The organism is Roseibium aggregatum, from assembly GCF_014692675.1.
Taxonomy (GTDB): Bacteria; Pseudomonadota; Alphaproteobacteria; order Rhizobiales; family Stappiaceae; genus Roseibium; species Roseibium aggregatum_C.
The window spans coordinates 1-56,308 of sequence record NZ_JABFCZ010000012.1; the positions used below are offsets into that span (position 1 = coordinate 1).

The window sequence follows — 56,308 nt, forward strand, 5'->3', positions numbered from 1 at the left end:
CCTTCCAGCCGAAACCCATGGTGCCGCTCGATCTCTCCTACGATCACCGCGTCATCAACGGAGCCGATGCAGCACGGTTCCTGGCTACATATGCAAGCCTCATCAGCGAGCCGAAAAGGATGATGCTCTAGGAGCAAATTCAATCGCCCGGCGCGATCCCGAACGAAAGCAGGAAGCGGTCCACTGCCCTTGAGATGGCCTCGGACGGGTCGTCCGGGCACGGCATGCGGTAAATGTGCTGGCGGATGCCGATGTAGACGATGCCGCCGTGCAGGTTCCAGATGTCTTCCATCACCGGAGTTTCGTCCGACCGGGCCGCGAACTCGATTTCACCGAGCAGCGGTCTCAGGATCACGTCGCCCAGGTGCTTGAGGTAGCGCCGGTTGAGTTGCGCTCCGTAGAGACCGGAAAACATGAAGATCCGCATCCACTCATACTGGAAGATGAGCGTGCTGTACTCGGTATAGAAGTCGAGCAGCCGCTGCCTGAGCGAGACCGAACGGTCGGTCAGGCGGGTGGGCCAATCGGGTGACAGGCGGTTGAGATAGACCTGCTCGTAAACCGCCTCGATCAGGTCGTCCTTGGTTGCGAAATAGTTGAAAAGAAGCGATTGGGTCACGCCGAGCCGCTTGGCGAGATCGCGCGTGTTTCCCTCCAGTCCGACCTCGGCGAAGAAGGCGACGGCACCGTCGACGATCTGCTGGCGGCGTTCACCGGGAGGTAGCCTCCGTCGGCTCGACCGCTCGTCACATTCAGCGACTTTTGCCATTCCAATCACATCCCTCTATCGGCGTCCCGTCATACGTCACGAAATATTCTACTTGCAATCTTTCGCTTTTTATAGATCATTTGCTCAATAAGACTGAGCATCTGCTCAATAAGCGACGCGAGGAGGCGTCGCAACAAGGGAGGGAGACGCCATGAAGGCATCGGCGGGCGGCTATGCGCGTGCATCCGACGTGCGGCAAGCCTTGGAAATGCTTGCCGCCAGCGACGGGAGCGGTCGCGTTCTTGCGGGTGGTCAGAGCCTGATCGCCGCGATGAACATGCGGCTTTCCACAGGCGACATCCTGGTCGATATCTCGCGTATCGAGGAACTGGCCGGTGTCCGGGAAACGTCCGACAGCCTTTGGATCGGGGCGCTGACGCCCCATGCGGAAATCGGGCGGAACGCCCTGATCCGCGATCATGCCCCTCTCCTTTCCCAGGCCGTCGGCTTTATCGCCCATGCGGCAATCCGCAATCGCGGGACGATCGGCGGCGCACTCGCCCATGCGGATCCGGCCGCGGAGTTTCCCGCTGGCGTGCTTGCGCTCGGCGCGACCCTTCATGTGGAAGGACTGGACGGACCCCGTGACATCCCGGCTGAAGATTTCTTCCAGGATATTTTCGAGACGGCCATCGATGACGGTGAAATCCTGACGGGCATCTCGATCCCGAAGGCCGCGTCGGACGAGCGGCAGACGATCACCGAAGTCGCCCGCCGGTCCGGCGATTACGCGCTCGCCGGCGTCTGCCTGGTGAAGCGTTCGGGCAAGCACAGGCTTTCGCTTTTTTCCGTCGCTCCAAAACCGGTTCTGGCCGTGCAGGCGATGGCGGAACTCGACCGGGGCGACATCGAGGGCGCCGTCCGCGCGCTGCAGGCGGACATCGACCCGTCCTCCGACACACAGGCAACAGCAACCTACCGCCGTCATCTTGCCGGCATCCTGCTGCGGCGCGCCGTGGCGACGATCCAGGGAGAAAGCGAATGACGGGACTGTTTCGAGACAAGGTCGACATTGCCCTGACGGTGAACGGCGAGCCGGTCGAGGCGCGCGTCCCCGCAGGCCAGCACCTCGTGGACTTTCTCCGCGCATCACTCGGTCTGACCGGGGCCCACGCCAGCTGCGAACACGGTGTTTGCGGCGCCTGCACCGTGCAGGTCGACGGCAAGGCGGTGCGCGGCTGCCTGATGCTCGCCGCGCAAGCCGACGGTGCGGAGGTCTGGACCGTGGAAGGTCTCTCCGACACCGCCGAAATCAACGATCTGCAGGAAGCCTTCGTGGAACGCAATGCGCTCCAGTGCGGGTTCTGCACACCGGGGATGCTCATCGCGGTAAAAGAACTGCTTGCCGGCGGGGGCGTGCCCTCGCGCGCTGAAATCCGCGAACACCTGTCCGGGAACTACTGCCGCTGCACGGGATATGAAGCCATCGTGGATGCGGTCGAAACCGTGGCCCGCGCGCGCGCTGAAAGGGGGGCGGCATGACCATTCAATTCGGAAATCCGGACCGGCCCAATTCCTATATCGGGAAGACGGTTCCCCGTCCGAACGCCAAGCGGCTCGTCCAGGGGCGCGGTATTTATGTCGACGACATCGTGCTGCCCCGTCTCGTTCATGTCGCCTTCGTCCGCTCCCCGTTTGCCCATGCGAAGATCAACGGCATAGATGCCGCGGAAGCGCTGAACGTGAAAGGCGTTCTGAGGGTCTTCTCCGGTGCGGACATCGCAAAGGTGTGCACGCCCTGGGTGGCGGTTCTCGCACACCTGAAAGGCCTGAAGTCGCCGCCCGAATATCCGATCGCCGTGGACCGGGCCTGCTGGGTCGGTGAGCCCGTGGCGGCCGTGGTTGCGACCTCGCGCGCAGCCGCCGAAGACGGCGCGGCCCTGATCGACGTGGACTATGAGCCGCTTGCCGCCGTCACCGAAATGATGACCGCACTTGATGCCGACACCCCCGTGCTTCACGCGGATATGGGCGACAACCTCGCCTTCCAGCGCCTGCACGAGCAAGGCGATGTCGATGCGGCCCTCAAGTCCGCTCACAAGGTCATATCGGCGCGGTTCGTCACCGGCCGTCATACGGGCGTGACGCTGGAACCGCGCTCCATCCTGGTCGACTGGAACCCGGCCGAGGAACAGATGACCGCGTATCATGCGACCCAGGCGCCGCACATGATCCAGACAGCGCTGGCCAAGCATCTCGACCTGCCGGAAGGCCGTGTCCGGGTCATCTGCGAGGATGTGGGCGGGTCCTACGGCATCAAGGTCCACGTCTATCCGGACGAAGTGGCAACCGCTGCCATTGCAAAGATCATGGGCCGGCCAGTCAAGTTCGTGGCCGACCGCCTGGAGAGCTTCACCAGCGACATCCACGCCCGCGATCACGAAATCGAGGCAAAGATCGCAGTCCAGGAAGACGGCACGATCGTCGCCATGGACGTGGACGACTGGACGGCGATCGGCGCCTATTCGGTCTATCCGCGCACCTCCGCCATCGAGGGCAACCAGGTGGTGAACCTCTGCGGCGGGCCTTACAACTTCAAGCACTACCGCGCGAAGACCACGGTCGTCTTCCAGAACAAGACACCGACCTGCCAGTACCGCGCGGTGGGTCACCCGATCGCGGTTGCGATCACGGAAGGGCTCGTCGACATGGCAGCGGCGGAGATCGGGATGGACCCGGTCGAAATCCGCCGGCGCAACATGTTCAGGGACGATGCCTATCCGGCAACCTCGCCCGCCAACATGCGGTTCGAGGGCCTGTCGCACCACGCCTCCCTGAACAAGCTTCTGGAGCTGATGGATTACGACGGACTGCGCGCCGAACAGGCGGAACTGCGCAAGCAGGGCATCCACCGCGGGATCGGCATTGCCAGCTTCATCGAGCTGACCAATCCCTCGCCGTTCATGTACGGCATCGGCGGCGCACGTATCTCAGCCCAGGACGGATGCACCGTGCGGATGGATCCCGACGGCTCGATCGTGGCCCTGTCCGGCGTGACGGAACAGGGACAGGGAACCGAGGCGATGCTGAGCCAGGTCGTGGCAGAGGGGGTGGGCGTACCGCCGTCCAGGGTCCGCGTGATCACCGGCGATACCCAGGTCACGCCCTACGGCGGCGGAACATGGGCCTCGCGCGGGGCCGGCATCGGCGGCGAGGCCGCCCTGCAGGCGGCGCGAGCGCTTCGGGACTCGATCCTCGAGGTGGCGGCGGCAATGCTGCAGTCGGAACAATCGAAGCTCGATATCCGGGACGGCGCCGTGGTCGACAGTGCGACGGGCGAGGCACGAATGCCGCTGGAGGAACTGGGCCGGATCGTCTATTTCCGCGGGGATACGCTGCCGAAGGGGCTGCCGCGCGAGCTGGTTCAGACCCGGCACTATATCACCTCCGACTATCCGTTTGCCTTCACCAACGGTGTGCAGGCCTCCTATCTGGAGGTCGATACCGACACGGGGATCGTGAAGCTTCTCAAGCATTGGTGCGTCGAGGATTGCGGACGGGTGATCAACCCGCAGCTCGTCGACGAACAGATCCGCGGCGGGATCGTCCAGGGCCTGGGAGGCGCCCTGTTCGAGGAAATCCACTATGACGCCGACGGCCAGCTTCTGAACGGCTCGATGGCGGATTATCTCGTGCCGATGGCGGCCGAGATGCCCGATATGATCATCGGCCACGTGGAAACACCGACGCAGGAGAGCGTACTCGGCGCCAAGGGTGCCGGGGAAGCGGGAACGGCCGGGTCTCCGGCAGCCGTCATGAATGCGATCAACGATGCCTTGCGGCCCATGGGCGCGCAGGTCACCGAGATGCCGTTCACGCCTGAACGGATCCTTCGGGCACTTGGAGCCTTGAAGGACTGAAGCAAATGGGGCTCAGGAGGAAGAGCCCCGTATCTAGGGAGGAAATCATGAAATTCATTACCTTGGCGACCGCGACGGCCATCGTCGCCTGTTCCGCGGGCTTCGCCGCCGCGCAGCAGACCATTACGGTGAATATCGGTTCATCGCACCCGGAGCAGAACATCTGGGTCTATGCGATGAAGAACACTTTCGAACCGGAAGTGAACCGCATCCTGGAGGCTGCCGGCGAGTACAAGATCAACTGGGTCGAGTCCTACGGCGGCACGCTCTACAAGTTCACCGATACCCGTGAAGCCGTCATGGACGGCATCGTCGACGTCGGCATGGTCGGCACGGTCTGGGAAGGCGCCAACATGCCGCTCCAGAACGTGACCTATTTCACGCCTTTCGCCACCGAAGACCACAAGATGATCATCGAGATTTTCGATGACCTGTCGGAAAACCTGCCCGAACTTCGCGACAGCTGGGCCGAAAACGGCATGGTTCACCTGTCATCGCTGATCACCGACAGCTACGACATCTATGCGACCTTCCCGGTCAATTCGATGGGTGACCTCGCCAACCGGAAGCTGAACGCGCCCGGAACGTCGGCAAACTGGCTGCGCGGTACGGGCGCCACGCCGGTCGATGGCGCGTTGACCACCTACTACACGAACATCCAGACGGGCGTGACCGAAGGCACGCTGTCATTTGCGTCAGGCATTCTGCCGACCCGCGTCTATGAAGTCGCGCCGGAACTCACCCGCGTGGGCATCGGCTCGATGTATTTCGGCGGCATCGCGGCCAACAAGGATTTCTTCGAGGGCCTGCCGGAGCCGGTCCAGAAGGCCTTCCGCGAAGCGGCCAAGGCAACCTCCAAGGCCCATGGCCAGTATGTCGAGGATCTCGCCAAGCGCGCGCTGACCGAAATGCAGGACGCGGGCCTGACGATCCACGAACTGCCCGAGGCTGAAAAGATGGCCTGGGTCAACGGCCTGCCCAATATCGTGGAGCCGTGGCTCGAGCAGACCGGCGATGCCGGCCGCGTGGTCCTGAAGGCGTATTTCGATGCGCTGCGTGCGCACGGCGCCAAGCCGTTGAGGGCATGGGACGAAGGCCTCTAGGATCGACCTCACGCCTCAGGCGATAACAGCACTCTCCACCCGCCCGGCCTCCGACCGGGCGGGTGTTTGCAGATTGAAATGGATGCGAAGATGACCGATGACACCAATGCCGAAACCGACGACGCCTTCGTCCCGGCCTTCTCGGAGGCGCCCATCGGCGCGACCCTTGGCAGTCTCGCGGCTATCATGTCTTCCGTCGGCACGCTCGCGATCGGAGCACTCATGGTGCTCATCGTGGCGGATGTTCTGGGACGCAACTTCTTCAATGCACCGATTACCGGCGTCGCGGAAATCGCGGGCCGCGCCGTCGTCGCCATCGTCTTCCTGCAGGTGGCCGCCGCGATCCTGCAGAAACGGCTGACCCGCGCCGATTTTCTGATCCGGCGTCTCCATCGCGTTTCGCCAAAGGGGGTGTGCCTGATCGAAGCGCTGTTTTCCATCGCCGGCATGATCGTGTTCGCCCTGATCGTCTGGGCCTCCTGGCCGAAACTGGCGAGCGCCTGGGCAACATCCGAGTTCTTCGGCGTCCAGGGCGTTTTCACCATTCCGACATGGCCCTTCAGGGGCATCACGGTCCTGGGATCCGCAGCAGCGGCCCTCGCCGCGCTCTACCGCGCGCAAGACGAAATCCGCAAGTTCCGGAGCCTGCCATGACCACCCTGAGCATCGGGCTCCTGCTAGTCGGCGCGCTGATCCTTCTGGTCCTTTTGGGAATGCAGATCGCTTACGCGCTGTTCCTGGTGGCCTTCGCCGGCATCTGGATCATCCGCCACAATATCGATCTCGCCTTTCGCATGCTGGAACTGACCGCCTACAGCGGGATTGCGGATTATCTTTTTGCGACCATCCCGCTGTTCGTGCTGATGGGACTTCTGGTCAGTGTCTCGAATGTCGGGCGGGATACGTTCGAGGTCGCCGAGGAACTGCTTCGCCGCGTCGTCTGCGGACTTGGTGTCGCGACCGTCGCGGCCAACACGATCTTTGCCGCCGTGACCGGTGTTTCCATTGCATCGGCCGCGGTCTTCACCCGCGTCGCCGTTCCGGAAATGAAGCGCCACGGCTATCGCTCCGCGTTTTCGGCCGGAACGGTCGCCGGCTCCTCGGTGCTTGGCATGCTGATCCCGCCAAGCCTCCTGCTCATCATTTACGGCGTGCTTGCGGAAGTCTCCATCGGCGGCATGTTCATCGCCGGCATCGTGCCCGGCCTGCTGCTCGCGGGCGGGTTCGTGGCGATGCTGATCTCCGTGACGCTGCTGTTCCCCGGTTTCGTGATGACCGATCCGGAAGCCGCGAAAAAGCGCCGGCTGGACCGCGATTTCGAAACCATGCCGGTCGGGCGGATGATCGCCAAGCTGGTGCCGATCATCTTGCTCGTTATCCTGGTTCTCGGTGGCCTCTACTCCGGCTTCTTCACCCCGACGGAGGCCGGCGGCGTGGGGGCTTTCGGCGCCCTGCTCGTCGCCCTGTCGCGGCGGTCCCTCGACCGTCACAATCTCTGGCAGGTGATGAAACAGACGGGCGTTATCTCGGTTTCGATCCTGCTCCTTCTGATCGCGGCGAGCTATTATTCCCGCATGCTGTCGATCGCAGGGCTGCCCAACGCGATTGCCGGACTGGTCAACCAGAGCGGCCTCGGCCCCATGGGTTTCATGGTGCTCTGTGCGAGCCTCATCCTCCTCATGGGCATGATCCTCGACAGCACATCGATCCTTCTGATCATGGTTCCCATCGCAGCCCCGATCGCGCAAGGCATGGGGATCGATCTCAGCCAGTTCGGCATTGCGATCGTGATCGCGGTGGAAATCGGCCTGCTGACGCCGCCGTTCGGGATCTCGGTCTTCACAGTCCATAACACGCTCAACGACCCGGCGGTCTCCGTTGAACAGATATTCGCCGGTACCCTTCCGTTTATCGCGGTGATGCTGTGTGTCCTGCTGCTCGTCATTCTGATCCCGGGCATCGCGACCGTCTTCCTGTGATCGATCGAGTGAAGCCTTCGCCTATGCGTTGATCAAACGACGATGCGCAGGCCGTTTCGTCGCCGGACGGTGCGAACCCTGTGTTCACGAGATCGACCTGGCGGGGATGGATGCAGAGCCTGGCGGCAAAGCCGGGGTTCCAGGCGCTCCGGACGTCTTCACCCGGACCGGCCCCGTCGTTCAGGGGAACCGTTACGCTGTCGAAGGGCTGGACCAGTCTCGCGCGACGGGATGCGATGACCATCTGGAACCGGGCGGAAGACCTCTGGTCCAACATCAACCTGAGGAACCTCAGGAAAAAAATCCAGCTGAGCGGACCCGTCATTCGAGCCGCCAAAGATTGCAATTTCCAAACCGATGAGGTCTGTCCTATGTCATAAGGCGTCGGCGCATTTGGAGATAGAAGCAGGCATGGCAATCGGTTTGACCAGCAATGATCTGGAACTGATCAGGAAGACCGCGATCCTGGGCGGTCTGGGAGACGAGGCCCTGACGGCATTGTTGTCGGATGCCGTGGTGAAGACGCCGGAGCATGGCGAGGTCCTGTTCGTTCAGGGGGATCCGGCGAGCGCCTTTTTCGTCGTGCTCGATGGCTGGATCAAGCTTTACCGGATAACCGTTGCCGGGGAAGAAGCGGTGGTCGGCATCTTCACAAAGGGCCAGAGCTTCGCCGAGGCGGCCGCCTTTACCGCGGGCATGTTTCCGGTCAGCGCGGAATGCGTGACCGATGCCCGCCTGCTGATGTTTCCGTCAAACAGGCTGTTCGACCGCATCCGCCAGAACCCGGAACTGGGCCTGTCGATGCTTGCCTCAACCTCGCAGCATCTGCACGGACTGGTGCACCAGATCCAGCAGTTGAAGGCCCATACGGGCGCCCAGCGCCTTGCGGAATTCATGCTGGCGCTGGCACCCGTCGAGGAAGGCGCCTGCACGATCGCCCTGCCCTACGACAAGGCCCTGATCGCCGGCCATCTCGGCATGAAGCCGGAAAGCCTGTCGCGGGCCATTGCCCGCCTGAAGGAGGTCGGCGTTACCGTGAAGCGGAACATGGCCACCATTCACGATGTCGACCGCCTGCGGAACTTCTTCGAACAGGAACGCGCCGAGGTCCTGAGATCGCGAAGCTGAGGCGTTGCGCCGCGCGCGCCAGGCTAATCGGCAGCGCTGTTGCGAAACGCCAGGATCGGCAGATAGATCCAGACATAAAGGCCGAAACCCAGGAGCCACAGGGCGCCCGACAGGTACATCGTCTGAAAATAATCCAGAAACCCGGTCCCGAAAGCCCGCACAAGAGCTGCCGCGAAAACGCAGAGATAGGCGATCGCGATCGGCTTTGCGACAATAAGCGGACGCCCGGCGTGCCCGAGCGACGCCCGGGTCATCATTGCAAGCGTCATGCCGCCGACCGCACCGATCGCCAGCAGGTGCAAGGCGGAGGTTTCATCAAGGAACGGGGTGAGATGCGCCGCCGCCAGGGCGAGATAGGCGATTGCCAGAAAGGTAAAGGCGAGATGCAGCACCCATAAGATAGGTTCGCGCCAGGTCAGCAGGCCGCGCCATCCGGCGACCCGCATCCCGTTCGCAATGCCCGCCACGAGGCACAGGCTCCCGAGGACGACCCCAGGCACGGGCAAGGCACTCGCCACGGCGGCGAGGACGGAGGCGAGGATTGCGATCTTGTCCAGAGCCGGGCGGACCTGCGGCAATTGTCCGGAATAGCCCCGCCGGTTGAGCGCATTGCGGGTAAAGCCCGGTACCACGCGCCCGCCGATGATAACGATCATGGCCGCGCTGGTGTAAAGGCCGAGCCTGGTGCCCGCGATCGCCGTGTCATCGGTCCAGCCCAACCATTCCAGATGCATCAGGAGATTGCCGGTGAACATGGCCGTGAGCAGTCCGAGAAAGATGACGTTACGAAGCTGCGTTTTCTTCAAAAGGTTGCTGCCGATCTTCAGGCCGAGCAACGGGATGAAGGCCAGATCGATGACGGCGACAGCCAAGGGGTCGAAATAGGCGGAAAACCAGATCGCCAACCGCCCGGCAAGCCAGACCAGGCCGGTCGTCGCGACGAAGGCGGATCGGGCGGACGGCGAGCCGGTCCAGTTGGGCACGGCCGTCAGGAAGAAGCCGGCCATCACCGCAACCGTGTAGCCGTAGATCATCTCGTGGGCGTGCCACAGATACGGAGCCATGGCCATGGGCGCTTCCGAAAACGCGCCGCCTGCGGCATGAAGGCCCAGCCAGCCGATCCATGCGGCAATCGACAGGACGGCGAAGCATCCTGCGGCCAGAAAATAGAGCCGGAATCCGGCCGTCAGAAAGACCGGAAGTCCGGTCCCGGCTCCTTTAAGCGCTGCTGTCCGTGCCATGTTTTTATCCTCACGTTGAGGCGCGAAGCACAGCTTCGCTGCCGTCCGTTCTCAGGAGGAAGGCCTGTGCTCCTGCAAAGCCGTCGAGAGCTTTTGCAAGGATCTGTTCGCCGCAGACCAGTGCTGCGGTCGACAGGCCGTCGGCGACGGTCGCCGACGATGCGACGACACTCGCTCCTGCCAGACCCGAGCGCGCGGGCCGGCCGGTTCGCGGATCCAGGATGTGCGACACGCGGGCCTCCCGGTCGAAGGTCGTGCCGGAAAGGGCCGAGGTGGCAACTGCGCGGTCCTTCAACACGATCCGCCTCCCCTGCTCCACCTCACCCGGCGCAAGCAGCACCTCCCAGCCGGCAGGCCGTTCGGGATCATTCCCGGACGCGGCGATCTCGCCGATATTGACAAGAATGTCCGTAAAGCCCTCGTTCTTCAGCAGCGCGGATATCCGGTCGGTCATATAGCCCTGGGCAATGCCGTTAAGGGTCAGCGCCATGCCGGGCCGTTCGAAAGCCACCCGTTCCGGGGCGATCTGCACCTTGTCGAAACCGGTCAGCTGAAGGACGCGGTCAACGTCTTCTGGCGCAAGCGCTGCATCCGTTTCGCGGTTCCCGCCAGCATAGGTGCGGGCATAGAGGTCCCACAGCGGCTGAACCGACGGATCGAAAGCGCCGGACGTCGTCTTGTGGATACTCCGGGCGGTTGCCAGAAGGTCGACCAGTTCAGGCGGCGGCGAGACGATTCGACCTTCCCGGTTCAGTTGCGCCAGCGCGCTGTCGGTCCGATAGAGACTGAACACCCGCTCCAGGCGCCGGATCTCCGCCTCCATTGCGGCAAAGACTTTCCGCGCATGGTCCCGGTCGGTATCGGCGAGCCTGATTTCCGCTCCCGCGCCAAGCGCGATGCCGTGCCAGCGTTGTATCGCGGATTTGCCCAAGGCCAGTGCGGGGGACATTGCCAGCGCGGGAGACATCGCCACACCGGCCGCAGCGGCCGAAATGGTCAGGAAACGGCGCCGGGACAGCGGTTTGGCCTGGGTGAGCGCGGTCATTGGCTTGCCTCCACCATGGTCATCGCCTCATGTCCGGAGCCTTCTTCCGATACGACGGAGCCCAGAACATAGGATGCCGGAATTTCGGACAGGCGGACGATGTTGCCGCCCTCATCGGTGACGAAGGCTTTCGCCCCCTCCTCGCTGCCAAAGGGAATGACCTCCGGGGCTCCCATGCCGCCGGTCTTGCGGCTGCCGATCACGAACCAGGCTTTCTCCGCGTCGACCCAGTTGTCCTTGCCGGGATTTTTCCAGCTTTCCGCCTTGTCCATGTCGCTGACATAGACGGCGACATAGTCCTTGGGCTCTTCGGGAGACAGCGTGAAGGCGATGGCATCTCGAACCTGGGGGAACCAGAGCGGGAACGGATTTCCTTCCAGATGGATCTGCGCCTTGGGACCTTCGTGCTCGAGCGCGGCCATATGGCAGTAGTAGCCGGTCGCATCCTCGGTCATGGCCACCGGGGTGGGCTTGGCAGCCTTTGTTTCCTCCTGACAGGCGGACAACCCGAAGCCGGCCACCAGCGCAATGATGAGAGCGGAAACTTGGCGTTTCATGGCGTAATCCTCCGGATCCGGACAAGGGCAAGGCAGAGCGCGAAAACGGTTACGCCGGCGATGGATGCAAGTGCCGCCACGGGCGGGAACGGCAGGCTTTCGGCGACGCCGGCCATGCCGCCGACGAGGCTGCTCGCCCCGAGCGAGGCCAGGTTGAACAGGCGAAAGGCGTCGGCCGGATTGAGCATGATGGCGTAAGGGAAAACATGGGGCGCAAAGGTGCCGCCTGTGTCGGTCACCAGCAGACCGAGCAAGGCAAGATCGTAAAGCACCACCAGGATCAGCCAGGCGCCGATCGCAAGCGCCGCCGAGGTCGAACTCTGCCGTGTCAGTGCGCTGAGGACATAGCCGACGGCCAGGAAGGCAAGACCGAGAGCGGCGGATGTCAGGATGAGCCGGACGAAATCGGCCAGTCCCGCGGGCGAACCGGCGCCGACGGCATAAAGCAGCAGGCCGGTAGAGCCGTAGCCGATCACCAGCGCGACGGTCAGCACCATCAGGTGACCCAGCGCCTTGCCGAGCAGGAATTCCGTGCGCGAGATCGGGCAGGAGAAGATCAGCAGCAGCGTGCCCCGGTCGATCTCGCCGGAAATTGCATCGAAGGCGAGAAGCAGTGCGATCAGCGGCACCAGATAGACGGAGAGGCTGGCGAGCGAGGCGACGGTGATCGTCATGCGATCCACGCCGAGCGTGCCGGCCGGGGTCGAGCCGAGAAGGGCAAGCGCCAGGGAAAAGGCGGCCAGGATCAGCGTGGCCAGCATGATCCAGCGGTTGCGCAGTCCAAGACGCAGTTCCTGGCCGGCGACAGTGAATATGCGAGTGAACATGGGATCAAACCTCCCCGGCCGTGATGCCGGAAAAATGGCGGTAGACATCGTCGAGAGACGGCAGGTGCATGTCGACATCGTCGACAAGGCCGCCGAGTTCGCCGATCGAGGCAAGGCAGGCGACCTTGCCTTCCGGTTCGCAGTAAAGCTCAACGGAGCAGCCGTTGACGCGGGTCCCGCCGAGCCTGTCGGCGATCCGGTCGGCCGCCCCGTCTGTTCCCCGGACCCGGATGCGGATTGGCAGCCGTGCCCTGGCGCGGAGGGCTGCAAGCGTATCGTCGGCCACGAGCTGTCCCTTCGACAGGATCAGGATGCGGTCGGTCCGGGCTTCGACTTCCGTCAGCGCATGGGAGGAGAGCAGCACGGTCGCCCCTCCCGCGGCAACTTCCTCGATCAGTTCATAGAAGTTCTGCCGGGACACCGGATCGAGACCGCTGGTCGGCTCGTCGAGCAGAACCAGTTTCGGATGGCCGATGAGCGCCTGGGCAAGGCCGAGGCGCTGGCGCATGCCCTTGGAATAGGCGCCGACTTTTCGGTTGGCAGCGTCGCTGAGGCCGACCCGCTCCAGCAGGTCCAGCGACCTTTTTCTGTCCGCGCCCTTCAGCCGGGCGTAGAAGGCCATCACCTCCCTGCCCGTCAGTGCCTTCTGGAAGGCGACGGCCTCCGGCAGATAGGCCGTGCCGGCGCGGGAAGCGCCGCTGCCGGGCGTATGGCCGAGGACAGCGATATCGCCACTGTCGGGCCGCAGGAAGCCGAGCGCCATCTTGAACAAGGTGGTCTTGCCGGCGCCATTGTGGCCGAGGAGCGCGATCCGTTCTCCGGCGCGCAATTCGAACGACACGTCCCGGATCACAGCGTTACGGTCGAAAGATTTGTCGACGTTTTTAAGGGTCAGTGTGGCTGCTGGGGTCATCCTTGAACTCCCGCATGAGGCGTTTTGAAGTCCGGCGCATGCATCAGCGGAGCGCTGTCGACGATGCCGCCGGGAAGAAGCGATGGAAACTGGGACTGGGTCCACTGGAGAAGCTGAACCGCGGGACTGCCCGTCAGGAGCTTTGCCGCCGGCCGTGTCCACAGAAGCTGGTCGACCATGTCGTTCGGCCGGTAGGTGCTGTCGGCAATGCCGTCGCCGTTGAGGTCGAAGGCGGCCAGATCCGACCAGAAATTACCGCGGCCGTTTTCGCTCCAGTCCAGATTGCGGCTGCCGACGTACTTGACCTGGGTCTGGTTGCCGATGAAGGCATTGCCGGCGAAATGGTTGCCGGCCGATCCGGCGGTAAAGTGAATGCCGATCGGGCATCCCTCGAACCGGTTGGCTTCGACCGTGTTCTTGTTGGCGTTGTACATGAACAGGCATTTTTCGCCGCCGTCCTCCACCCGGTTGCCGACGATCTTCGCGTGGTTGGCGTAGTTCAGCATCAGACCGTGGTTGCGGTCGCGGACGGAGAGATTGTTTTCGATGGTCAGCCCGTTGGAGAACATCAGGGCGAAGCCGATGTCGTTGCCGACGGAGACATTGCCGGAAATCACGCCCTTGTTGCCGTACATGTAATGAATGGCGAAGCGCAGATCCTCGAACCGGTTGTTGAGGAACTTATCCTTGTGGCTGGCATTGACGAAAACGCCGTCGCGGCCATAGCGGATGGTGTTGAATTCGGCGGTCAGGCCCGGCGCGTTCCAGACGTAGAGCCCATTGCCGCGCTCGTTCATGCGCAGGTCCTGCCGGCCTTCGATCAGATTGCGGGCGATATGAACGTCCTTTGCGCCGTGAACGTCGACACCGGTCAGGTTGTTGAGAAGCCGGTTATTCTCGATGGTGGCGCCGCGCGCTTTCTGCGTGAGCTTGATGCCAGCGTCCAGGGTTTCCTGGGACAGACCGGAACCGGTCAGGGTGAGCCCAGTAATCGTCACCGCCGGTGCTTCGACGGTGACGACACTGCCTGTCCCGGTACCCACAAGCCGGGCAGCCGACGCACCGCGGAGCGTAACGCTCTTCTTTATGACGATGGGGCCATGGTGCGTACCTGGCGCGAGCCGGAGAACGTCCCCGGCCTGCGCGTTTTCAAGAGCGTCCTGAAGATTGCGCCCTCCCGCCGCGACCTGCCATTCCTTCGCCCAGGCCGGAGCAAAGGCCGTGGCCAGGAGGCAGCAGGCTGCGAGAAGCGTTCTCGACGAAAGAAGCGGGAGAGCGCGTTTCATGGTCAGGCTCCGCGCGGCTCGACCAGCATGCGTCCGCGCATTTCCATGTGCAGGGCATGGCAGAACCACTGACAGTAGAACCAGTGCACTCCGGGCCGGTCGGCGGTGAAGGTGACCGAAGCGGTCGCCTGGGGCGCCACTTCCATGGCGACACCGTAGTTGGAGATGGTGAAGCCGTGGGTCAGGTCGTCGATGTCATCGATGTTGGTGACATAGACCGTGACCTCGTCCCCCTGCTTGACCGTGAATTTCTCCAGACTGAAAATCGGCGCGGTCGAGTACATGTAGACACGCACCTTGTTGCCGTCCCGGATCACGTCGGCGGCATCTTCCAGGTCGATTCCGTCCGCCTTGGCCTGTTCCACCGCGTCGGCGAACATCGGATCGTTCCGGTCCCAGACCGTGACCGGGTTCACCTTGGAACGGTGCACGATGATGCTGTCATGGGGCTCGGCGAAGGTCGGTCCGTCGTGAACAAGGGTCATGCCGTCGTCGGAGATATCGATGAGCTGCTCGTTCTCCGGCTTCAGCGGACCGACGTTCAGGAAGCGGTCCTTGGAGAACTTGTTCATCGAGATCAGCCATTTGCCGTCGGCTTCCGCCGTCTCGCCCATGGAGGTCGAGTTGTGGCCCGGCTGGTAGTGGACGTCCACCTTGGAGATGATCGGATCGACGTCCTCCCCCGCATAGGCACGGACGGCCTTGTCGATGTTCCACTTCACCACCTGGCTGTCCAGGAACAGCGTCGTGAAGGCATTGCCCTTGCCGTCATAGGCGGTATGGAGCGGACCGAGGCCGAGCTGAGGTTCGGCAACGACGGCCGACCGCGGATCCACATCGGTTTCGAACAGGGCATCCAGCTTGGTGACGTCGATGACCGAGCAGGTCGGCGACAGCTTGCCGTTGATGACCACGTGCTTCTTGTCCGGGGCTGTATTGACGCCGTGCGGGCTGTTCGGGATCGGGATGTAGCGGGTGTACTTCTTGTTGGATCCCTTGCGCCCGTCCACGACCTTGACGCCGTTCAGTTCCTGGTAGTCGCCTGCGGCGATGCCCTTCTCGATTTCCTTCAGGTTGAACACGACCACATGATCCAGCTCGTTGGCCGTCATCTCGGCCAGGTTCATGCCCATTTCGGAGTTGTAGCTGGTGGAAAAGGCGTATTTGCCCTGGTAGTCGCAGTCGGTGTTGTCCAGGTTGCCGGACACGATCACCTGCCAGGCCACTTCCATCGTATCGCCGTCTATGGCGGTGAAGATGTTCACGTACTGGGACGGATCGTCGAGGATCTTGCCGTCGTTGACGAGCGGAGCTTCGTGCTCGCTGTTGGCGAAAACATAGCCTGTGCGCGGATATTTCTGCGGACGCATACCGTGGATGTCATGCGCATTGGGAATCTCGATGATCTTGTCGCATTTCATCACGTCGCAGCGGACGCGGGCCACGCGGGTGTTGGCCTTGTCGTTCATGAACAGATAGCGCCCGTCATAGGTGCCTTCGGTGAAGGACATATGCGGGTGGTGCAGGTCGCCGTTGTCGTAGGTGACCTTGCCCCGGGCGGCCAGGAACTCCCTGGTTTCCGGCGTCAGGCCCTCGGTCAGGATCTTCAGAGATTCGTTGGTCTGGCCCCAGCCGGTAGCGGAGCAGCGATTGAACACCGGCACCCGCATGAATTCGCGCATGGAGGGAACGCCTAGAATGCGCAGTTCGCCGGTCTGGCCGGAGGACCAGAAGCCGTAATATTCATCGAGTTCACCCGGCGACAATTCGAACTTCTGACCGCCTTCGGCCGCATAGACAGGGTTCGCACCGCCCAGGGCGACAGCGCCCATGCCGGCGACCACGGCCGTCTTGGCCGTGCCACCCAGCAGGTCTCGGCGGGACACGCCCGATTTGGTTGACTTCTCCGTCATGACTTTTCTCCTTGCTCTCGTCGTTCGGAGTTCATTCCGCCGGAACCGGGGCCGATTTCGCCCCCCTGGCATCCGGTTTTGCGATGCCGGTCTGGACTTCGAAGCGTTTGCGCTTGGCGAGCTTCTTGATGCAGACGGGGCATTTCTGGTTGTGCTGGTACAGAACCTGGCAGTGCAGGCAGTTCAGGCACTCGTTGGGATTGATGTTGCCTTCCGGATGAATGGCCTGGACCATGCATTCCCTGGCGCAGCGCTGGCAGGGATTGCCGCATTCGCGGTAGCGCTTCAGCCAGTCGAACATCCTGAGCCGTGCGGGGATCGCAAGCGCCGCGCCCAGCGGGCACAGGTAGCGGCAGTAGAACCGCTCCACGAACAGGCCGACGAGCAGAAGCGCGACGGCGAATGCGACAAACGGCCAGGCGCGCTGGAACTTCAGGATGATCGCCGTCTTGAAGGGCTCGACCTCGGCATAGTGTTCGGCGAGATCGAGCGAGTAGAGCGACACACCGAACAGGGCCAGAAAGATCATGTACTTGACCGGCCACAGGCGCTCATGCAGCCCCCAGGGCACCTCGAACTGGGGAATGCGGCACAGCTTGGCGATCCGGTTCGTCAGTTCCTGCAGGGCGCCGAAGGGACACAGCCAGCCGCAGAAGGCACCACGGCCCCAGAAGATCAACGCGGCGGCGACGGAGAACCACAGCAGGAACACCAGCGGATCCATCAGAAACGCGTCCCAGCTGAACTCGGTCGTCAGCGAGGAAAAGAAGGCGAGCACATTGACCACGGAGAGCTGCGCATTCTCGATCCAGCCGAGCCAGACCAGCGTGAAGGTCAGGAAGGCAATGCGGAACCAGAAGGTGAAACGTTCGCTGCGGGTGACCTGCATCTGGAAGAAGAACACCAGTGTCAGGACGCCGATGGCGCCTGCGAGGATGAGCACGTCGACCTTGCGGGTCTTCCAGATGCGCATCCAGAGTTTCTGGGCGGCCGCCTGATTTTCGGTAACCTGCGAGGTTTCAGGCGCTGCAGCAGCAGAGGTCTGCCGGCTGGCGGGATCGACCATCAGGTAGGACTTCGGCAGCCGGTAGCCGAGGTCGAAGGTCAGGAACACCTTGTCGATGGCACCGACCGGCCGCTGCACGAGCAGTTGCAGGCGAAACTCCTCAGCGGGGTCGAAGCCGCTGTCGGCGGGAATGGTGAAGAGATCCATCTCCTTGAAGGCGGGAGCGCCTTCGGCGTCGATTTCCCCCAGCTTGTGATGCTGCCGGTCGTGGAAGCGGACGGAAACATCCTTCTGGACGAGCTGGATGCGGTCGAAGATGCCACCGCGCACATAGCCGGATCCCTTGAAGGAATAGCGGCCCCGCCCCATCACCAGCAGGACATGCTCGCCCTCTTTCAGACGGGCTTTGAGGTTGGCGTATTCCGCATCGCCCAGGAGCGACCGGCCGATGGAGGGCACGTCGGCGAGCGCCAGGTACATGTCGATGTAGGTGTCGGTCTCCGGCCCTTTCTCGGGACGTGCAATGGCCCGGGGATCGCCTTCGCGGACGAAAGCCTCGTTGAGCTGGGCCACGTCGAGCGACAGCCGCCTGACCGACCCGTCCCCGGTCAGGCTCTGCCAGTCCGCCGTTTCGTCACGGGACGGATCGATCACCATCTTCGGACCGCTGGCGCCGGCGTCTTCCTTGAGGCCGCCGAGGCCGAGGCTCTTAGCGACCTTGAGGCCGGAGCGAATGATGGAATCGTCGATCACCATGATCGTCACGGTGGCGCCGGAGATGATGTCCAGGTCATGCGCGGACCCGGCGTCGGTGGCTTCCGCCTTCAGATCGAGGCCGGCATATTTCCTCGTCACCGCCTTGATCTTGCTGTCCGGGATCCCGACCAGGACGATGGGCTCGGAATGCTTGACCAGCTTCACGCCGGTGAGCACCGCATCCTTGTCGATGCCGACGAGCGTGTGGATAGGCTTGCCGGAATATCCGGTGGTGGAGACGAAATCCGAGGTCAGGAACACCCAGCCGATCGTGTCCCCGCCCTTGAGCGCGGGAACCACCGGAACGTCCTTTCCCGGTTCGCCGTAGCTGTCGGCACCGGGCACCAGTTCCGATACCGGCGTATCCGGAAGAAACCTCGACAGCTCGGCCGCGGAAGCCTCTCGTGCGGTTATCGCCACGGCCAGGATGGCGAGCGCCAGACAGAGACCTCTAAGCCAGTTCTGATTCTGAACTCGATGGAAAGACAATGGGAGTGCTCCGAAATCCGGATCGGTTTGAAATTCGGAGCATTGGTTTCATGTTTACGCGCGCGCTTACTTGACGATCGTCAAGCTGCGCGAAGTTAAATTTATTCAAGTATTTTCGAATATTAGAATGTCGCTTTTGCTGAGATCCCGGCAACGGGGGCACTGCCGGGAAACGATGGCGGGCAGGCCAACGACAAGCGGGCCGAGCGATTGTGGCGGCAGGCCTGGTAGACAGCACCTTCAGACCGGCTTTCCACAAACTGCGTCTGCAGGCATGAAATCATGGCCGGCAAGCCGGTTCCATCAGGAAGACAGAAGCGGGTATCCGGGCCGGCGGTTCAGGCGCCCAGCATCTGGCCGACGCTTCGGTAAAGCATATAGGTGGCGACCACGAAAATAAGGCCGGCGAACAGGGTGTTCAGCGTGCCTTTTCGCGCCGACAGCCTCTTGGCGAGCGCCCCGCCGATCAGACCGCCGAAAATACCGCCGCCGATGAAGACCGCCGCAAGCACCCAATCCACATAGCCTGAGATTGCGTAATTCAAGGCCGTCGTCAGCCCGAATGCGGTGACCGCGACAAGGGAGGACCCGATTGCGAAAATGATCGGCATGCCGGTCGACGCCAGCAATCCGGGCACGATCAGAAAACCGCCGCCAATGCCGAAAAAGCCGGAGAAAACGCCGGTCAGACCGCCAAACCCGAGAACCTTGTGCACGTTTTCCCGCGAGCATTGCGCGCCGGGGTTTCCCTCCGCCCCGCGCTTGCGGAACATGAGGCCGCCCACCACGAACATGAGAATCGCAAACAGGAAAAGAAGGTTCTGACCGTCGACGATCTTGCCGACGCTGGACCCTATGAATGCGCCGACAATACCGGCGACGCTATAGAAGGCCGCGCAGCGCCATTTGACGTTGCCCAGACGCGCGTGGCTCAGGAGATTGGAAAACGCATTGGCGGCAACGGCGAACGCGCTGGTTCCGATCGCCAGATGGGCGCTGGGAACACCGACCAGGTAAACCATCAAGGGAACGGCCAGGATCGAACCGCCGCCACCGAACATGCCGAGCGTGAACCCCACCAGTCCGCCCGAGAGAACGCCGAGGCCGTATTGTATTGGTTCAAGATAGGTCATCTGTTCCCCGACCATTGTCCGGCCGGGCCACCTGTTTTCCTGTTTTTTACGATATCACCCGACCGAAGGCCTTCAAATGCGGCCCCGGCAACGCGGCGGACGTTTTGTTGCCGGGAACATAATAGGATCGATACTTTCATACAATGTGAAATAGTACGGAATTCGCTTCCGCGCAAACCCGGCCGTCCAAAATCATACGGCTCTTTTGGTCCGCCGGCATTGCTTGTGGGTCGCGCGGCGGGGTTTCCTGATGATTTTCAGGTTGGGCGCTGCATACGCGCCTGACTAGGCCCCGCCACGCGCACTGAATCGCCCGGCCGCCTCGCCGGTGGCGAAAGCGGTGCCCATGACGCGGATGGAGGCGTAGGCGGCGCTGTCGGCGCCGATGACTCGGCCGGCGTAGCACAGGTTTTCAAGGCCCTTGGCGCGCAGGCAGTCGAGCGGGATATCGGCAAAGCCCTCGCCGCCGATGGAGCGGTAAACCGGCTTTCCGGGAACCGAATGGTCCTCGATCGGCCAGGCGGCACGGGCGACCCCGTCCGGACGGCGGCGGCCGGTTAGGAGATCCTCGCCGGTGAGTTCGTAGCGTGCCGGCGGATGGCGGCTTTCGCGCACGCCGATCTGGGGCCCGGTCTGGGCCAGGTAGGCGTTCTCGAAGCCCGGCACATGCTTGCGCAGCACGTTGACATAGTCATGGGCGGCGGCACGGGAAGCCTGCTCTGCCCGGGTGAAACTTTTCGAACTGAGATCTTCCAGCGGATGGTCGAAGATCATCCACCACATCTCGCCGGTCTGCGGCACTTCGGTGTAGATGCCGCCGTCGGTGCGGGCCACGGGCCAGTCGCCGGTCCTGTTGTAATTCTCAAGCGCTGCAATAATCGCCTCGCGGTCGATGGGCACGGACGGATTGCGCCCGCCGACCCGGATCGGGCCGGAGACGGCCTGCAGCTTGCCCTCCTCATTGCCTGTCCGGCAGGCAAGACCGGTCAGGAGTGCGAGATTGGCATCGCCCGTGGCATCGACGAAGGCTTCGCCGACCACGCGACATCGTCCGTCCATGCCGGCGAGCGTCACCGATTCCAGCCGGTCGGCGGTGCGGGTGACCGCCGCGACCCGGGTGTGCAGCAACACGTCGACGCCATGGCTCTGAAGCACCCGGTCGAGCGCCAGCTTCACCGCCTCCGGTTCCAAAAGGATGATCCAGTTCGACGTGGTCGGCGAGCGGAACGGATCGCAGGCAAGACCCAGCGCGCGCAATTCATCGAGCACGAGGTCGGCGACACCGCCGACGGCTTTTATGGGATCCGGGCCCTGCTGGAAGAAACCGCAATAGGCAAGCACGTTGGAGGTGGTCGCGGCCCCGCCGAGGAAGCCGTATTTTTCCACCAAGAGCACCTTGGCGCCTTCCTGCGCCGCGCCGAGAGCAGCGCCAACGCCGCCGGCACCGCCGCCGGCGACGATCACGTCATAGTCTGCCTCCGGCTTGCGGCTCATGAGCGCCATCCGAGCAGACGGCGCTCGATCAGGCCGATGACGGCGGAGACGATGACGCCGAGCAGCGACAGGATCACCACGCCGGCGAACAGCCGTTCCAGATCGTAGAGCGAGCCTGCTTCCAGGATATAGGCGCCGATGCCGTATTGGGCGCCGAGCATTTCGGCGGCGACCAGAAGGATGATGGCGATCGCCAGGCTGATACGCAGGCCCGACAGGATGCCCGGCATGGCGCCGGGCAGGACGATCTTGCGGACGATGGAGAACCACGACAGGCCGAAGCTCTGGCCCATGCGGATCAGCGACCGGTCCACATTGTCGACCGCGCCATAGGTGGCGACCACGGTGGGGGTGAAGGTGCCGAAGGCGATCAGGGCGTATTTCGAGCCTTCGTCGATCCCGAACCAGATCACGAAGAGCGGCAGCAGTGCGATCTTCGGGATCGGGAAGATCGCGGCGATCAGCGGCACCAGTCCAGCCCGGATATAGGAGAACAGGGCAATGACGACGCCGACGGAGACGCCCGCGCTTGCCCCGATGGCCGCGCCGATCACCAGGCGGGAGAGCGACAGCGACAGATGCTTGTAAAGCAGGCCGGAGGAATAGAGCTCGCCGAGCGTCTTCAGGACATCGGACGGCCTGGGCAGGGTCAGGCTGGAGATCCAGCCCGTGCGCGTGCCCCATTCGACCAGGGCGATCAGCACGGCGAAAACGGCGAAGCCGACCCAGCGGCGGCTTTTCGGCGCGAAGCCGCCGCCGCGGAAGCGGACTTCGATCTGGCGGTCGTCCGCCCGGGCGGGTGCAGAGTTCAGCGAGAGATCAGACATCGATCAGCTCCTCATCCGCCGCCCGCGCCTCTTCGCGCATCAGGCCCCACAGGTGCTTCTGGATATTCTCCAGGTCCGGGTCAGCGTAGCCGCGTTCGACCAAGGGCTTGTCGATCGTGACGATCTCGCGGATACGGCCCGGCCGGCGCGACAGCACGACGACCGAATGGCCGAGCCGAACGGCCTCGGCAAGGTTGTGGGTGACATAGACGGCGGTAAACGGTGTGCGCGTCCAAAGGGCGATCAGATCGTCCATCAGCAATTCGCGTGTCTGGCTGTCGAGGGCCGACAGCGGTTCGTCCATCAGCATGACCGCCGGGTTGACGGCCAGCGCCCGGGCGATGGCGACGCGCTGCTTCATGCCGCCGGAGAGCTGCTTGGGCAGGGCCCTGGCGAAATCGGTCAGCTTGGTGCGGGCCAGAACGTCAGTGATGATCGCGTCGGCCTTGGCACCCCGGATGCCGTGATCTTCCAGCACCAGCGAGACGTTGCCGCGCACGGTGCGCCACGGCAGCAGGGCGAAGTCCTGGAAGATATAGGTCAGCGGGTTCAGGCAGTTTTCCGGCGGTGTGCCGAGCTGCAGGACGCGGCCGGAAGCAGGCCGCTCCAGCCCGCCGGCAAAGCGCAGCAGGGTGGACTTGCCGCAGCCCGACGGCCCGACAAGGCAGACGATCCGTCCGGAGGGGATGTCGAGCGTGATGTCCCGGAGCACTTCCATATCGCCATAGGAATGGCTGATGGCATCCAGTCTGATGTCCATTTCGGTTCTCAGTTCAGGAATAAAAAAAACCGGCAGCGATCCTTGGTGGGTTGTTCAGATCGCCGCCGGGTGGGAGTCGCCCTCTTAGGAGTCGATGGTTTCGACGTAGCTGGTGTCCAGAAGCGTATCGAGGGTGATCGCCTTGTCGACCAGGCCTTCCGACTGGAACCAGTTCAGCTGATCGCGCACGGAGGCCACGTTCAGGGCCGCGCCGCGGTTGAGCAGCATGGAGCCGTTGATGATCGACGGAGCGGCCTTTTCCAGCGGCCGGTCGGAGTAGACGTATTTGTGGATCAGCTCGACCATCTCGTTGATGGCGGCCTCGCCGTTCTTCTTGTCCACCATGGTGTCGTCATAGTCGGCCACACCGGCGGAAAAGCCCTTCAGGAAGGCTTCGGTCAGCGCGCGGTCGTCGGCGGCGTTCTTGGCGGAGGTGAAGACGGTGGTCACCTGGTAGTTCGGCAGGTAATCGGCGACGTTGCCGATGATATGGGCCGCGCCGGAACCGGCCAGCGGCTTGGCGATGTGCGGAACGATGGACCAGGCATCGATCTGGTTCGACTTCAGCGCGCCGATGATGGCGCCGACCTTCTGCAGCGGCACGAACTCCGGCGTCACGCCTTCCGCGGCGCCGATCTTGGAGCCCATGTAGTGGAAGGAAGAGCCGGCCGTGGTCATGCCGAAGCGCTTGCCGCCCAGGCCCTTGGGCGAGGTCAGGCCGGCCTTGAAGGCTTCGTCGGACGCCAGGATCTTCTGGCCGTCGATGCCCGGCGCCTCGGACAGCGCCCCGCCGATCACCTTGACCGCACCCTTGTCGGCCAGAGACACCAGACCGCCGGAAATCGCGGTCACGCCGAAGTCCACGTCGCCGCTGGCGATTGCCACGGCCATGGGCTGGGCCGCCTGGAAGAACTTGAGTTCGACGTCGAGGCCGGCATCGGCGAAATAGCCGCGTTCCAGCGCGATGAAGCTGCCGGAATGGCTGGTCAGATGCAGCGCACCGACGACGGTCTTGCGGTTCTGGGCAATGGCCGGACGGGCCAGCCCTGTCAAGGCCGCAGCCCCCATCAGGCCCAGCGTTTCACGTCTGTTCAGTTTCACCATGATTTCCTCCCTGAGTGTCTATGGTGTTGGTTTTTATGGTGTTGTCCGCCGCTTGTTATGCGCGGCGGGTTATCCGTTATTTCGGCCGAGATCGGCCGCAATCTCCTCTTCAAGACAGGCAAGTGCGGTGTCGGTGTCCTTGCCCAGGATCGCGTCGCGCAGGGCGTTGTGACGAGCCTGGCGGGCGGCAAAATCGATGTGTCCCTCGCGCAGGAGCGCCAGCCGGAAACGGCGCGACTGGTTGAAGAACTTCTCCGCCAGACCGATCAGCCGCGGCGAGCCGCAGGCTTCCATCAGGACGGCGGACAGCGCCCGGCAGGCTTCGTCCCATTCCAGCGCGGTCAGGTCGTCCGGATGGTCCTGAACATGGGCATCCGCGTGGCGCAGGGTGTGAAAGGTCGCGATGACCCGGCCCTCCCAGGCGACGTTGCTGCGCTCCATGGACCGGGCAAGGCCGAGCTTCTCGATCTCCAGCCGCATCAGCAGGATATCGCGCAGGTCTTCCTCGGTGGCGGAGGTGACGCGGAAGCCGCGCTGGCTCGTTGCCTCCACCAGACCTTCGGCGGACAGCACGCGCAGGGTCTCGCGCATGGAATGGTTCGATCCGCCGTAGCGCTGGCGCAGGGCCTCGATCTTGAGTTTCTGGTCGGGCCGCAGCACGCCGAAGGAGATATCCCGGCGGAGCGCCGACGCCAGCATGGCGACAACCGTTTCGTCCTCGTCCTGCCGTTTACCGAAGAGCATTTCGTGTCCCGTTTCTGAAAATGTTGGATATTTTTTGAATCCTTTTATAAACGAGTCAAGATTGAAAATTCGGGAGGACTTTCATGCCGATCACAGGCGCCACACGGCTGTTTCCGATCATCGGTCATCCGGTGTCGGGCGTGTTCTCTCCACCCGCCTTCAACGCCTTGTTCCAGAAGAAGAATATCGATGCGGTGATGGTCGGACTGGACATCGAGCCTGCGGCCCTTGACGGCTTCTGGCAGGTCCTGCGCGGCAGTTCCAACATGCTCGGCTGTTCGATCACCTATCCGCACAAGCAGGCCGCCTTTGACGCCGTGGACGGCATGACCGACCGGGCCAAGCGGCTGGGTGCGCTCAACACGATCCGCCGGGAACCGGACGGCCGCCTGACCGGGGATGCGACCGACGGGCTTGCCATGGTTAGCACCATTGCCGGGACAGGAATTGAGATCCGCAGCAAGACCGCCTGGATCACGGGTGCCGGCGGCGGGGCCGGAAAGGCGATCATCGACGCCTTTAGCGAACAGGGCATCGGCCGGCTGATCCTCGAGGAGATCGATCCGGCCCGGTGCGAGGCGGCGCTGCGGCTGGTGCGCGATCATTGGCCGAAGGTGGAAATTTCAGACACGCTCGACGATGCACAGGTTCTCGTCAACGCCACCACGCTGGGCAAGTCCGAAAAGGACCCCCTGCCCTTTCCCGAAGCCGCCATCGCCAAGGCGGAGCTGTGCTGCGACGTGGTCACCGCCTCCGGCGACACGGCCTTCGTTCAGGCAGCAAAAGCCGCGGGCAAAACCGTTGTCGACGGCAGCGGAATGGGCGCCGGGCAATTGGACGTCCAGCTGGGCTTTCTCGGGCTGGATATCGGAGCGGACTAACCCTTCAGCACCGCTTCCACGACCTTGGCGGCGGAGAGAAGGTTCTTGTCCTTAGCCTTCGCGCCGACGAGCATCGCGCTTAAGGTCTTGCCCTGATGGTCATAGGGCAGCGCGATGGCGCAGCCGTCGGCGACATTGGCGAGCGACGGGTTCCTGAGTGCCAGCAGGTTCAGCCGGTTGAAGGCGTCGTCGTTGGCGATCAGCTCTTCCCGGGACGGCGGCAGGATCGGGGTCGTCGGCAGGAGGAGAAGGTCGTCGCCGAGCTCGTCTGCGAAAGCCTCCACAAAAGCTGCCCGGCGGTTCAGGGTCTGGCGGTATTCGACCGCGGTGATTTCCCCGGCCCGCGCCATGCGGGCATAAACGCGCGGATCGAATTTTTCCGGAGTGCTCTGGAAATGATCCTCGTAATGGGCGCGCGATTCCACCGAGGTCATGTGCCAGGGCGGCACCTGCGTGTAGAGATCGATCACGCCGAGATCGCGTTCGACGATCTCCAAGCCTGCGGCGCGCAGGGCATCCAGAACCGTTTCGAAACCGGCGGCAACTGCGGGGTCCAGGTCGTCGAAGCCGAAATTGCGGGCCACGACCAGGCGCCGCTTTTCGGCGGCGACCGGGATCGTCGGCAGCCCGGCCATCACCTGCCAGGCGAGTTCACAGGCGGCGACCGTCTTTGCCATCGGTCCGAAGCTATCCAGCGTGTCGGAGAGAGGCTTACCTCCTGCAAGCGAGACCGAGCCTTGAGTCGGCTTGAAACCGGTAATGCCGGTAAAGGCTGCCGGAATGCGCAAGGACCCGCCGGTATCGGTGCCGATGGCGATATCGCACAGGCCCAGCGCCACGGCGACCGCGCCGCCGCTGGTCGATCCGCCCGGCACGCCGCCCGGATAAGCCGGGTTGTCGGGCGTGCCGTAATGAGGATTGATGCCGATGCCGGAATAGGCGAATTCCGACATGTTGGTCAGGCCGACGAAGACGGCGCCGGCATCGCTTAGAGCGGCAATGCAGGGCGCATCGGCGGCGGCCGGCGGGTCGTTGCGCAGTACTTGCGTTGCCGCCGTCGTGACCTCGCCCGCCACATCGAACAGCGCCTTCACGCTGACGAGCGCGCCGGCGAGCGGCGATGTCTTGGCCGCCGCTGCTTTCGCCTGGGCACGGGCACGGTCGCCGAGGGGTTTGGTAAAGACGGCCTCGACGGCCTTGTCCTCTGCAATCCGGCTCAGGGCGGCCTCGACGCGGGTGGGCGCCGTCCCGGCACTCCAGGGGAATTGCAGGTCTTTACTCATGGATGTCCTCGTCAGGTGAAAGTTTGGCGACAGGTTCTCAGGAGATAACCGAAAGCACGCGCGAACTGTAGCCCCATTCGATCGACTTTCCAGTCACTGGATCAGTCAGGGACATTTTGAAATCAGCCGACGGGCGAACGCCACCGATCGCAGGCAGCGTGCCGCACAGCATGGCGGTGCCTTCGTCCAGCGTGACCCCGGCCATCAGCTCGGTGAGCGGCAGGATCGAGGCGAGCGTGCCGTCCTGATAGGCGACCCAGTCTCCTCCTTCGCGGATCCAGGCCTTGAGCTGCAGGCTGTCGATATGATCGATGACATCATCCAGCAGCCACAGCGTGTCGGCGACCGGCTTGGCGCAGATCTGCTTGGAGTGGGCGACGGAATAGGTTTCCAGCGCCCGGTCGGTATGGTCCGACGCCAGGCCGAGCCAGATCCGTCCCTTCGCCTTCAGGAGGAACGGCTCCGCCTCACCGGAACTCCCTCCGCCCAGAACCTCGATCCTGTCATCCCGCGTGAGGAGGGAGGCCGCGCACTGGTAGTAGAGTGGGACGGTCGAGGGCGCCGGCACGCCGATGGCCGCCAGTTCCTCGATATGATGATCCACGGCGGCCCGGTCCCGGCCCGTCCATCCGGCAACAATCAGGGTATCCGGGGTGCATTCCAGCACCCCCGTCGGTGTTTTGAACTGCATGGAAAGCCTCTTACAAGGTGGAGGGCAGGTAGAGCGCGATCTGCGGGGCGAGGATCAGGAGCCCCACCATGACCAGCATCGCGATGACAAAGGGAATGCAGCCGAGCATGACGTCGCTGAACGGCCGGCCGCCCCGCGCGGCCTGGACCACGTAAAGGTTCAGTCCGACCGGCGGCGTGATCAGCGCCATTTCGACCAGGATGATCATCAGGATGCCGAACCAGATCTTGTCGTAGCCGAGATGCATGATGATCGGCACCACGATCGGGATCGTCGCCACCATCAGCGACAGGGTTTCGATAAAGAACCCGAGGATGATGTACATCGCGACGATGACCAGCAGGGTCGCCAGCGGACCGAGCCCGAGATTGTTCAACACGTCCTGAAGCGCGCGGCTGACACCGGCTGCGGTCAGGACGAAGTTCAGCACATAGGCGCCGATGACCACGAGCATGATCATGGACGACGTCTTCACCGAGCCGCGCAAGGCATCGGCAATCATCGCCCGGCTCAGCGCCTTCTGGTGGGCCGCGATCACGAGCGCAATGGCCACGCCGACCGTGGCGGCCTCCGTGGGCGTTGCCCATCCCGCATAGATCGAACCGACGATGGCCGCGAAAAGACCGAAGATCGGCAGGAGATCGGCCAGGCTGGCGAAGCGGTCGCTCCAAGAGCTTGATCGGCGCGGTCCGCCGAGTTCCGGCTTCACGACGCACAGGATCGCGGTGACGGCCATGAACAGCCCGGCGAGAAACAGGCCCGGCACGAGCCCGGCCAGGAAGAGCTGCGGGATCGAGCTCTCGGTCAGGAAGCCGTAGACGATCAGGTTGATCGACGGCGGGATCATGATGCCGAGGGTGCCGCCGGCGGCGATCGCCCCGGAAAAGAGCTTCTCGTTATACCCAAGGTCCCGCGCCTGGGGCATCGCGACCGTCGCCACCGTCGCCGCGGTCGCGACCGACGAGCCGGAGGTGGCGGAGAACATGGTCGAGGTGGCGATATTGGCATGCACCAGCCCGCCCGGCAGCCACGACACCCATTTGTCGAGCGCCGCATAGGTCCGGTTCGCCACGCCGCTGCGCACCAGGATTTCTCCGAGCAACACGAACAGCGGGATCGCGATCAGGGTGGCGCTGTTCGACGACGACCAGACGACCTGGCCGAGGCCGCGCATCAGCGGGAACGGACTGAAGAAGAAGTCGATGCCGAAGGCCAGCAGGAACAGGACCACGCCGACAGGAATGGAAAGCGCCAGAAGGCCGAGAAGTCCGAAGGCGGTGAACTGGATCATGCCTCGCCCCTCGCCCCGGCGGCGTCCTCGACCGCGTCGAAGTCTGCCTGCACGAGCTTCATGAGAACGAAGGCCATCATCAGGCAGGCCGTGACGGCAAACCAGAGCCAGCCGGCCCACCACAGCAATTGCGGGATCCACAGAGGGGTTTCCAGCGGCGTGTTCGCCCGGGCGCCGGTGGACAGCGTCTTGGCGACGACACTCCAGCCGCGCCAGGCGACGACCACGGCCGTTGCGGCCAGGCAAAGCATGGCGACGGCATCGAGCAGCGCCCGTCCGGCGGAAACAAGGCGCTGGCGGAGCAGGTCGATGCGCACATGCGCCCGCTCCGTCAGGGCGTAGCTGACACCCCAACTGGTGGTGACAGCCATGACATAGCCGGAAATCTCATCGACTCCGCCCAAGGACGCTCCCAACCGGCGGGAAACGATTTCAACGAGCGTGAAGACGACGCAGGCAAGCAGGGCAAGCCCAACACCGATCGCCACGCGGTCATTGGTTTTCCTCAAAAAGGCAATGAGCGGTGTCATGAGAAAGCGGCCTTACTTCACGTCGAGTTCGACGCCGGTCACCTTGCCGACGCTGTCGGCCCAGCGCTTGGCCCAGTCGGAGCCTGCCCGCTCGGCCCAGTCCGGAAGCACCTGGGTGATCAGCACGTCCTTCGCCTTGGCCTCGTCGGCCGCGCTCGGGGTCACCAGCACCATGCTGCGAGCCTCACCATAGGGACATTCGCCCTTTCCGGTCAGGCAGGCAATGTCGTTTTCAAGGGCCCCTTGAGCGGCGTCCCATGCGGGCGCCTCGAACTTTTCCTTGATCGAGGTTTCCAGAACGCTCTTCTGCTTGTCGGAAAGGGAGTTCCACTTGTCCATGTTGATGGCGGTGACGACCGGATCCCAGCCGCCGAGCGGCAGGGTCATCAGATGGGTGGAGACTTCCCACCAGCCGGCATTGTAGCCCGAGCCCGCACCGGTGACGGCACAGTCTACCACGCCGCGCTGAAGGGCACCGGGAACTTCACCGAAGCTGACGTTCACGCCTTCCGCGCCGAGCGCTTCCAGGAACTTGGCGGTCATGCGGCCGGAGGCGCGGACCTTCTTGCCCTTGAGATCGTCCAGGGACTTGATATCCGCATTGCAGAAGACGACCTGGGGCGGATAGGGCGCGATCGCCAGGACCTTGGAATTGAAGACGTCCTTGTAGATGTCGTCGACCATCGGCCGGGCCGCATCGACGGCCTTCTTCGCCGTGGCGGCGTCGGTCGCGATCAGCGGAACGTCGAGGCCTTCCAGGGCGGCGCTGTCGGCCACTGCGTAATCGGCCACCGTCATACCGACATCGAAGACGCCCTGGGACAGCATGCGGTAGACGTCGCCGCCGGAGATGCCCATCTGGTCGTGGGTGGTGAGCGTCGCGGTCAGGTCGCCGCCGGAGACTTCCGGCAGGGTTTCGGTCCAGAACGGCACTTCGTACTGCTTGTGCAGCGGCAGGCTGCTCCAGCTGCCGACGACGGACAGTTCTTCCGCGCCGGCCGCGGAGCCGGCGCACAAGGCCGCCAGCGAAATGGTGGTAAGGGCGAGACGTTTCATCATGTCATTCTCCATCCTCTGAAGGTCAGAAAGTCGGTTTGTTATTGTCGTTATAAGGGTAGATCGGCGCCGTCAGCTCATTCACGTCTGTGATCAGCATGGCGCCGGGTGCATGGGCAATGGAAAGCTCCGGCCTGGCCTGCATAATGGCGACCTGTGGCGTCACCCCGCAGGCCCAGAAAACCGGCACTTCCCCTTGCCCGATATCCACGGGCGTTCCCCAGTCGGGCTTTTCGATTGCTTCAATCCCGATCTCTTGCGGCGCACCGACATGGATGGGGCTGCCGTGCGCAAGCGGATAGGCTGCGCAAATTGAATAGACTTCCGCGATGCGATCTTCAGAAACCGGGCGCATGGAGACGACCATGCCGCCGCCGAACGCCCCGCAAGGCTCCGTCTCGATCGTGGTGCGGAACATGGGCACCGTCACGTTGCGCTCGATATGGCGCATGGGGATGCCCGCCTTGACCAGGGCGTTTTCGAAGGTGAAAGAACAGCCGATGGCAAAGGCGACGAGATCGTCGCGCCAGTAATCGCTGAGATCGCGCACCTGGTCGGTCAGAACGCCGTTGCGGTAGATGTTGTAGAGGGCCGCGTCGGTGCGGATATCGACCGCCGCTCCCAGACGCGGAATATGCGGATTGCCGGGGTCCGACACGCCGGCCAGCGGACACGGCTTGGGGTTTTTCCGGCAGAATTCGTGGAAGTCACCGGCAAGCTCGCCCGGCAGGATCGCCAGGTTGCACTGCAGCTGACCGCTGGCAAGGCCGGCCGTATGGCCGGTGTAGCGTCCCTGCCGGATTGCCTCGCGAACCGCTGCCACATCCTGTCCGACCAGATCGGTAAATTCGACTGATGCCGTCATGCCACCTCAACTCCTTGTGGAAAATGCTGAGGTTGCTGGAGTATAAAGTCAAATCGCTATTTTCTGTCCAAAGTGATAGAAATACCTGATCACTTAGCAGGGTCGAATTGCCATGACTTTGGAGCAGTTGAGAACGTTTTTGTGGGTGGCGCGGCTGGGCGGCGTACGCAAGGCCGCGGAGCAGATGAACATCTCGCAGCCGGCCGTATCGGCGCGCATCACCAGTCTGGAAAGTGACCTGGGCACGGCCCTGTTCAGCCGGGGTCCGACCGGGGTTACCCTGACCAAGCAGGGAGTTCTGTTACGCAATCATGCTGAGCAGATCGCAGCCCTTGTCGAACGCATCAAGGCCGATGTCATGCCCGCCGACAGCGTCAGCAGCCTGCTCCGGCTTGGGGTGGCGGAAACCGTCGCCCAGACGTGGCTGCCCGACTTCATCGCAAGGCTCCACCAGACCTTCCCGAAGCTGAAGATCGAGGTCTCGGTCGACATCTCGTTCAATCTCCGCGACATGCTGCTTGAGCGGTCGCTGGATCTGACGATCCTGATGGGCCCGGTGTCCGACTTCAGCGTCGACAACCTGGACCTGCCGCCTTTTGAGTTGAGCTGGTATCGTCCGCTGGACCTCGCCGATCCGGACCTGAGCGTCACCCCGGTGATCACCTACAACCGGAACTCGCGCCCCCACCGCGAACTGACCCGGGAACTTCAGGAACGCTACGGCAGCACCGCCCAGATCTTCCCGACCAATTCCCTGTCCACCGGCTTTGAAATGGTGGCATCGGGCATCGGCGTCGGCATTTTGCCGACCGTGCTGGGACGGCGGCTGGTCGCGGAAAAGCGGATCGCCACCTTCGATCCCGGCTGGCAGCCGACGCCGCTCCACTTCACCGCGACCTTTATCGGCGAGCCCCGGGACGAACTGATCGCACAGGCGGCCAAGATTGCGCAGCAGGTCGCCATCGAGCACGACAGGGGCCTTCAGACACCCGTGCCGGTACCGGCCTGAAAGGACCGTCGGATCAAAAATACCGCTCGGCAATCCTGGCGGTGGAGCGCTTGCCCAGATCGCCGGAGCAGATATCGACCCAGTTCTCCGCCGCCCGGTGCCCGGCCTCGTGCAGGCGGGTCAGCAGTTGCCAACCGGGCGTCATCTTCGAACGCGGATCCACCCTGGACATGGTTTCCTCGTCGTAGATTTCATGGAGCCGCAGATCGCGAATGGACCGGATCAGACCATTACCGAAGAACTGCCAGGCGCCCATGTCCTCCTTCAGCAGCGACAGACCGCGCAATTCCTTCACGAGGCTCAGGTTGAACATCAATTCGCTGATCCGGCCGGGGATTTCGTTCATGGCCCGCGGGGTGTCCTTGCGGGTCACCGGGTTGACCGTCACCAGCAGCAGATCGCTGCAACTGCTTTCCTGAACGATCGGCAGAATGGGCGGATTGGCGCTGTAGCCGCCATCCCAATAATCTTCGCCGTCGATGGAAACGGGGGGAAAATTCATCGGCAGACAGGCGGAGGCAAGAAGCGCGTCGATGCTGAGATCGTCGTTGCGGAATATGCGCGGCGCGCCGGAGCGGGCGTTGGTGGCCGAGACGAAGATCCGCGGCGCCTCCGGCGACCGGACCGCATCGAGATCGACGTGCTTATTCAGGACATCGCGCAGGATACCTTGCGCCGTGCGGCCGAGACGCGGTGACGGGGAAACGGAAATGCTGCCGGCACTGACCATCGACCACAACATGTCCGCGGTCTTGAAGGCTGCGGGAAAGGCTTCCAGGAACGGCAGGATCGTGGTCTGGCGGGCGGACTGGTTCACAGCCTTCCAGAACGACGACAGCCGGGCAGCGGCTTCTTCCGGTCCGCCGCCGACAAGGCCGGAGACCAGAACGGCCGCATTCAGCGCACCGGCGCTCGCGCCGCTGACCGCATTGATGGAAATTGCCGGTTCTTCCAGGAGCCTTTCCAGGACACCCCAGGTGAATGCCCCGTGGGCGCCGCCGCCTTGAAGGGCAAGGTCGAGGGTGTGAGGTTTGGGGGCTTTTTTGGCCATTTCGCCTGAATCCTGAAATGGATCGCGCAGTTATATTGCAGCGCAACATAGCACGTTTCAGGTAGGGCCGACATGTTCATTTGGCAAGAGGAGCATGGTTCATACCGTCGGCGAGGACAGGTACTGCCCTCCCGGTTTCATCGAACGGTAAGACACTTCACTCTACCCACGGAAGCAGGCGCCAGGCGCCTCAACCGGACGAAACTCCGCTTTCCGGCGATTTTTGTCCAAAAGTTCAAAAAATTAACGGATACTGCCTCTGCACATATTGTGAGCGTGCAAAACATATGATCAACTCTCTCGCGCCAAAAACAGTTTCCAGGGGTTAAAAATGGCATATTCAAAACTTTTCAATCGGTCCCGGCGGGCGTTCCTGTCGGTGGCTTTTGCAGCCGCAGCCATCGCAACGCTTCCCTTCCAGCCGGCTTCGGCCAAGGACAAGCCGCTCAAGGTTGCCGCGATCTACACCGTTCCGGTGGAACAGCAGTGGGTGAGCCGCATTCACAAGGCGCTGACCGCCGCACAGGATCGCGGCGACGTCACCTATGTCTTTTCCGAAAACACCGCCAACACCGACTATGAGCGCGTCATGCGCGAATATGCCGAACAGGGCATGGACCTGATCGTCGGCGAGGCCTTTGCCGTGGAACGCGCGGCCCGCAAGGTGGCCGCCGAATATCCGGACACGGCCTTCCTCATGGGCTCCTCCTTCGGCCCGGCCAAGCCGAATTTTTCCGTGTTCGACAACTGGATCCATGAGCCGTCCTACCTCACCGGCATGATTGCCGGGGCGACCACCAAGTCGAACGTCATCGGCATGGTCGGCGGCTACGCCATTCCGGAAGTGAACCGGCTGATGAACGCCTTCATGGAAGGCGCCACGGCGACCAATCCGGACGTGAAGTTCCTCGTGACCTTCATCAACTCCTGGTACGATCCGCCCAAGGCCAAGGAAGCCGCCTTTGCCATGATCGACAAGGGCGCCGACGTCCTTTACGCGGAACGTTTTGGCGTTTCCGACGCGGCCAAGGAGAAGGGCATTCTTGCCATCGGCAACGTGATCGATACGGCCGGCGACTATCCGGGCACGATCCTCGCCTCGGCCCTGTGGCACATGGAGCCGACCATCGACAAGGCGATTGAAGCGGTCGCCACCGACAGCTTCGAGCCGTCCGACTACGGCCCCTACAGCTTCATGTCCTATGGCGGCGGCAGCTTCGTCGCGGATGAAAAGCTCGCTCCGGCCGACGCTCTGAAGGCCGCGAAGGAAAAGGAAAAGGAAATCCTCGACGGCCTGTTCCGCGTCAACGTCAACGACAGCGAACCGAAGTCGACCATGTAAGATCGTCTTCCGGCTGCGGATCAGCTCCCAGTTCTGACTTTGGGCCGAATTCGCAGCCGGATGCATCGTTTTGCCGTCATGCCTCCAGGCGTGAGTGCGGCTGCGCATGCACATGCGCTTCGGGGAGAGGATTTCATGACCAGCACGGTGGACGGGGCACCCGTCGTTCTGAAGCTCGAGCGGATCACCAAGCGTTTCGGCGCACTGACCGCCAATGACGACGTCTCCCTGGATCTGCACCGCGGCGAGATCCTGGCGCTTCTCGGCGAGAACGGCGCCGGCAAGACGACCCTGATGAATATCCTGTTCGGCCACTACGTCGCCGATGAGGGCACCGTCGCAGTGGCGGGAACAAACGGCACGCTCAAGGAACTTGAGCCCGGCTCGCCCCATGCGGCGCTGAATGCCGGGATCGGTATGGTCCACCAGCATTTCACCCTGGCGGAAAACCTGACCGCGCTCGAAAATATCCTGCTCGGCACCGAGCCGCTTTCCAGTTTCAGTTCCGCCCGCGGCAAGGCCCGCAAGCACTTGGGCGACCTGATGCAGCGCTCCGGCCTGACCGTCGACCTCAACGCCCGCATTTCCTCGCTCTCCGTCGGCGAAAAGCAGCGGGTGGAGATCCTGAAGGCGCTTTACCGGGATGCACGGGTGCTGGTTCTCGATGAACCGACCGCAGTGCTTACGCCGCAAGAATCCGACACGCTGTTCGCCACCTTGAAGAAACTCGCGTCCGACGGCCTCGGCATCATCTTCATTTCACACAAGCTCGACGAAGTGCTTGCCGCCTCCGATCGGATCGGCGTCCTGCGCGGTGGCCGCAAGGTGGCCGATCAGCCAACCGCCGGTTGCGACAAGCGCCAGCTTGCCGAACTGATGGTCGGCAAGAGCGTGCCGGAAAGCACGCGTACACCGCAGCAGCCGGGGGCCGCCCTTCTTGTTCTGTCTCAGGTCACCACGGGTACAGGCCGTGATGCGCTGCATGCGGTCGACCTGGAGCTTCTTTCCGGTGAGATCCTCGGCATTGCTGGGGTTTCCGGCAACGGCCAGGGGACACTCGCCAAGGTCATCTCGGGACTGGAGGCGCCGATTTCGGGAACCGTCAGCCTCAACGGCAAGCAGCTGACCCGGTCATCGGCGCGCGGCATGATCGATGCGGGCATCGCCCGCATTCCGGAAGACCGGCATAGGGACGGTATCGTCGGCCCGATGTCGGTCGCGGAGAATCTTGCCATCGAGACGATCCGCAAGCCGGAAAACCAGCGCTTCGGTTTCCTGCGCTTCGATGCGATCGCCGCCCGCGCCAAAGAGGCGATTACCGCCTATGACATCCGCTGCCAGGGCGGCAACGCGCCGGCGCGGTTGCTCTCCGGCGGCAACATCCAGAAGATCGTTCTCGCCCGGACGCTCGATTCCGATCCCATCGTGGTGCTCGCCGCACAGCCCTCGCGCGGCCTCGATGTGGGCGCCACGGCGGACGTTCACCGCCGTCTGCTCGAAGCCCGCTCCCGAGGCGCCGGCGTCATCCTGATTTCCGAAGACCTGGACGAACTCATGCGCCTGTCGGACCGAATCGCGGTCATCCATCGCGGACACCTGTCTTCCGCCGAGAGAACCGAAAATCTCGACCGGGGAACGCTTGGGATGCGCATGGCCGGGCACAGCGAGGAGCAGGCCGCATGATCCGTTTCGAACCGCGTGAGCCGGCTTCCCTCTCCCGCCTGATCCTCGTTCCCGTGGCCGCCGCCGTCGTCGCACTGGCGCTCGCAGCCATCCCGATGGGCTTTGCGGGCCTCAACATCTTCAAGGCCTACGGGCTGATGGCCACCGGCGCCTTCGGCTCCCTGTTCGCCTTCACCGAAATGCTGACCCGTGCAACACCGCTGATCCTGACGGGCCTTGCCGCCGCCCTCGCCTTCCGGGCAAAGCTCTGGAACATTGGCGCGGAAGGCCAGCTTTATGCCGGGGCGCTTGCCGCCGTCGCCGTCGGCACCGGGGTGATCGACGCGCCGTCCTTCGTCCTGATCCCGCTGGTCGTCTTCTGCGGCGCCCTTGCCGGCGGGCTGGTCATGCTCGGGCCGACCCTGTTGAAGACCCGGCTCGGCGTCGATGAGGTGGTCACCACGCTGCTCCTCAACTTCGTCATCCTGCTCTTCGTGCAGATGATGCTCGAAGGGCCGATGAAGGACCCGATGGGCATGGGCTGGCCCCAGTCCGAGCCGATCCTGGACGCCGCCGCTCTGCCGAAGCTGATGGCCCGCATGCGCATCCATGGCGGGTTGATCATCGCGCTGGTCGCGGCGCTTGGCGTCTATCTTCTTCTGAAGCGCACCGTCTGGGGCTTTGAAATCCGTGCGGTCGGCGAAAACGCCAATGCCGCCCGCCATGCCGGGATTCCGGTGACGGCGACCTTTATCCGCGTAGGGTTGATCTCCGGGGCTCTGGCCGGTCTTGCCGGTGTCGGCGAGGTCGCGGGCCTCAAGGGCTATCTGACCGCCGACCTTTCGCCCGGCTTCGGCTATTCCGGTATCGTGGTCGCCATGCTTGCAGGGCTCAATCCGATCGGCGTGGTCGTTGCCGCGCTCTTCATCGCCAGCATTTTCGTCGGTGCGGATTCCATGTCGCGGGCCACCGGCGTGTCCAACTATCTTGCCGACCTGATCGTCGCCATGGCGCTGATCTCGGTGCTGGTTTCAGGCCTGTTCCTCAGGTTCAAGGTCCGCTTCGTCGGTCAAAGGCACACGGAAGGAGCGGCGAAATGAGCGATATTCTCGACATTCTGCTTGCCGCCAATTTCTGGGCCGCAGCCCTGCGGATTGCCACACCGCTGATCTTCGGCGTGATCGGCGCCCTCGTCTGCGAAAGGGCCGGCGTCCTCAATCTCGGCATCGAGGGCATCTTCACCGCCGGCGCCATGGCCGGCTGGATGGCGGTCTGGCTCGGCGCGGGACTTTGGGGCGGCGTCCTGGTCGCCGCCCTTGCCGGAGGCTTCTTCGGTCTGATCCACGCGATCCTGACCGTGCCGCTCGGTCTGTCCCAGCATGTGTCGGGTATCGGCGTCACGCTGTTCGCCACCTCGCTCAGCTATTTCATCTACCGCACGGCCCTGCCGGACGTGTCCTCGCCTCCGCGCATCGAGGCCTTCAAGCCGCTCGATATTCCGGTCCTTTCCGACTTGCCCTTCATCGGTCCGGCCCTGTTCCAGCAGACGGCGCTGACCTTCCTGGCCCTCGCCGTCGTCGCGGTAACTGCCTTCGTGCTCTACCGCACGCCGCTCGGGCTTGCGATCCGGGCCGTCGGCGACAATCCGTCGGCGGTGGAATCGCAGGGTCTTTCGGTCTATGGCCTCCGGATCGGCGCGGTCGTCGCCGGGTCTGCGCTGATGGCGCTCGGCGGCGCATTCCTGACCATGTCCGCCTTTGACGCCTTCTTCTTCGGCATGGTCAACGGCCGCGGCTGGATCTGCATCGCGCTTACCGTCTTCGCCTCCTGGCGTCCGGGCAAGGCGCTGCTCGGCGCCCTGCTCTTCGGTGCCTTCGACGCCTTCCAGGTCCGGCTGCAGACCGAGGTCGGCAGCTTCATCCCCGGACAGGTGTTCCTGATGATGCCTTATCTCCTGTCGATCGCCGCCCTTGTCCTGGTGGCCCGCAAGGCGGATTATCCGCGCGCGCTTCTCGTGCCTTATTTCCGTGGCCAGCGCTAACAGGAAAGACGTTGGAATGAGCCTCGACCTGCTGATCAAAAACGCCAATCTCGCCGATGGCCGCACCGGCGTCGACATTGCCTGTGAAGGCGGCCGGATCACCGGCGTCGAGCCGGGCATCACGGCGGAAGCGGCGCGCACCATCGATGCGGACGGACAGCTGTTGTCGCCGCCCTTCATCGACTGCCATTTCCACATGGATGCGACTCTCTCCCTCGGCCTGCCGCGCATGAACGAGAGCGGCACGCTTCTGGAAGGCATCGCACTCTGGGGCGAGCTCAAGGAGATCCTGACCGTCGATGCGGTGGTCGAGCGGGCGCTGCGCTACTGCGACCTTGCCGTCAGCCAGGGCCTTCTCGCGATCCGCAGCCATGTGGATGTCTGCGACGACAGGCTGACCGGCGTGGAAGGGTTGCTGGAAGTGCGGGAGAAGATCGCGCCTTATATCGACCTGCAACTGGTCGCCTTCCCGCAGGACGGACTGTTCCGCTCGCCCAATGCGGAAAAGAACCTTTTGAGAGCGCTCGACATGGGCGTCGACATCGTCGGCGGCATTCCCCATTTCGAGCGCACCATGGAAGACGGTGCCCGTTCGGTGAAATGGCTGTGCGAGATCGCAGCCGACCGGGGGCTGATGGTCGATCTCCACTGCGACGAGACCGACGACCCGATGTCGCGCCACATCGAGACGCTCGCCTACGAGACCCAGCGGCTGGGGTTGCAGGGCCGCACAGCCGGTTCCCATCTCACCTCCATGCATTCCATGGACAATTACTACGTGTCGAAATTGCTGCCGCTGATGGCCGAGGCGGAAGTGCACGCGATTGCCAATCCGCTGATCAACATTACGCTTCAAGGGCGTCACGACACCTATCCGAAGCGGCGCGGCCAGACCCGGGTACCGGAAATGCGCGGCTACGGCATCAACGTCGCCTTCGGCCACGACTGCGTGATGGACCCCTGGTACTCCATGGGTTCCGGCGACATGCTCGAAGTCGCCAGCATGGGCCTGCACGTGGCCCAGATGACCAGCCGCGAGGCGATGCGCTACGCCTTCGACTGCGTCACCACCCACCCGGCAAAGATCATGGGACTGGAAGGCTACGGTGTCGACACCGGCTGCAAGGCTGATTTCGTGCTGCTGCAGGCGCGCGACACCATCGAGGCGATCCGGCTGAAGGCGACCCGCCTTGCCGTCGTCAGGGCCGGCAAGGTGATTTCGCAAACGCCGCCGCGTGTTGCCGCACTTTCCCTGCCCGGTCGGCCGGAGACGATCGACCCGGCAAGCTATGCGCCGCGGGCGAACTGAGCCGATCTGATTATTTCATCAGAACCCGCGCCGCCGCGTTGCGGGCGTGATCGGCGACGCTCGGGTCGCGGGTGATCAGGGCGGCAACGATGGCGCCGTCGATCAGAAGGGCGAGTTCGTGGGTGAGGCCTTCCGGGTCGGACGGCCGGGCGTCCTTCGCCAGATCCCGGATCTTGTCCAGAACCACCGTCTTGTGGCGGATCGCGATGTCGCGCAGGCGGTCGTCGTCCTTGTCGTGCTCACCCACCGCGTTGATGAAGGGGCAGCCGAAGAAGTTCTCCTCGCAGAACCAGCGTTTCAGAACGTCGAACAGGTTGACCAGCTTGTTGGTCGCATCGCCCGGAATGGCATCCACTTCGGCGACGAACCAGTTGCGCCACTGTTCGCCTTCCCGTTCCAGGACGGCTTCCACCAGGCCTTCCTTGGATCCGAACGCTTTATAAAGGGTGGTCTTGGCCGTGCCGGCCGCGGCGACCACCGCATCGACGCCGGTCGCGTTGATCCCCTGGCGGCAAAACAGGTCGGACGCCGCCAGCAGCAGGCGTTCCCGCGCTCCGCCGCCACGTCCTTCCGCACCCTTTTCCAATTCGATGACTGCCGGCAAGATCGCCTCCAAATGAATACAGATCTGTATTCCTTTCCTAGCGCAACAAGGATGCGATTGCAATCTGGTGAATTCGCTCCCGCCAGCTGCGGCCAAGGTGCACGTCAAGTACACCCGCCCATAAAATGGGCTGTTTTTCGGGCAATCGCGCGCATTATGTGCAGTGCAGCAGACGCAAAAAACTGACCCGAATAGAAATTCCGGTTAAGATTCAAGGTACCGGGCACCATTTCCCGAGTTGGCACGTTCCGTGCAAAACCATCGAAAAGAAAACAGAACGGTTTGTTTCCTTTTCGAGGAGCTTGGTGGTGAAGGGTGCACATATAAAGGCAACGGGGATCTCCCACACATACCGGCGCGGGGCCACCAAAGCCCTGGACGGTATCGACCTGGAGATCCAGCCCGGCGAGGCGATTGCCCTGATCGGCCGCTCCGGTTGCGGCAAGTCCACCCTGCTGCACATTCTCTCCGGCCTGTCCCAGGCGAGCGAAGGCACCGTCTACGTGGACGGCGCGCTGGTCACCGGCCCGTCGCCCAGCCGGGTGATGATGTTTCAGGCGCCGAGCCTTTATCCCTGGATGACCGTGGAGCAGAACGTCGCCGTCGGGCTCAAGTTCAACGGCCGGATGCGCGAGGCCAAGACCCGGGTTCCGGAAATGCTCGAGCTGGTCGAACTCGGCTCCTATGCAAAGCGCAATGTCCAGGATCTGTCCGGCGGGCAGCAGCAGCGTGTCGCCTTGGCCCGTTCGCTGGTGCTCAACCCGCAGATCCTCTTTCTCGACGAACCGCTGTCGGCGCTCGACGCCTTCACCCGCCATGCCCTGCAGCGCGACATCCGCCGGATCGCCGCCGAAATGGGCATCACCCTGGTGCTGGTCACCCATGACATCAACGAAGCCGTGATGATGGCCGACCGGGCGTTGGTGATGAAGGCCAACCCGGGACGCTTTTCTGCGGAGGTCGCAATCCCGATCGAGGGCGATCGCGCACCGTCAAGCCACGAATTCGCGATCGCCAAGGCGGCCCTGGTCGAAGCCTACGAGGGTGCGGCGGGTCTCACCATGGCTGAAACCGCGGCACCCGACCGGCTTACCTCCGCAACCGACCCCGCGCCGGCACGCGTGCGGGCCATCAAGTGAATGAACTCACCTTCCAGAAACAAGGGGAATGACATGGTCGACAAGAAGCACGGACAGGCAGACGGCAACAACACCGCAAACCTGGATTGGGACGACGAATACGTCCCCAGCGATTTCACCCGGCGCCAGACGCTGGACATGTTCGCCGCCGGCGGCCTGATGGCAGCCCTTGGCCCGCTGATCGGCGCCATGAATTCGCCGGCCTTCGCCGCGGCAGACGACGAGATCGTGCGCATCGGCTACCTGCCGATCACCGACGCCACCGCCCTCTTGGTCGCCCACGGCATGGGGTACTTCGCGGACGAAGGCCTGACCGCCGAACGCCCGACCCTGATCCGCGGCTGGTCTCCGCTGGTGGAAGGCTTCGTGTCCGGCAAGTTCAACCTGGTGCACTTCCTGAAGCCGATCCCGGTCTGGATGCGCTACAACAACAACATCCCGGTCAAGCTGATGGCCTGGGCCCACACCAACGGCTCCGGCCTGGTCGTCGGCGGCCATACAGACATTACCGACTTCTCGCAGCTCGGCGGCAAGCAGGTTGCCGTTCCCTTCTGGTACTCCATGCACAACATCGTGCTGCAGTACGCCCTGCGCCAGTCGGGCATCAAGGCCGTGATCAAGGGCGAAGGCGAGCCGCTGGCCGCCGACGAATGCAACCTGCAGATCCTGCCGCCGCCGGAAATGCCGGCCGCCCTCGCCAGCCGCAAGATCGACGCCTACATCGTCGCCGAACCGTTCAACGCGCTCGGCGAAATCAAGGCCGGCGCGCGCATGCTGCGCTTCACCGGCGACGTCTGGAAGAACCATCCGTGCTGCGTGATCTGCATGCATGAGCAGGCCACGACCGAGAAGCAGGAATGGACCCAGAAGGTCATGAATGCCGTGGTCCGCGCCCAGATCTACGCTTCCCAGAACAAGGCGGAAGTCGCACGGCTGATGTCGAAGGACGGCGAAGGCTATCTGCCGATGCCGGCAAAGGTCGTCGAGCGGGCGATGACGCTTTATGCGGACGACGCAGACTACATCGAAAGCGGCGCGATCAAGCATGCCGAAAGCTGGGGCAACGGCCGCATCGACTTCCAGCCCTGGCCTTACCCGTCCGCGACCAAGCTGATCGTCGAGCAGATGAACAACACGGTCGTCGGTGGCGACAAGACCTTCCTCGACAAGCTCGACCCGCAGTTCGTGGCCGACGATCTGGTCAACTACGACTTCGTCAAGGCCGCCCTGGAAAAATATCCGGATTGGAAGAACGACCCGTCGGTCAATCCGGGCGATCCCTTCAACCGCGAAGAGGTCCTGGAACTTTGACCCGGTCAACGCAACTCGCCATGGAACCGCCGGCACCGCCGGCGGATGCCCCGGAGGAAGAAGGCGTGCAGGCCGCGCCTTCCGCCTCCGGGCGGAACAGGCATCTGGCCGCCATGGCCGAGAGCTTCCTTTATGCCCTTGCCGGCATGGCGTTGTTGCTCGTGCTGTGGTGGCTCGGCGGCCGGCTGGTGGAGTCCAACCCGCGGATGTTCGCCTTCGCGGACTTCGCTCCGGGGCCGACCTTCGCCCGCCTGTTCGAGATGCTCGGCAGCGGCGAAGCTGCGGAAATGACCGCCCCCAGCCTCTACCGGGTGGGCTTCGGCCTGGCCTGGGCGGTCGCCGTCGGGGTTCCCATGGGGATCCTGATCGGCTGGTTCGGCCCGGTCGGGAAACTGACCAACATTCCGTTCCAGTTCCTGCGCATGATCTCGCCGCTGTCCTGGATGCCGATCGCTGTCATGGCGTTCACGACCTGGGACGGAGCCATCGTGTTCCTGATCGGCATTGCCGCGGTCTGGCCGGTGCTGTTTTCCACCGCGGCCGGTCTGAAACGGGTCGATCCGTCCTGGTTCAAGGTCGCCCGCAACCTCGGGGCCCGGCCCTGGCACATGCTGTTCACGATCATCCTGCCCGCGATCTCGCAGGACATCCTGACCGGCGTCCGCCTGGCGCTCGGCGTCGCCTGGATCGTGCTGGTCCCGGCTGAATATCTCGGCGTCACCTCGGGCCTCGGCTACTCCATCAACGACGCCCGCGACACCCTCGAATACGACCGTCTGGCGGCCACCGTCGTCATCATCGGCATCATCGGCTTCGGCCTCGACTTCCTCTGCCAGCGCGCCATCGCACGGCTCAGCTGGCACCGCGAGGATTAACCCCGAAGGGCCTGCCTTCGCAGGTCTCAACAAAGGAGAGAGAAATGTCCAGTCAACCCGCAACCGCCCTGACAGGGTGTCTTGCTCCGATCGACAAAGGCGGTCTGGAAGACCTGATCGAGAAGGGCAAGGCCGATCCGAAAGCGGTCAAGACGCTCAAGTGCAAGACCGTGGCGGAAGGCCGTTTCCGGCACGCCAACTACATCCGCGACCTGCAGCCCTACATCGTCGACGAACCCCCGGGACTGCTCGGCGACGACACCGCTCCGAACCCCTCGGAAGCTTCGCTCGCAGCGCTGGGTTCCTGCATCGCGGTCGGCCTGCACGCCAATGCCGTTCACCGCGGCATCACCATCAACTCGCTCGAAGTCGAGCTGGAAGGTGACCTGAACATCACCGCCGTGTGGGGCACCGGCGACGTCAGCGAAAAGCCGGTCGGTTTCACCGACGTGCGCATCATCGTCCACATGGACGCCGACGCACCGCAGGAGACCATCGACGAGCTGATCGCCCACGTCTGCCAGTGGTCGCCGGTGTTCAACACCTTCTCGCGCCCGGTGAACATGGTCGCGGAGTCGGCCTGACACGTCTGTCCGCCCCGTTCCACGGGGCGGACGTCCATCAGGAGGGGCAAAACGGTTTAGGAGCTGAAAAATGAACGTACAGGTACAGCCGAAAGAGCAGGCATTCGAGGAGCCTGCAAGCATGATCGAGCAGGTGGCACAGCTGGCTCAGAAGGACCTTGCCCCCCTGGTCCATGACATCGACCTCAAGGGTCATTACCCGGAAGACTTCATGCGGGCGCTCGGAACCGCGGGAGCCTATTCCCCCCACGCGCCGATGAACGGTTCGGGCGAATTCGACATTGAAAGCTCCGTGCGCGCCATGTCCGCGGTTAGCGAGCATTGCCTGTCGACCGGCTTCTGCGTCTGGTGCCAGGATGCGCTTGGCTGGTACATCGCCAACAGCGAGAACGACACGCTCAAGAGCACTATCGGTCCGAAGCTCCTGACCGGCGAGGCGCTCGGCGGCACCGGCCTGTCCAACCCGATGAAAACCCTGTTCGGCATCGAACGGCTGAAGCTCAAGGCGGAGCGGGTTCCGGGCGGCTTTTCCGTTACCGGCATGCTGCCCTGGGTCTCCAACCTCGGCGAAGATCATTATTTCGGCATCGTCTTCTCCCTGCCCGGCGAGAACGAACGGATGGTCATGGCCGTGGCCGACTGTTCGGCGGACGGCGTCAAGATCGTCGCCAACGACGAATTCGTCGCCCTCGACGGCACGCGCACATTCGCGATCCAGTTCCGCAAGGCGTTCATCCCGGAAGAGCATGTGCTCGCCGATCCGATCGACAGCTACATTCCGAAGATCCGCGCCGGCTTCATTCTGCTTCAGGCAGGCATGGCCTTCGGCCTGATCAGGAACTGCATCGACCTGATGGAACAGGCCGGCAGCTCGCTCAGCCACGTCAACTGCTTCCTGCCGGATCAGCCCGCCGATTTCCGCGCACAGCTGGCTGCGATGGAAGAGGAAGTCTACGACCTCTGCAAGACGCCGTTCGATCCGTCGAAGGAGTATTTCGTGCGCGTGATCAAGGCGCGCCTGGCCGCCGGCGATACCTCCGTTGCCGCCGCCCACAACGCCATGCTCCATTGCGGAGCCCGCGGCTACGTCAAGCGTGGCGCCGCACAGCGCCGTCTCCGCGAAGCCTATTTCGTCGCCATCGTGACGCCTGCCACCAAGCAGCTGCGCAAGATGCTGGCGGATCTCGGCGAGGCCTGAAGACGCCCCGCCGCAAAAAGAGCGACATGCCAATCGCTTGAAAAGAGGGGACCGGCCCTTCCCCGGTCGACGGAGTGGAAAGGACAACAGACATGACGGACAAAAGCCTGATTTCACCGGCTGAACTGGAAAGCCTGGCTCAATCGGAGCCTTGCGTGATCATCGACACGCGGGCGCCGGAAGCCTTTGCCGCCGGACACGTTCCCGGCGCGGTCAATCTGCATGACATCTTCACCTATCTGGCGACCTCCTCGCCGGAAGGCATCGTCGAACTCAGGGACAAGTTCGCCGAGGAGTTCGGCTCGGTCGGCCTGTCCGGAGAAGAAACCGCAGTCATCTACGAACAGTCGATGGACACCGGCTTCGGCCAGTCCTGCCGCGGCTACTTCCTGCTGCAGTATCTCGGCTATCCAAAGATCAAGGTGCTCCACGGCGGCTACGCGGCCTGGACCGAGGCCGGTCTCCCGGTCTCCACGGAAGCTTCTGCTCCGGAGCCTAAGACCTTCCCGATGACGGAGACCGGCAAGGACCTGATGATGGATGCGGCGGCAATGCTCGACGCGGTCAAAGACGCTGCCGTGGTCAAGCTCGACGTCCGCGACATCGACGAATGGATTGCGGAAAGCTCTTCTCCCTATGGCAAGGACTTCTGCCCGCGAAAGGGCCGCATTCCGGGCGCCAAGTGGCTGGAATGGTACCGGATGATGAAGCCGACCCCGTCCGGCCCGATGATCAAGAGCAAGGAAGAAGTGCTCGCGGAATGCGCAACCGTCGGCATCACGCCGGACACGCCGGTCGCCATCTACTGCTTCAAGGGCGCACGCGCCTCGAACACCTACCTGGCGCTCAAGGAAGCCGGCGTGAAGGACGTGAAGATCTACTTCGGCTCCTGGAACGAGTGGTCCCGCGATCCGTCACTGCCGATCGAGGAAGGCCTGCCCTACTAGGGCCCGGCCTTGAAATCGCATGGGGCGCACTTGCAGCCGCGCCCCATGCGCCTCTTCCGAAATCCCGAGCAATCGAAACAGACGCGACCCATGACGGACCCTATCCTCATCGTCGGCGCCGGCCAGGCCAGCATCAAGGCAGCGGAAACCCTGCGCCAGAAGGGCTACGACGGCGATCTCGTCCTGTTCGGCGACGAGGCCTTCCTGCCCTACCAGCGGCCGCCGCTGTCGAAAGCCTATCTGAAGGGCGAAATGGACGAGGAACGCCTGTTCCTGCGGCCGGAAGCCTATTTCGAGGCGGCCTTCGTCGAGCTGCGCACGCGGACATCTGTCACATCCATCGATCCGGCCGCCAAAAGCATCGCGCTGTCCGACGGTACCCGCCTGCCTTATTCCTCGCTTCTGCTTGCGACCGGCACAAGGGCGCGGCAGATCCCGCTGGAAGGCGCCGCACTTGAAGGCGTGTTTTCCCTCCGGACCATGGCCGATGTCGCCGCCATCCGGGCGTCGCTGAACGCAGCCGAAAACGTTGTCATCCTGGGCGGCGGCTATATCGGCATGGAATTCGCCGCCGTTGCCGCCGGGCTTGGCAAGACCGTCACGGTCATCGAGGCCTGCCGGCGGGTGATGGAACGCTCCGTCGCGCCGGAAATCTCGACCTATTTTCAAAACCTGCACCGGGCTCATGGTGTGACCCTGCGTCTGGAACAGAAGGTCGAGCGGCTGACCGGCGAGACCACTGTCACCGGCGCCGCGCTCGGCGACGGCACGCAAGTCCCCGCCGATCTGGTGCTTCTGGCCGTCGGCGCCGTACCCGTCACGGAGCTTGCGCAGAGCGCCGGCCTTGCCGTCGGCAGCGGTATCACCGTCGATAAATATGCCCGCACGTCCGCACCCGGCATCTACGCCGCGGGCGACTGCACCGAGTTTCCCTCGGCGCGCTACGGCCGGTCGATCCGCCTGGAAAGTGTGCAGAATGCCATCGATCAGGCCAGGATCGCCGCCGGCAGCATGCTCGGCGAGACGGAAGCTTATGATCCGGTTCCCTGGTTCTGGTCCGACCAATACGACGCCAAGCTGCAAATCGCAGCCCTGTCTTCCGGCTACGACCGGACAGAAATCGAAGGCGACTATGACGGAGGCCGCTTCGCCCTGAGGTATTTCCAGGGCGACCGGCTGCTTGCCGTCGATACGGTCAACGCGCCGCGCGACCACATGATGGCCCGCAAGTTGCTTGCCCGGACAGGGCCGGATCGCGACGGAACACCTGCAAACGGAACCCGCGAGGCTGCCGCCTGACCCCAGTCCCAAACCTGAACCGAACCTGACGAACCCTTCAACCGCAAACCAGAGACCTTTTAACAGGAGCAAAGAAATGAGCACGACTGATACAGCGCCCGCCCCGCTGATGACCAAGCTGGAAATGACCGAGCTGATCATGGCGGCGAAGTTCGCCAAGCAGACCAGCTGGGCCGAAATCTCCAAGGCGGCCGGCATGTCCGACGTCTTCGTCGTTTCCGCCTGCCTCGGCCAGAACACCCTGCCGGCGGAAGCCGCCGCCAAGGTCGCTTCCTTCCTTGGCCTCGGCAACCGCACAAAGGACGTGGAAATCGCCCTCCAGCTTCCGCCGAAGAAGGGCCAGGAAGCCGAGACCGTTTCCAAGGATCCGCTGATCTACCGCTTCTTCGAGATCACCTACGTCTACGGCGACACCATCAAGGAACTGATCCACGAGGAATTCGGCGACGGCATCATGAGCGCCATCGACTTCGACCTGAAGATCGAACGGATTCCGAACCCGAAGGGCGATCGCGTCCAGGTTTCCATGTCCGGCAAGTTCCTGCCCTATAACCAGTGGTAAGCGACTCGCTGACAGCAAGAAATAAAGGCCGGTGAGATCGATCTCACCGGCCTTTCGTTTGTCCGAATTCCAATGACGAACCGGCTGCTCAGCCGTGTGCGATCATGACATGGCGGACGGCGGTGTAGTCCTCGAGCGCGTAATGGGACATGTCCTTGCCGTAGCCGGACTGCTTCAGGCCACCGTGCGGCATCTCGTTGACCAGCATGAAATGGGTGTTCACCCAGGTGCAGCCGTAGCGCAGGCGGGCCGACGTCGCCATGGCGCGGGAGACGTCCTTGGTCCAGACCGACGACGCCAGGCCGTAGTCGCTGTCGTTCGCCCAGTTGACCGCCTCGTCGACATCGGAGAAGCGGGTGACGGAGACGACCGGGCCGAAGACTTCCCGGCGCACGATCTCGTCGGACTGAAGCGCGCCGGCAATGACCGTCGGCTGGTAGAAGAAGCCGTTGCCTTCATGCGCCTTGCCGCCGGCAACGGCTTCCATGTGCGGCTGTTCCAGGGCCCGTTCGACGAAGCTTGCCACCCGGTCGCGCTGGCGCATGGAGATCAGCGGGCCGATTTCATTCAGCGTGTCGTCTTCCTGCGCATAGGCGATCTGGGACACTTCCGCCGACAGATCCGCGACCAGCTTGTCGTAGATCTTCGAACCGGCATAGATCCGGCAGGCGGCGGTGCAGTCCTGGCCGGCGTTGTAATAGCCGAAGGCCCTGAGGCCGGAGACGACGGCGTCGACATCCGCGTCGTCGAACACGATCACCGGCGCCTTGCCGCCAAGCTCTAGATGGGTGCGCTTGACGGTCTTGGACGCGGCCTGAAGGATCTTCTTGCCGGTCGCCACATCGCCGGTGATCGAGATCATGTTGACCTTCGGGTGGTTGATCAGGGCGTTGCCGACACTCTCGCCGCGGCCGAGGACGACGTTGACCACGCCCTCGGGAAGGACGTCCGCCAGGATCTTCGCCAGTTTCAGGGCTGTCAAAGGGGTCTGCTCTGACGGCTTGAAGATCACCGTGTTGCCGCCGCCGATGGCAGGTGCCAGCTTCCAGGCCATCATCATCAGCGGATAGTTCCACGGCGCGATCGAGGCGACGATGCCGATCGGGTCGCGGCGGATCATGGAGGTGTGGCCCGCCATGTATTCGCCGGCCGCGCTTGCCGGAACGCAGCGCACCGCGCCGGCGAAGAAGCGGTAGCAGTCGACGATCGCCGGGATCTCGTCGTTACGGACCGCGTTGATCGGCTTACCGCAGTTGAGCGCTTCGAGTGCCGCAAAGCCGTCGGCTTCCGCCTCGATCCGCTCGGCGATCTTCAGGAGATAGCCGGAGCGCTCCGCGGGCGTGGTCCGCGACCAGGTCTGAAACGCCTTGTCGGCGGCCGCGACCGCACGCTCCACCTGATCGATGGAGGCTTCCGGCAGATTCAGGACCGTTTCGCCCGTCCGCGGGTTGAAGATGGCTTCTTCGTGTTCCGTGCCGGCCTCGAAGTCGGCCCCGATCAGCATTTGAGTGTCCATAGTCGACCTCCGTTTGTTGGTTACTTGCCGTGGCCGGCGATCCGGTCGCCGTCGCGGGTGAGATAATAGGCGCCGAGGATCGGCAGGAATGTCACCAGCACCACCACCATGGCGACCACGTTGGTCACGGGCCGCTGGCGGGGACGCACCAGTTCCTCCAGCATCCAGATCGGCAGCGTCGACTGCTGACCGGCGGTGAAGGTGGTGACGATGACTTCATCGAAGGACAGGGCGAAGGCGAGCATGCCGCCGGCCAGCAGCGCCGTCCCGATGTTGGGCAGGATAACGTGGCGCAGGGTCTGGAACCCGTTGGCGCCGAGATCCATGGAGGCTTCGATCAGCGACCCGGAGGTGCGCCGGAAGCGCGCCACCGCGTTGTTGTAGACGACCACGACGCAGAAGGTCGCGTGACCGAGGACGATGGTCCAGATCGAATAGGGAATGTCGGCGATATTGAAGGCCGACCGCAGCGCGATCCCGGTGATGATGCCCGGCAAGGCAATCGGCAGGATGACGAGCAGCGATATGGTTTCCCGGCCGAAGAACCGGGTCCGGGCGACAGCCGCCGCACAGAAGGAGCCGAGCACGACGGCAATGACTGTCGAGACCGCGGCGACCCTGACGGACAGGGACAGCGCCTCCCAGACATCCGGCCGGTTCCAGGTCACGCCAAGCCACTTCAGCGTGAGGCCGGGAGGCGGCCACTGGTAGCTCTTGTCTTCCGTGGTGAAGGCATAGACGAAGATCAGCAGGATCGGCAGATGCAGGAACAGCAGTCCAGCGGTCGCGGCGATCTTCAGGCTGAGGGGGGCTTTCGTGGTTTTGTCAGAGGGCATCGAAGGCCCCCATGCGTTTGGCGCCCCAGAGGTAGAAGCCCATGATCACGATGGGCACCACGGTGAAGGCGGCGGCGAGCGGTATATTGCCGGCCGTGCCCTGATGGGCGTAGACGGCCTGGCCGATGAAGAGCCGCGACGATCCGATGATCTGGGGAATGATGTAGTCCCCGAGCGTCAGCGAGAAGGTGAAGATCGACCCGGCAACGACACCGGGCAGCGCCAGTGGCAGGATGACATGACGGAAGGTCTGGCGCGGTTCGGCGCCCTGGTCGGCGGACGCCTCCAGCAGGCTGACCGGCACCCGTTCGAGCGCGGCCTGCACCGGCAGGATCATGAACGGCAGCCAGACATAGAGGAAGACAAGAAACGTCCCGGTGTAAGTGACCGAAAGCGAGTTGCCGCCGATCAGCGGGATCGCCAGAAAGGCGTCGAGCGCCCAGGTCAGGTGCAGCTTGGCGAAAAGCCAGTTGAGGATGCCCTCCTTGGCCAGGATCAGCTTCCAGGCATAGACCTTGACCAGATAGCTGGACCACAGCGGCAGCATGATGCCGAGATAAAACAGCGCCTTCCAGCGCCCCCGGGCATAGCGGGCGGCGTAATAGGCAATCGGGAACGCCACAATAGCGGCAGCGATCGTTACCGAAGCCGCCATCACGACGGTGCGCAGGATGATGTCGAGGTTCGATGGACGCAGCAGCTCGCCATAGGTCTTCAGGGTCCATTCGTACTGAATGAGGCCGGAGAACTCGTCGATGGAAAAGAAGCTCTGGGCAAGAAGGGCGATCAGCGAGCCGAGATAGATCACGCCCAGCCACAGCAAAGGCGGCCCAAGCAGAACGGCAAGCAGCACAGAAGGCCTGCGCCAGAACAGATCTGAGAGCCTGGCGAAGACCCCGGCGCCGGGCGGCAGGATGGCGGGCGCCATGGCGGTCATCCCTCGCCCTCCATGAAATGGGGCGCGTCCGGGTTCCAGGCCGCGGTCGTCGATGCGCCGGCCGCGGGCACGCTCACCTGGGCCGGGACAATTGCGGTCAGCCGGGTTCCCTCGACATCGAGGACCACCCGGTTCATGGCGCCGGTATAGCTGTGGGAGACGACGGTCGCCGGCTTTCCCGCCGTTTCGCCGATCCGGATCGCTTCGGGCCGGAGGCTGGCCCAGCCCTTCTGGCCGGTCAGCCTCTCGGCAACGGCCGGTTCCAGAATGTTGGACGAGCCGACAAAATCAGCAACGAAGCGGCTTTGCGGCCGCTGATAGATTTCCTCCGGTGCGCCGATCTGCTGGATCCGGCCGTGATTGAAGACGGCAATCCGGTCCGCCATGGACAGGGCCTCGCCCTGGTCGTGGGTCACGAAGATGAAGGTGATGCCGAGGGTCTGCTGCAGCGATTTCAGCTCGTCCTGCATCTGTTCGCGCAGCTTCAGGTCGAGCGCACCGAGCGGTTCGTCGAGCAGCAGGACCTTCGGCTTGTTGACGATGGCCCGGGCCAGGGCCACGCGCTGGCGCTGCCCACCGGACAGAGCGCTCGGCGGCCGGTCGCCGTAGCCGGGCAGACGGACAAGCTCCAGAGCCTCTTCCGCCGCCCTGTGCCGCTCCGCCTTGCCCATGCCCTTGATCATCAGGCCGTAGGCGACGTTGTCGCGCACGCTCATATGCGGAAACAGGGCATAGTCCTGAAAGACCGTGTTCACATTGCGCCGGTAGGGCGGCACGCCCTCAGCGGTCTCGCCGAAGATCTCGATATGTCCGGAGGTCGGCTGCTCGAAGCCGGCAATCAGGCGGAGGCTGGTCGTCTTGCCGGAACCGGACGGGCCGAGCATGGCGAAGAACTCGCCCTCCCCGACTTCCAGATCGACGCCGTCGACGGCCCGCACCTCGCCGTAGTGCCGGGAGACGTTCGAAAACAATACCGCTGTCTGCATCTCATATTTGTCCTGACGCCTGCCGGAGACCGGCAGGCGTTTGTTTCATTTCCGGTGTTGTGAAGGATCAGCGGCCGCCGATCACGGCGATATAGTCGGAGACCCAGCGGTAATAGGGCACGCACTGATCCTGGCTGGCGCATTTGGACACCGGCGTGGTCCAGAACTTGATCTTCTCGAAGTCCTCCATGCCGTTTGCCGCACAGCCTTCCGCGGTCTGCAGACCGCTGCCGTCGGTGCAGGCGGCCGGAACCGACGGGACGGCGCCGAACCAGACCGACAGGTCGCTCTGCAGATTGGACGACAGCGTGTGCTCCATCCACAGATAGGCGCAGGTCGGGTTCTCCGCATCCGCGTGCATCATGGTCGTGTCGGCCCAGCCGGTGGCGCCTTCTTCGGGAATGGTGGAGCCAATCGGCTGTTTTTCGCTCTGGAGCAGACCGACCTGGAACGGCCAGGAACCAGATGCAACGACGCCTTCGTTCTTGAAGTCGTCGATCTGCATGAAGGCATCGTGCCAGTAGCGGGAGACCAGCTTACGCTGCTCGCGCAACAGGTCGAGCGCTGCGGCATACTGGTCCTCGTTCAGCTCATACGGGCTCTTGATGCCGAGTTCCGGCTTGTGCGCCATCAGGTAGTTGGCGGCATCTGCAATGTGGATCGGGCCGTCATAGGCCTGCACCCGCCCCTGGTTGGACTTGCCGTCCGGCAGGGTCATTTCCTCGAAGACAACGTTCCAGCTCTTCGGCGCGTCCTTGAAGACGTCGGTGTTGTACATGAGGACGTTCGGGCCCCACATGTAGGGAACGCCGTAATGCACGCCGTTCACGGTGTGCCATGGGGCATCCTTGAGCCGGTCGTCCACCTTGGACCAGCTCGGAATCAGGCTGATGTTCACCGGCTGGACGCGCTTGCCCGCGATCAGGCGCAGGGACGCATCGCCGGAGGCGGTGACCAGATCGAAGCCGCCTTCGTTCATCAGGGCGACCATCTCGTCGGAGGTGTTGGCGGTCTTGACCTGGACCTTGCAGCCGCTCTTTTCCTCGAATTTCGTGACCCAGTCGTAGGCCTTGTCGGTTTCGCCGCGCTCGATGTAACCCGGCCAGGCGACGATATTCACCTGTCCTTCCGGTTTGCCCAGTTCGGTGATCATGTCCGCAGCCTGCACGCTCGCGCCTTGCGCGATGACGAGTGACAGGACGGAACAGCTAGTAAGCAGTTTTTTCATTTGCAAGCCTTCCCCTCAGAATGGATTGCCCAAGCACTTCCGTTCGGAAATCCGAGGGACAGCTTGCGCGCCGGAGGGAGCCTTCGCAAATTCAAAAATCAGAAAGGTTCTATCGGAAATTCCGATAGCTTATCGATTCCGCAACATTCTCTGCGCCTTGGCGACATTGATGAAATTGACGGTCGTCTGCTTGGGCGCGGAACCCTTGCGCCAGACGATACCGACCTGCACCACGGGCAAGGCGCCCGAAACATCACGCGATTCAAGGCGGTCGCCTTCGAGCGACCACGGCCGGTAGACAAGATCGGGAAGAATGGCGATGCCGGCGCCGGTGGCCACCAGGCTGCGCACGGCTTCGACGGAGCGCGTGCGGAAGGCGACCGGCGGCCGGGATCCGAGCGCGCCCAGAAGCTTGCCGGTGGCTTCCTCGATCTCATCCAGCATCAGCATGATCAGCGGCTCGCCGGCCAATTCGGACAGGGAAATGCTGTCGGGGGTCTCGAGGCGATGGCCGAGCGGCAGCCACAGGCGGTAGGGCGACACCTCCAGGATCTCCGACTGCAGCGCCATGCGGTCGCGCAGGTTCGAGACCACCATGACCGCCACATCCAGCTCGCCGCCGATCAGCAGGTGCTCCAGATATTCGCCGCTGTCCTCGGTCGCGGTGATATTCACCCCCGGATAGGCCCTGCGGAAGCGGGCCAGGATGTCGGACAGCACATAGCCGGCGACGAGCGAGGTCACGCCGAGATTGAGCGTTCCCTTGATCTCGCTCGGCTGGTCGGCGAAGGCCCGGCGGGCATCGGAAACATTGGCCAGGATATCGGTCGCATGCCGCAGGAACTGGTGCCCCTTGTGGGTAATCGTAAGGCCGCGGGAGTGGCGCTCGAACAGGGTCACGCCAAGATCGCTTTCCAGTTCCTTGATCGCCTCGGTCACGGACGACTGGGAAATCGAAAACGACTGGGCCGCCCCGGAAATGGAGCCTTTTTCGGCGGCGGCGACGAAATACTGAAGTTGTCGGATCGTGAAGGACACTGGGCATCGCAGGACTGTTGCGTTGGCGGCAGCTTAGCAGGCCCGGTCTGGAGTGCCAGAACCAATCGAGGAACAGGCATTGCGAACGCTCCCCGCCCTTGACGGCAATGGCCATTTACGGGGATGGTCCATCCGTCCAATGGCGTCGGGGAGAAGGATCCCCTGAAATCAGCGCTGGAGGGCTCAAAGGACATTTGCCGCAGAAGATTTCGGGCAAATGGACACAAAACGGGAGGAATTGGGAGCATGTCCTTTTCTGAGGAATTGGTGGATCGTCTGGCCATCCGGGATCTGGTGGAAAACTGGGCCGTGTGGCGCGACGCCTGTGACTGGAAGCGGTTCCGGACCGTGTGGCACGACGACGGCGTCATGCAGGCCACCTGGTTCCAGGGAACGGCGGATGAATTCATCGCCGTCAGCGAATCCGGCTTTCAAAAAGGCGTGCGCATCCTTCATTTCCTCGGCGGCACCTCGATCGAGCTCAGCGGCAACCGGGCCATCGCCCAGACGAAGATGACCATCAGCCAGCGGGCGGAAGTGGAAGGCGTGATGTGCGACGTGGTCTGCACCGGCCGTTTCTACGATTTCATCGAAAAGCGGGACGGCAAGTGGGGCCTGGTCCTGCGCCAGCCGATCTACGAGAAGGACCGGCTCGACCCGATCGATCCGACCAAGGCGCCGAAGCTCGACCCGCAGGTGCTTGCCTCGTTCCCGGAAGGATACCGGCATCTCGCCTATCTGCAGGCCGGGATCGGCTACAAGGTGAAGCCGGACATGCCCGGCCTCTACGGCCCCGAAGTCGAGGCGCTCTACGCCCGCGGCGACACCTGGCTTTCAGGCGGACCCGCCACCTAACCCGTCTCCGGCGAGATTCGCGTCTTCCACCCGGAAGGTTGTTATCCTGTGGTTTCGCCACCTGCTGCCTTGCATGGCCCTTCCATTTTGTATACACTTGAATACACATGATGGAGGGTAGCCATGACCGTATCCTTTTCAGACTGTATGCAGGTCGCACACGGCGAACTTGTCACCGCCAAACAACTCCTCGACCGGGAAATTGCCGACTATCCGCCGCCCTATTCGGCCTGTGACGCCCAGTACAATCATCTGCTGGCCGAACGCAGGCGCGTGAGCCGGCTGCTCCAGGAATTTTCCGCCGAATTTCACGTTCCAACTCCGAGAGCTCCCTGAAACACATGAAGATTGCCATTCTGGACGATTATTTCGACACGCTGCGGACCCTGCCCTGTTTCGCGAAGCTGGACGGTCACGACGTCACGGTCTTCAACGACCATGTGCAGGA

55 protein-coding genes (1 of these 55 cut by a window edge) are annotated in these 56,308 nt (G+C 63.3%); 26 read left to right on the forward strand and 29 right to left on the reverse strand.

Annotated elements, in window-relative coordinates:
* Positions 1–17: 17 nt before the first annotated feature.
* Positions 18–131 carry a 2-oxo acid dehydrogenase subunit E2 gene (locus tag HK439_RS11795; RefSeq protein ID WP_235987830.1) on the forward strand — a complete coding sequence of 38 codons (114 nt, stop codon included), beginning with the start codon at positions 18–20 and terminating at the stop codon, positions 129–131.
* Positions 132–139: 8 nt separating this feature from the next.
* On the opposite strand, the gene HK439_RS11800 is transcribed toward HK439_RS11795, so the two are convergent.
* Positions 140–769, reverse strand: a complete 630-nt coding sequence (locus HK439_RS11800) for a TetR/AcrR family transcriptional regulator (RefSeq protein ID WP_190291712.1) — start codon at positions 767–769, stop codon at positions 140–142.
* A 151-nt stretch (positions 770–920) separates the two neighbouring features.
* Between HK439_RS11800 and HK439_RS11805 the strand changes: the two genes are divergently transcribed.
* The 7 genes from HK439_RS11805 (at position 921) to HK439_RS11835 (ending at position 8,839) form a co-directional block, all read left to right on the forward strand.
* Positions 921–1,754 (forward strand): FAD binding domain-containing protein, encoded by an 834-nt coding sequence (locus tag HK439_RS11805; RefSeq protein WP_190291713.1) that lies wholly within the window; start codon positions 921–923, stop codon positions 1,752–1,754.
* Positions 1,751–2,251 (forward strand): (2Fe-2S)-binding protein, encoded by a 501-nt coding sequence (locus HK439_RS11810; protein WP_190291714.1) that lies wholly within the window; start codon positions 1,751–1,753, stop codon positions 2,249–2,251. Before HK439_RS11805 ends, HK439_RS11810 begins: the two co-directional genes overlap by 4 nt.
* Positions 2,248–4,629 carry a xanthine dehydrogenase family protein molybdopterin-binding subunit gene (locus HK439_RS11815; RefSeq protein ID WP_190291715.1) on the forward strand — a complete coding sequence of 794 codons (2,382 nt, stop codon included), beginning with the start codon at positions 2,248–2,250 and terminating at the stop codon, positions 4,627–4,629. Before HK439_RS11810 ends, HK439_RS11815 begins: the two co-directional genes overlap by 4 nt.
* 47 nt (positions 4,630–4,676) lie before the next feature.
* Positions 4,677–5,732, forward strand: coding sequence for a C4-dicarboxylate TRAP transporter substrate-binding protein (locus HK439_RS11820; protein WP_190291716.1), 1,056 nt, complete (start codon positions 4,677–4,679; stop codon positions 5,730–5,732).
* A 90-nt stretch (positions 5,733–5,822) separates the two neighbouring features.
* Positions 5,823–6,386 carry a TRAP transporter small permease subunit gene (locus tag HK439_RS11825; protein WP_190291717.1) on the forward strand — a complete coding sequence of 188 codons (564 nt, stop codon included), beginning with the start codon at positions 5,823–5,825 and terminating at the stop codon, positions 6,384–6,386.
* A complete protein-coding gene (locus HK439_RS11830; protein ID WP_190291718.1) occupies positions 6,383–7,711 on the forward strand; it encodes a TRAP transporter large permease in 1,329 nt (442 codons plus the stop codon). The genes HK439_RS11825 and HK439_RS11830 overlap by 4 nt, the downstream gene beginning before the upstream one ends.
* A 411-nt stretch (positions 7,712–8,122) precedes the next feature.
* Positions 8,123–8,839, forward strand: a complete 717-nt coding sequence (locus HK439_RS11835) for a Crp/Fnr family transcriptional regulator (protein ID WP_190291719.1) — start codon at positions 8,123–8,125, stop codon at positions 8,837–8,839.
* Between the two features lie 23 nt (positions 8,840–8,862).
* On the opposite strand, the gene HK439_RS11840 is transcribed toward HK439_RS11835, so the two are convergent.
* From HK439_RS11840 to HK439_RS11905, 14 genes are all read right to left on the reverse strand, one after another.
* Positions 8,863–10,080 (reverse strand): NnrS family protein, encoded by a 1,218-nt coding sequence (locus HK439_RS11840; RefSeq protein WP_190291720.1) that lies wholly within the window; start codon positions 10,078–10,080, stop codon positions 8,863–8,865.
* A 10-nt stretch (positions 10,081–10,090) separates the two neighbouring features.
* Entirely contained in the window at positions 10,091–11,125 is a 1,035-nt protein-coding gene (locus HK439_RS11845) for an FAD:protein FMN transferase (RefSeq protein ID WP_190291721.1), read from the reverse strand.
* Entirely contained in the window at positions 11,122–11,682 is a 561-nt protein-coding gene (locus HK439_RS11850) for a nitrous oxide reductase accessory protein NosL (RefSeq protein ID WP_190291722.1), read from the reverse strand. The genes HK439_RS11845 and HK439_RS11850 overlap by 4 nt, the downstream gene beginning before the upstream one ends.
* Positions 11,679–12,509: an ABC transporter permease gene (locus tag HK439_RS11855; protein WP_190291723.1), complete on the reverse strand. Its 831-nt coding sequence runs from the start codon at positions 12,507–12,509 to the stop codon at positions 11,679–11,681. Before HK439_RS11855 ends, HK439_RS11850 begins: the two co-directional genes overlap by 4 nt.
* Before the next feature lie 4 nt (positions 12,510–12,513).
* A complete protein-coding gene (locus HK439_RS11860) occupies positions 12,514–13,422 on the reverse strand; it encodes an ABC transporter ATP-binding protein (RefSeq protein WP_190291724.1) in 909 nt (302 codons plus the stop codon).
* On the reverse strand, positions 13,419–14,708 hold the full coding sequence (locus tag HK439_RS11865; RefSeq protein WP_190291725.1) for a nitrous oxide reductase family maturation protein NosD: 1,290 nt from the start codon (positions 14,706–14,708) through the stop codon (positions 13,419–13,421). Before HK439_RS11865 ends, HK439_RS11860 begins: the two co-directional genes overlap by 4 nt.
* Positions 14,709–14,710: 2 nt before the next feature.
* On the reverse strand, positions 14,711–16,621 hold the full coding sequence (gene nosZ / locus HK439_RS11870) for a TAT-dependent nitrous-oxide reductase (protein ID WP_190291726.1): 1,911 nt from the start codon (positions 16,619–16,621) through the stop codon (positions 14,711–14,713).
* Positions 16,622–16,652: 31 nt separating this feature from the next.
* Positions 16,653–18,872: a NosR/NirI family protein gene (locus tag HK439_RS11875; RefSeq protein ID WP_209011755.1), complete on the reverse strand. Its 2,220-nt coding sequence runs from the start codon at positions 18,870–18,872 to the stop codon at positions 16,653–16,655.
* A gap of 338 nt (positions 18,873–19,210) precedes the next feature.
* Entirely contained in the window at positions 19,211–20,005 is a 795-nt protein-coding gene (locus HK439_RS11880; protein ID WP_190291727.1) for a sulfite exporter TauE/SafE family protein, read from the reverse strand.
* A 285-nt stretch (positions 20,006–20,290) separates the two neighbouring features.
* The gene (locus tag HK439_RS11885; protein WP_190291728.1) at positions 20,291–21,499 is read right to left on the reverse strand and encodes an FAD-dependent oxidoreductase; all 1,209 of its coding nucleotides are present in this window, start codon (positions 21,497–21,499) and stop codon (positions 20,291–20,293) included.
* Positions 21,496–22,326 (reverse strand): ABC transporter permease, encoded by an 831-nt coding sequence (locus tag HK439_RS11890; RefSeq protein ID WP_190291729.1) that lies wholly within the window; start codon positions 22,324–22,326, stop codon positions 21,496–21,498. The genes HK439_RS11885 and HK439_RS11890 overlap by 4 nt, the downstream gene beginning before the upstream one ends.
* Complete coding sequence (locus HK439_RS11895) at positions 22,319–23,086, reverse strand: ABC transporter ATP-binding protein (RefSeq protein WP_190291730.1); 768 nt, start codon at positions 23,084–23,086, stop codon at positions 22,319–22,321. The genes HK439_RS11890 and HK439_RS11895 overlap by 8 nt, the downstream gene beginning before the upstream one ends.
* An 84-nt stretch (positions 23,087–23,170) precedes the next feature.
* Positions 23,171–24,193, reverse strand: coding sequence for an ABC transporter substrate-binding protein (locus HK439_RS11900; RefSeq protein WP_328804151.1), 1,023 nt, complete (start codon positions 24,191–24,193; stop codon positions 23,171–23,173).
* Between the two features lie 66 nt (positions 24,194–24,259).
* A complete protein-coding gene (locus HK439_RS11905; RefSeq protein ID WP_190291732.1) occupies positions 24,260–24,934 on the reverse strand; it encodes a GntR family transcriptional regulator in 675 nt (224 codons plus the stop codon).
* A gap of 83 nt (positions 24,935–25,017) precedes the next feature.
* Here HK439_RS11905 and HK439_RS11910 point away from each other — a divergent pair, with 83 nt between their 5' ends.
* Positions 25,018–25,815 carry a shikimate dehydrogenase family protein gene (locus HK439_RS11910; RefSeq protein WP_190291733.1) on the forward strand — a complete coding sequence of 266 codons (798 nt, stop codon included), beginning with the start codon at positions 25,018–25,020 and terminating at the stop codon, positions 25,813–25,815.
* On the opposite strand, the gene HK439_RS11915 is transcribed toward HK439_RS11910, so the two are convergent.
* From HK439_RS11915 to HK439_RS11940, 6 genes are read right to left on the reverse strand one after another with little or no spacing between them, the layout of a single operon-like run.
* Positions 25,812–27,098, reverse strand: coding sequence for an amidase family protein (locus HK439_RS11915; RefSeq protein ID WP_190291734.1), 1,287 nt, complete (start codon positions 27,096–27,098; stop codon positions 25,812–25,814). The two genes, HK439_RS11910 and HK439_RS11915, sit on opposite strands and share 4 nt — an antisense overlap.
* Positions 27,099–27,135: 37 nt before the next feature.
* Positions 27,136–27,789 (reverse strand): DUF2848 domain-containing protein, encoded by a 654-nt coding sequence (locus HK439_RS11920; RefSeq protein ID WP_190291735.1) that lies wholly within the window; start codon positions 27,787–27,789, stop codon positions 27,136–27,138.
* Positions 27,790–27,799: 10 nt separating this feature from the next.
* On the reverse strand, positions 27,800–29,080 hold the full coding sequence (locus HK439_RS11925; protein ID WP_190291736.1) for a TRAP transporter large permease: 1,281 nt from the start codon (positions 29,078–29,080) through the stop codon (positions 27,800–27,802).
* The gene (locus tag HK439_RS11930; protein ID WP_190291737.1) at positions 29,077–29,610 is read right to left on the reverse strand and encodes a TRAP transporter small permease subunit; all 534 of its coding nucleotides are present in this window, start codon (positions 29,608–29,610) and stop codon (positions 29,077–29,079) included. Before HK439_RS11930 ends, HK439_RS11925 begins: the two co-directional genes overlap by 4 nt.
* Before the next feature lie 12 nt (positions 29,611–29,622).
* Positions 29,623–30,669, reverse strand: coding sequence for a TRAP transporter substrate-binding protein (locus HK439_RS11935; protein ID WP_209011756.1), 1,047 nt, complete (start codon positions 30,667–30,669; stop codon positions 29,623–29,625).
* A 22-nt stretch (positions 30,670–30,691) separates the two neighbouring features.
* Entirely contained in the window at positions 30,692–31,531 is an 840-nt protein-coding gene (locus tag HK439_RS11940) for a putative hydro-lyase (protein WP_190291738.1), read from the reverse strand.
* Positions 31,532–31,643: 112 nt separating this feature from the next.
* Between HK439_RS11940 and HK439_RS11945 the strand changes: the two genes are divergently transcribed.
* A complete protein-coding gene (locus HK439_RS11945; RefSeq protein ID WP_190291739.1) occupies positions 31,644–32,540 on the forward strand; it encodes a LysR family transcriptional regulator in 897 nt (298 codons plus the stop codon).
* Positions 32,541–32,553: 13 nt separating this feature from the next.
* Here HK439_RS11945 and HK439_RS11950 read toward each other — a convergent pair whose 3' ends face one another.
* Complete coding sequence (locus tag HK439_RS11950; protein ID WP_190291740.1) at positions 32,554–33,591, reverse strand: patatin-like phospholipase family protein; 1,038 nt, start codon at positions 33,589–33,591, stop codon at positions 32,554–32,556.
* Between the two features lie 331 nt (positions 33,592–33,922).
* Here HK439_RS11950 and HK439_RS11955 point away from each other — a divergent pair, with 331 nt between their 5' ends.
* The 5 genes from HK439_RS11955 (at position 33,923) to HK439_RS11975 (ending at position 39,945) form a co-directional block, all read left to right on the forward strand.
* Complete coding sequence (locus HK439_RS11955) at positions 33,923–34,933, forward strand: BMP family protein (protein ID WP_190291741.1); 1,011 nt, start codon at positions 33,923–33,925, stop codon at positions 34,931–34,933.
* 135 nt (positions 34,934–35,068) lie between these two features.
* Positions 35,069–36,616, forward strand: a complete 1,548-nt coding sequence (locus HK439_RS11960; protein ID WP_190291742.1) for an ABC transporter ATP-binding protein — start codon at positions 35,069–35,071, stop codon at positions 36,614–36,616.
* Entirely contained in the window at positions 36,613–37,695 is a 1,083-nt protein-coding gene (locus HK439_RS11965) for an ABC transporter permease (RefSeq protein WP_190291743.1), read from the forward strand. Before HK439_RS11960 ends, HK439_RS11965 begins: the two co-directional genes overlap by 4 nt.
* The gene (locus tag HK439_RS11970) at positions 37,692–38,636 is read left to right on the forward strand and encodes an ABC transporter permease (RefSeq protein ID WP_190291744.1); all 945 of its coding nucleotides are present in this window, start codon (positions 37,692–37,694) and stop codon (positions 38,634–38,636) included. Before HK439_RS11965 ends, HK439_RS11970 begins: the two co-directional genes overlap by 4 nt.
* A 16-nt stretch (positions 38,637–38,652) precedes the next feature.
* A complete protein-coding gene (locus HK439_RS11975) occupies positions 38,653–39,945 on the forward strand; it encodes an amidohydrolase family protein (protein ID WP_190291745.1) in 1,293 nt (430 codons plus the stop codon).
* A 10-nt stretch (positions 39,946–39,955) separates the two neighbouring features.
* Here HK439_RS11975 and HK439_RS11980 read toward each other — a convergent pair whose 3' ends face one another.
* Positions 39,956–40,549 (reverse strand): TetR/AcrR family transcriptional regulator, encoded by a 594-nt coding sequence (locus tag HK439_RS11980; protein WP_209011757.1) that lies wholly within the window; start codon positions 40,547–40,549, stop codon positions 39,956–39,958.
* 308 nt (positions 40,550–40,857) lie between these two features.
* Here HK439_RS11980 and HK439_RS11985 point away from each other — a divergent pair, with 308 nt between their 5' ends.
* The 8 genes from HK439_RS11985 (at position 40,858) to cynS (ending at position 48,464) form a co-directional block, all read left to right on the forward strand.
* Positions 40,858–41,688 (forward strand): ABC transporter ATP-binding protein, encoded by an 831-nt coding sequence (locus HK439_RS11985; RefSeq protein ID WP_328804145.1) that lies wholly within the window; start codon positions 40,858–40,860, stop codon positions 41,686–41,688.
* 33 nt (positions 41,689–41,721) lie between these two features.
* The gene (locus tag HK439_RS11990) at positions 41,722–42,999 is read left to right on the forward strand and encodes an ABC transporter substrate-binding protein (protein ID WP_190291747.1); all 1,278 of its coding nucleotides are present in this window, start codon (positions 41,722–41,724) and stop codon (positions 42,997–42,999) included.
* A gap of 20 nt (positions 43,000–43,019) precedes the next feature.
* Positions 43,020–43,874 carry an ABC transporter permease gene (locus HK439_RS11995; protein WP_209011758.1) on the forward strand — a complete coding sequence of 285 codons (855 nt, stop codon included), beginning with the start codon at positions 43,020–43,022 and terminating at the stop codon, positions 43,872–43,874.
* Between the two features lie 44 nt (positions 43,875–43,918).
* Positions 43,919–44,458, forward strand: coding sequence for an OsmC family protein (locus HK439_RS12000; protein ID WP_190291748.1), 540 nt, complete (start codon positions 43,919–43,921; stop codon positions 44,456–44,458).
* Positions 44,459–44,528: 70 nt separating this feature from the next.
* Positions 44,529–45,656: an acyl-CoA dehydrogenase family protein gene (locus HK439_RS12005; protein WP_190291749.1), complete on the forward strand. Its 1,128-nt coding sequence runs from the start codon at positions 44,529–44,531 to the stop codon at positions 45,654–45,656.
* 92 nt (positions 45,657–45,748) lie between these two features.
* The gene (locus HK439_RS12010) at positions 45,749–46,603 is read left to right on the forward strand and encodes a sulfurtransferase (RefSeq protein ID WP_190291750.1); all 855 of its coding nucleotides are present in this window, start codon (positions 45,749–45,751) and stop codon (positions 46,601–46,603) included.
* A 90-nt stretch (positions 46,604–46,693) separates the two neighbouring features.
* Positions 46,694–47,902, forward strand: coding sequence for an NAD(P)/FAD-dependent oxidoreductase (locus HK439_RS12015; protein WP_190291751.1), 1,209 nt, complete (start codon positions 46,694–46,696; stop codon positions 47,900–47,902).
* 76 nt (positions 47,903–47,978) lie between these two features.
* Entirely contained in the window at positions 47,979–48,464 is a 486-nt protein-coding gene (cynS, locus tag HK439_RS12020; RefSeq protein WP_235987825.1) for a cyanase, read from the forward strand.
* Between the two features lie 88 nt (positions 48,465–48,552).
* On the opposite strand, the gene HK439_RS12025 is transcribed toward cynS, so the two are convergent.
* The 6 genes from HK439_RS12025 to HK439_RS12050 all read right to left on the reverse strand — a co-directional run bounded on the left by HK439_RS12025 (position 48,553) and on the right by HK439_RS12050 (position 55,005).
* Entirely contained in the window at positions 48,553–49,980 is a 1,428-nt protein-coding gene (locus tag HK439_RS12025; RefSeq protein ID WP_190291752.1) for a gamma-aminobutyraldehyde dehydrogenase, read from the reverse strand.
* A gap of 20 nt (positions 49,981–50,000) precedes the next feature.
* Positions 50,001–50,816 carry an ABC transporter permease gene (locus HK439_RS12030; protein WP_190291753.1) on the reverse strand — a complete coding sequence of 272 codons (816 nt, stop codon included), beginning with the start codon at positions 50,814–50,816 and terminating at the stop codon, positions 50,001–50,003.
* On the reverse strand, positions 50,806–51,753 hold the full coding sequence (locus tag HK439_RS12035; RefSeq protein ID WP_190291754.1) for an ABC transporter permease: 948 nt from the start codon (positions 51,751–51,753) through the stop codon (positions 50,806–50,808). Before HK439_RS12035 ends, HK439_RS12030 begins: the two co-directional genes overlap by 11 nt.
* Positions 51,750–52,739, reverse strand: a complete 990-nt coding sequence (locus HK439_RS12040) for an ABC transporter ATP-binding protein (protein ID WP_190291755.1) — start codon at positions 52,737–52,739, stop codon at positions 51,750–51,752. The genes HK439_RS12035 and HK439_RS12040 overlap by 4 nt, the downstream gene beginning before the upstream one ends.
* 67 nt (positions 52,740–52,806) lie before the next feature.
* Positions 52,807–53,967, reverse strand: a complete 1,161-nt coding sequence (locus HK439_RS12045) for an ABC transporter substrate-binding protein (protein ID WP_190291756.1) — start codon at positions 53,965–53,967, stop codon at positions 52,807–52,809.
* Between the two features lie 129 nt (positions 53,968–54,096).
* The gene (locus HK439_RS12050; protein WP_190291757.1) at positions 54,097–55,005 is read right to left on the reverse strand and encodes a LysR family transcriptional regulator; all 909 of its coding nucleotides are present in this window, start codon (positions 55,003–55,005) and stop codon (positions 54,097–54,099) included.
* Between the two features lie 246 nt (positions 55,006–55,251).
* On the opposite strand from HK439_RS12050, the gene HK439_RS12055 reads away from it, so the two are divergent.
* The 3 genes from HK439_RS12055 to HK439_RS12065 form a co-directional block, all read left to right on the forward strand.
* Positions 55,252–55,860, forward strand: coding sequence for a nuclear transport factor 2 family protein (locus tag HK439_RS12055; protein ID WP_190291758.1), 609 nt, complete (start codon positions 55,252–55,254; stop codon positions 55,858–55,860).
* A 123-nt stretch (positions 55,861–55,983) separates the two neighbouring features.
* Positions 55,984–56,196 carry a hypothetical protein gene (locus HK439_RS12060; RefSeq protein WP_190291759.1) on the forward strand — a complete coding sequence of 71 codons (213 nt, stop codon included), beginning with the start codon at positions 55,984–55,986 and terminating at the stop codon, positions 56,194–56,196.
* Positions 56,197–56,201: 5 nt separating this feature from the next.
* Positions 56,202–56,308, forward strand: partial view of a D-2-hydroxyacid dehydrogenase family protein gene (locus tag HK439_RS12065; RefSeq protein ID WP_190291760.1) — the start only. 865 nt of this gene lie beyond the right edge of the window; the window shows 107 of its 972 coding nt (coding positions 1–107); its start codon is at positions 56,202–56,204; its stop codon lies beyond the right edge, outside the window.

Excerpts from the sequence above, each read along its gene's own strand:
- HK439_RS11810 (WP_190291714.1), top strand. The coding sequence starts at position 1,751 with ATGACGGGACTGTTTCGAGACAAGGTCGACATTGCCCTGACGGTGAAC.
- HK439_RS11945 (WP_190291739.1), top strand. The coding sequence starts at position 31,644 with ATGACTTTGGAGCAGTTGAGAACGTTTTTGTGGGTGGCGCGGCTGGGC.
- HK439_RS12060 (WP_190291759.1), top strand. The coding sequence starts at position 55,984 with ATGACCGTATCCTTTTCAGACTGTATGCAGGTCGCACACGGCGAACTT.
- HK439_RS11955 (WP_190291741.1), top strand. The coding sequence starts at position 33,923 with ATGGCATATTCAAAACTTTTCAATCGGTCCCGGCGGGCGTTCCTGTCG.
- HK439_RS11890 (WP_190291729.1), bottom strand. The coding sequence starts at position 22,326 with ATGTCTGATCTCTCGCTGAACTCTGCACCCGCCCGGGCGGACGACCGC.
- HK439_RS11825 (WP_190291717.1), top strand. The coding sequence starts at position 5,823 with ATGACCGATGACACCAATGCCGAAACCGACGACGCCTTCGTCCCGGCC.
- HK439_RS12005 (WP_190291749.1), top strand. The coding sequence starts at position 44,529 with ATGAACGTACAGGTACAGCCGAAAGAGCAGGCATTCGAGGAGCCTGCA.
- HK439_RS11905 (WP_190291732.1), bottom strand. The coding sequence starts at position 24,934 with ATGCTCTTCGGTAAACGGCAGGACGAGGACGAAACGGTTGTCGCCATG.
- HK439_RS11990 (WP_190291747.1), top strand. The coding sequence starts at position 41,722 with ATGGTCGACAAGAAGCACGGACAGGCAGACGGCAACAACACCGCAAAC.
- HK439_RS11830 (WP_190291718.1), top strand. The coding sequence starts at position 6,383 with ATGACCACCCTGAGCATCGGGCTCCTGCTAGTCGGCGCGCTGATCCTT.
- HK439_RS11960 (WP_190291742.1), top strand. The coding sequence starts at position 35,069 with ATGACCAGCACGGTGGACGGGGCACCCGTCGTTCTGAAGCTCGAGCGG.
- HK439_RS12055 (WP_190291758.1), top strand. The coding sequence starts at position 55,252 with ATGTCCTTTTCTGAGGAATTGGTGGATCGTCTGGCCATCCGGGATCTG.
- HK439_RS11805 (WP_190291713.1), top strand. The coding sequence starts at position 921 with ATGAAGGCATCGGCGGGCGGCTATGCGCGTGCATCCGACGTGCGGCAA.
- HK439_RS11950 (WP_190291740.1), bottom strand. The coding sequence starts at position 33,591 with ATGGCCAAAAAAGCCCCCAAACCTCACACCCTCGACCTTGCCCTTCAA.
- HK439_RS11930 (WP_190291737.1), bottom strand. The coding sequence starts at position 29,610 with ATGACACCGCTCATTGCCTTTTTGAGGAAAACCAATGACCGCGTGGCG.
- HK439_RS11860 (WP_190291724.1), bottom strand. The coding sequence starts at position 13,422 with ATGACCCCAGCAGCCACACTGACCCTTAAAAACGTCGACAAATCTTTC.
- HK439_RS11915 (WP_190291734.1), bottom strand. The coding sequence starts at position 27,098 with ATGAGTAAAGACCTGCAATTCCCCTGGAGTGCCGGGACGGCGCCCACC.
- HK439_RS11855 (WP_190291723.1), bottom strand. The coding sequence starts at position 12,509 with ATGTTCACTCGCATATTCACTGTCGCCGGCCAGGAACTGCGTCTTGGA.
- HK439_RS11795 (WP_235987830.1), top strand. The coding sequence starts at position 18 with ATGGTGCCGCTCGATCTCTCCTACGATCACCGCGTCATCAACGGAGCC.
- HK439_RS11975 (WP_190291745.1), top strand. The coding sequence starts at position 38,653 with ATGAGCCTCGACCTGCTGATCAAAAACGCCAATCTCGCCGATGGCCGC.
- HK439_RS11820 (WP_190291716.1), top strand. The coding sequence starts at position 4,677 with ATGAAATTCATTACCTTGGCGACCGCGACGGCCATCGTCGCCTGTTCC.
- HK439_RS11965 (WP_190291743.1), top strand. The coding sequence starts at position 36,613 with ATGATCCGTTTCGAACCGCGTGAGCCGGCTTCCCTCTCCCGCCTGATC.
- HK439_RS12000 (WP_190291748.1), top strand. The coding sequence starts at position 43,919 with ATGTCCAGTCAACCCGCAACCGCCCTGACAGGGTGTCTTGCTCCGATC.
- HK439_RS12010 (WP_190291750.1), top strand. The coding sequence starts at position 45,749 with ATGACGGACAAAAGCCTGATTTCACCGGCTGAACTGGAAAGCCTGGCT.
- HK439_RS11835 (WP_190291719.1), top strand. The coding sequence starts at position 8,123 with ATGGCAATCGGTTTGACCAGCAATGATCTGGAACTGATCAGGAAGACC.
- HK439_RS11815 (WP_190291715.1), top strand. The coding sequence starts at position 2,248 with ATGACCATTCAATTCGGAAATCCGGACCGGCCCAATTCCTATATCGGG.
- HK439_RS11885 (WP_190291728.1), bottom strand. The coding sequence starts at position 21,499 with ATGAGCCGCAAGCCGGAGGCAGACTATGACGTGATCGTCGCCGGCGGC.
- cynS (WP_235987825.1), top strand. The coding sequence starts at position 47,979 with ATGAGCACGACTGATACAGCGCCCGCCCCGCTGATGACCAAGCTGGAA.
- HK439_RS12040 (WP_190291755.1), bottom strand. The coding sequence starts at position 52,739 with ATGCAGACAGCGGTATTGTTTTCGAACGTCTCCCGGCACTACGGCGAG.
- HK439_RS11995 (WP_209011758.1), top strand. The coding sequence starts at position 43,020 with ATGGAACCGCCGGCACCGCCGGCGGATGCCCCGGAGGAAGAAGGCGTG.
- HK439_RS11895 (WP_190291730.1), bottom strand. The coding sequence starts at position 23,086 with ATGGACATCAGACTGGATGCCATCAGCCATTCCTATGGCGATATGGAA.
- HK439_RS11925 (WP_190291736.1), bottom strand. The coding sequence starts at position 29,080 with ATGATCCAGTTCACCGCCTTCGGACTTCTCGGCCTTCTGGCGCTTTCC.
- nosZ (WP_190291726.1), bottom strand. The coding sequence starts at position 16,621 with ATGACGGAGAAGTCAACCAAATCGGGCGTGTCCCGCCGAGACCTGCTG.
- HK439_RS12025 (WP_190291752.1), bottom strand. The coding sequence starts at position 49,980 with ATGGACACTCAAATGCTGATCGGGGCCGACTTCGAGGCCGGCACGGAA.
- HK439_RS11940 (WP_190291738.1), bottom strand. The coding sequence starts at position 31,531 with ATGACGGCATCAGTCGAATTTACCGATCTGGTCGGACAGGATGTGGCA.
- HK439_RS11935 (WP_209011756.1), bottom strand. The coding sequence starts at position 30,669 with ATGATGAAACGTCTCGCCCTTACCACCATTTCGCTGGCGGCCTTGTGC.
- HK439_RS12030 (WP_190291753.1), bottom strand. The coding sequence starts at position 50,816 with ATGCCCTCTGACAAAACCACGAAAGCCCCCCTCAGCCTGAAGATCGCC.
- HK439_RS11880 (WP_190291727.1), bottom strand. The coding sequence starts at position 20,005 with ATGACCTATCTTGAACCAATACAATACGGCCTCGGCGTTCTCTCGGGC.
- HK439_RS11850 (WP_190291722.1), bottom strand. The coding sequence starts at position 11,682 with ATGAAACGCCAAGTTTCCGCTCTCATCATTGCGCTGGTGGCCGGCTTC.
- HK439_RS11840 (WP_190291720.1), bottom strand. The coding sequence starts at position 10,080 with ATGGCACGGACAGCAGCGCTTAAAGGAGCCGGGACCGGACTTCCGGTC.
- HK439_RS12035 (WP_190291754.1), bottom strand. The coding sequence starts at position 51,753 with ATGACCGCCATGGCGCCCGCCATCCTGCCGCCCGGCGCCGGGGTCTTC.
- HK439_RS11970 (WP_190291744.1), top strand. The coding sequence starts at position 37,692 with ATGAGCGATATTCTCGACATTCTGCTTGCCGCCAATTTCTGGGCCGCA.
- HK439_RS11800 (WP_190291712.1), bottom strand. The coding sequence starts at position 769 with ATGGCAAAAGTCGCTGAATGTGACGAGCGGTCGAGCCGACGGAGGCTA.
- HK439_RS12045 (WP_190291756.1), bottom strand. The coding sequence starts at position 53,967 with ATGAAAAAACTGCTTACTAGCTGTTCCGTCCTGTCACTCGTCATCGCG.
- HK439_RS11910 (WP_190291733.1), top strand. The coding sequence starts at position 25,018 with ATGCCGATCACAGGCGCCACACGGCTGTTTCCGATCATCGGTCATCCG.
- HK439_RS11865 (WP_190291725.1), bottom strand. The coding sequence starts at position 14,708 with ATGAAACGCGCTCTCCCGCTTCTTTCGTCGAGAACGCTTCTCGCAGCC.
- HK439_RS11920 (WP_190291735.1), bottom strand. The coding sequence starts at position 27,789 with ATGCAGTTCAAAACACCGACGGGGGTGCTGGAATGCACCCCGGATACC.
- HK439_RS11845 (WP_190291721.1), bottom strand. The coding sequence starts at position 11,125 with ATGACCGCGCTCACCCAGGCCAAACCGCTGTCCCGGCGCCGTTTCCTG.
- HK439_RS12015 (WP_190291751.1), top strand. The coding sequence starts at position 46,694 with ATGACGGACCCTATCCTCATCGTCGGCGCCGGCCAGGCCAGCATCAAG.